Here is a 57,671-nt window from a genome sequence, read left to right as displayed (position 1 = left end):
TGATCACCTTGAGCACCGCCGGTGCCGGGACCTCGGCACGGACGCCCGCGATCTCCCTGGTCAGCTCATCGAGCCGCCCTTCCTTCACCAGGGCGAGATTGATGACCATGTCGACCTCCGCGGCACCGTCCGCCACGGCCCGGGCCGCCTCGGCCGCCTTCACCCCGGGCTTCACCGCGCCCGACGGGAAACCGACCACCGTCGCGACCTGCACACCCGTGGGTGCGGCCACCGGCAGCTGGGACGGCGACACGCAGATCGCGTAGACCCCCAGCTCGCCGGCCTCCGCGGCGAGTGCAGCCACGTCGGCGGACGTGGCCTGCGGCGTGAGCAGTGTGTGGTCGATCAGGCGGGCGAGTTCGGTGCGCTGCATGGTCTGCAGCCTACCGGCCGGGCCCCGCCCCCTGTCCCCCTAATCTCACAAGGTTCCCCGCTTCTGCCGAATCCTTGTGAGATTAGAGGGTGCCTAAATTAACAATCCGCAGGTCGCGACCGATCGGCGGTGGGGGTGCCGGGAGCATTCCCCGCGTGCTTTGGGGCAGCGCACGGGGCGCGGCTACCGTTATGGTTTCACCACTGTCGTCCTCTGAGAGTCCTCCCGTCACGCCCATGGCCACCAGTTCCCGCCCGTCCATCGTCCTCACCGCCCCGGGTGGCGCACCCCCTGCACCCGGGATCACGCGGACTCCTTTGCCGCCTCGAGCCGCCGAGCCCGCCGAGCCCGCCGAGCCCGCCGAGCCTGCCGAGCCCGCCGAGCCCATCGTGCTCGCCGCTCCGACCGGCCCGCCGCCGGCACCGGGCAACGCCGCCGGGGGGTCGGCGACGGTGGAGTCCGACCTCGGCACCACGGTGGCCCCGGAACCTGACGTCGAACAGGAACCCGACCAGGCCCCCGAGCCCGTCCGCGAGCCTGCCCCCGCACCGGCAGCCGCCCCTGCGCCTGCACCCGCACCGGCAGCCGCCCCCACACCGGCCCGGGCAGCGACGATCACACCACCGCCGGCCCCGGCGCCGTCCACCCCGGTCCTGAAGCCGGGACGTATCCGGCGCGTCCCCGGGCTCGACGGCCTGCGCGGCATCGCCGTGCTGGCCGTGGTGGTGTACCACTTCTTCGGCGACGTGCTCCCGGGCGGTTTCCTCGGGGTGAACGTGTTCTTCGTCCTCTCCGGGTTCCTCATCACCTCCCTGCTGGTGCGTGAGATCGGTGCGACTGGCCGTATCAACCTCAAGGAGTTCTGGCGGCGGCGTGCCCGACGGATCCTGCCGGCGGCCGTCACGGTCCTGCTGGTCTCCACGGCGGTGGCGGGGGTCATCGGCGGGGACGTGACGGTGGCGCTGGTGCCGCAGTTCCTCGGGTCGCTGTTCTCGGTGAACAACTGGGTGCAGATCGCCCAGTCGAACAGCTATTTCGCCGACACCACGCCGCAGATCTTCATGCACTACTGGTCCCTGGCGATCGAGGAGCAGTTCTACGTCCTGTGGCCGTTGCTGCTGCTGGCGTGCCTGTGGTTCGCGCGGCAGGTGCGCCGTCGGAACCGCATCGGACGCACGGCGGGGCCGTTCCGTGTCGCGACGGTCGTGGCCACGGGGTTGGGTGTCGCGTCCCTGGTGGCGATGATCGTGCTGCACGATCCGGACACCGACCCGTCCCGGGTGTACTTCGGGACGGACACCCACGCCTTCGGCATGCTCGCCGGCGTGGTCCTGGCGCTGGTGGCGACGTCGGCCGGGGCGTCATCCGCGGATTCCTGGCCGGCGTTCTCCCCCGTGGGTGCGTCGCGCCGGTCCGCGGCCCTGGCGTGGGTCGGCGGGACGGTGGCCCTGGTGGCGTTGGCCGTCATGTTCCTCACGTTGCCCGACACCGACCCGCTGACCTACCGCGGCGGGTTGTTCCTGGCCTCGCTGCTGTCCGTGGCGCTGATCGCCACGTCGCTCAGGGAGGCGGGGCCGGTGGCGGGGCTGCTGCGGTGGCGTCCGCTGCGCTGGTTCGGGGAGCGGTCCTTCAGCCTGTACCTGTGGCACTGGCCGGTGGTCGTCTTCGCCCGGGCGCTGATGCAGGAGCCAGGGTCGGACGTCCCGGACTGGGCCGTCGGCCTCGTCGCGACGGTGGTGAGCCTGGTGCTCAGCGAGGCGTCCTACCGGTGGGTGGAGACGCCGCTGCGCCGTCACGGCTACCGCCGGACGCTGCAGTCGCTGGGAACCACGAAGCTGCTGGCGGTCCCGGGCGCGGTCCTGGTGGTCACCCTGTTCGCGGGCTCCGCCCTGGGGCAGAGCCCGGAGAAGTCGGAGCTGGAGCTCCAGCTCGAGGAGATGGCCGCCCTGCAGGACGACGCCGCCGCCCGGCAGGACGATGCCCCTGCCCCGGGTGCGGCCGCACCCGGCCTGCCGTCCGGCGACGAGATCACCGCAGTCGGCGACTCGGTGATGCTGGCGTCCACCCTGGCCCTGCAGCAGCGGTTCCCGGGGATCAGCATCGACGCCGAGACGTCCCGCCACTACACCGGGGGCGAGGAGCCGATCGGCGCGATGGCGGCGAACGGGACGCTGGGCGAGTACGTGGTGCTGGGATTCGGCACGAACGGCCAGGCTTTCGAGGGGCAGCTCGACCGGATCGTCGAGACCATCGGCCCAGGCCACAAGATCATCCTGGTGGTGCCCTACGGCTACGTGGAGGGGATCGCCCCCGCCGCGCAGCAGGCACTCGACTACGCCGCGGCCCACCCGGACGTCTACCTGGCACCGTGGTGCCAGTTGGCGCTGGAGCACCCGGACGCCCTGATCGGCGACGGCGTCCACCCCAACGACATCGGCCAGGGCTACTACGCCGACGCCGTGGAGGACGGCCTGCGGCAGGCCGCCGCGGGCAAGAAGGACCCCTCGATCAGCTGCGCGCTGTAGCCGAGAGGCGGTCGCGGACGACGGCGAACCCCTCGGCCCAGGCCAGCAGGTCCCGCAGGAGCCCGGCGAAGGGGGCCGTGGAGGTCTCCTGCGGGGCGAACACGCCGTCCTCCACGTCGGTGAAGATCGAGAACGCGGCGATGTCGCGGACCGTCGCCGCGCGGAAGTTGGCGAACACCGACCGCCATGCCTCGACGGCGCGCACACCTTTGTCGGCGCCGTAGGAGACGAAGGCGACCGGCTTGTGGGCGAACTCGGAGCCGACGAAGTCGATCGCGTTCTTCAGCGGGCCGGGCACGCTGTGGTTGTACTCCGGGGTGACCACGATGTAGCCGTCGAACGGTTCCAGCGCCGCGCCCCAGGCCTTGGTGTGCTCGTTGGCGTAGCGGTGCGCACCGCCGGGGATCTCCTCGTCGAGGACGGGGAGGTTGTAGTCGGCGAAGTCGATGACCGTGCTGTCGACGTCGGCGGCGTCGAGCTGCTCCTTGACCCAGGCGACGACCTGGGGGTTGAAGGCGCCGGGACGGGTGGATCCTGCGATGATGCCGATGCTGGTCATGGTTGTGCTCCTTGGGGGATGGTGGAGTCAGCGATTATATTGCCAGCCCGACGATACCATAGTTGACATGTCAACTACATTGCCGTGGCGTGGTCCCCGCTGGCCTGCCCCGACCGGGTCGAGCGCTGCTGCGTCCACCGGTACACACCCAGGATGATGCCCACGAAGACCAGCGCACCGAGCCACTGCGACGCCCCGGTCCAACCCTCGGGCATGATCGCCAACGCCTCGGAGTCGCCGGTACCGGCGATGATGCCCGCGTTGAGCACACCGAAGAGGCTCTCGCCGACGATCAGGCCCGTGGCACCGAGCACACCCAGCCGCTTCGCCGTCACCGCGTTCGCGCGGCGGTCGGCCCACCGGTTGTAGAACCAGCCGAGGAAGGCGCCCACGGGGATGATCAGCGTGAGGCTGATCGGCAGGTACATGCCCATGCCCACCGCCAGCGGCGGCAGGCCGAACCGCTTCCCCGACATCCGGCGGACCACCTCGTCGACGACGATCACGCCGATGCCGATCAGCGCGCCGAGCCCGATCAGACCCCAGTCGAGGGAGTCGCCGAAGATACCCTCTGCCACCGAGGACAGCAGGCCCGCCTGCGGTGCCGCCAGGGCGTCCGGACCGGCGCCCGGGGTGCCGGCGAAACCGAAGGCGCTGGCCATCAGCCCCATCACCGGCGGGATGATCAGCGACCCGAAGACGACACCGATGATCAACGCCGTCTGCTGCTTCCACGGGGTCGCGCCGACGAGCTGACCGGTCTTGAGGTCCTGGAGGTTATCGTTCGAGATCGTGGCGACGCCGAAGACGACCGTGGCGGTGAACAGGGTGTAGGCGACCAGGGCGGTGGGGTGACCACCGTCGTCGTTACCGGTGACCAGCTTGATCAGCAGGGCCGCCAGCAGCACCGCGATGACGCCGACGCCGGAGATCGGGCTGTTGGAGGAGCCGATCAGACCGGCCATGTAACCGCACACCGCCGCGATGACCAGACCGAGCAGCAGGACGAACAGGATGCTCAGGGTGATCAGCGACCCGGTGTGGTGGCTGACACCGGTGCCGCTGAGGAAGGACCACAGCAGCCACCCGATCGGCAGCATGAGCACCAGGACCCCGATGACCAGAACCTTCATCGGGATGTCCCGCTCGGTGAGCGCGACCTGCTCGCCCTGCTTCCGTGCCCGTGACGCCGCCAGCGACGCGGCGATGCCCCGGACCACCGGGCCGATGATCTTCAGCAGCGTCCACACCGCGGCGACGGCCATCGCCCCGGCACCGACGAACCGCACGTCGCTGGCGAAGGTCGCGGAGACGGCCTCGGAGATGTCGCCGACCACGGGCAGTTCCCCGCCGGTGAAGACCGGCAGCAGCACACCGAAGGAGATCAGAAGGCCGACGATCATCGCCACACCCACCGTGGGACCCACGAGGTGGCCGACGCCGATCAGCGCCAGCGACAGGCTGGAACCGACCATGGTGCCGCCGGCGCCGACGCGGAACGTGGCGGCCAGCTCAGAGGTGGTGACCTTCAGCGCCGAGAGCAGTGACATGCCGGCCGAGGCGAGACCGCCGACGATGATGGCGCGCAGGCCGTCGCGGTTGCTGCGGTTGTCGGGGTCGGAGGAGTCGTCCTCACCGACCTTGAGCACCTCGGCGGCGGCCACGCCCTCGGGGAACGGCAGGTCCGAGCCGGTCACCAGTGCGCGTCGCAGCGGGATGGAGTACAGCACGCCGAGGACGCCGCCGATGAGGCAGACCAGCATGGTGGTCCAGTAGGGGAAGCCGGTCCACCAGCCGATCATGATCAGACCGGGCAGCACGAAGATGATCGCCGACAGGGTGCCGGCGGCGGACGCGATGGTCTGCACGATGTTGTTCTCGGTGATGCTGTGGTTCTGCAGGCGGCGCAGCACCGCCATCGAGATCACCGCGGCCGGGATGGAGGTGGCGAAGGTCAGTCCGACCTTCAGCCCCAGGTAGACGTTCGCCGCGGTGAAGACCAGGGTGATCAGACCACCGAGGACGACCGCGCGGACGGTGAGCTCGCGGATCGGGGACGCAGGTTTGTTGTCGGCCATGTCGTCGGCTCGCTTTCACGGACGTGACGGCGCCAGGTCATTGTCGCGGACTCATCGTCGCGGACCCGGCGCCGGTGACGTCATCGGTTCAGTTGTGGGACCCGTGAAACTCTAGTCGCCCGTCCGACAGATACAACAGCGGGCTATATTCCCCCGGGTGCGGCCCGCCCCAGGAGATCGGCGACGGTCTTGGACACCATCGCCGCACTGCTCATCACCGTCAACTCCAGCTGGTCGTCCCCCATCGCGCTGGCCGGGCGGTGGATCAACGCCCGCACCACCCAGTCCGGTTCCTCACGACTGCCCAGGTTCACCAGCGCCGCCGTCGTCCCGGTGACGTTGTCGTTGTGCGCAGCCACCGCAGAGGCCAGCGACTCCAACTCCGGCCGATCCAGCCCACCGATGTACACCCCGGTGTCGACCAGCACCAGGTCGTGCACGACCGTCACGTCGATGTCGTAGCCGTTCCAGTGGAACCCCACCCGCCTGCTGCCGTCACCGTCCTCCAGCACCCGGTCCTCTGTACCTGGCCCGAACAGCAGCGCAGTGAGCCGCTCCGGGGTCACCGGCGTCGCCTGGGACGCCGGCAGCTGCGCCCCGACGACGTCGATGAGCCTGCCCGCCAGGGACGACGGTTCCACCGGGTCGCCGGCAGCGCCGGCCGCATCCGTGTCCGGGTGGGCGGTCCGTGGGGCGTGCGGCCACGTCTGCCCGACGATCTCGGCCAGCTGCTCCCCCAGCCCGGCAGCCATCGGCGCCCAGTCAGTGATCTGTTCCTCGGTGAACCCGCCGAAACCAGCGAGTACGGTGTCCAACGCCATGCGCGTGTGCCCGGCCCCGTCACGGTAGAGCTGCAACCGAGGTGCCGCATTCGCCGCGTTAAACAACGTCACCGACAGTGCCACCCCGAACGGGTCCTCCCCGTCGAGCACACCGTCCCACTGCGCCCGGGCGATCAGGATCGGCGGTTCACCACGCCCGGGTGCCGCACCCACCGTCGCGGAGACGGTGACGGTGATGTCGTCGTGACCGGGCACCGGCAGGGCGAACACCGCGTCCGCCGGGGCCGGCTGCCGACGCTGCGGGATCTGCGATGCCGACGTCGGGGCCGCCTGCTGTGCCTGTCGGTTGTCCCTGGACTTTCTCTTCCACAGTGCCATGTGAGTTCGTTGTCTCCTCGAGGTGTTGCCTGGGTGTCTTACCTGTGTGCGTTGGTGATGCGCTGGGCCTGAGCCGAGGCCATGCTGCCGACCATCGCTGTATCCGTTGTCCCGGAAGCGGCGACGGTGAACGTGACGCCGTCGACCGTGGCGGTGACCGTGGTCATCGTGGAAGCGACACCGTCACCTTCGACAGGCTGGCCGTTGACCTCCACCCCGGTCAGGGTGACCCGCGCCGCCCCGAGCACCTCGGCCCCGTCGACGGTGATGTCCACCGGTTCGGCGGTGTAGTGCTGCACACCGTTGTCGGTCTCGTCACTCATCGCCCGGGTGAACTCCGCGCACTCGGAAACGTCCGCCGGGAACGAGGCCGGGTCTGTCTCGTCGGTGGTGACCATGACGACCACGCCGTCCTCGTCACTGTCGACCGGGGTGTAGCTCGCGGTGGCGGTGGTGCCGGTCGGGCGGAACATCCAGTCCATGACGGTCAACGGGTCCACCGCAAGCCCGGTACACTGCAGCGGTTCAGCCTGGGTCGCCTCCCCCAGTGCCTCACCGCCGACGAGTCCTTCCGCGTCGGCGAGTTCCGGGTCATCGGACAGCTCGCCGAACAGCTCGGCCAGGGACGGCTCGTCCTCACCCGTCGGCGGGATGTACTCGTAGCCGGCGGGGGTCAGCGTGTCGTCCACGATCAGGTCCGCCGGCGCCGTCGAGGCGGGCTGTCCGGCATCCGGGACCTCCACGGCGGAGCTGGCGGTCGTGGCGTCCGGGCTCGACGGGGTCGAATCATCGCCGCCACAGGCGGACAACCCGAGACAACCGGCGGCCAGCACCGCCATGGCGATAGTCCCGTGGCGGTGACGGGACGGGGAGGACGTGTTCATGGGCATCTCGATTCTCTGTGGGTCTCGTAGGGGGTGTCGTCAGGCGTCGGTGGTGGGGTTCAGCCGGTGATCTCGTCGGCGAGGGCCATCATGCAGTCCGCGACCAGTTCGCAGGTCTGCGACACCGTCGCCTGCAGCTGCCGGTCGGTCATCCCCGCGCCGACGAACTGGTGCAGCGCGTAGATCACGGAGGTGGACCCGTCGGAGTTGCGGTGCACCACCGCCACGGCCCCGGCCCGGTTCGTCGACCACCTCCAGGTCACCGGTAACAGCGGGTCTGCGTTCTCCGGGTCAGCGAGCATCACCTCGGCACTGGACGACACACTGAGCACGTCACCGTTGACCGCGATATTCACCGCCGGCTGTCCCCACCGGATCCGCAGTACCCCGTCATCGTCCACCGGCGAGAGTTGCCCGGACCGGGACGCGAGATCCTCGGCGATACGGTGCGGGGTCACCGGTGTGGTGTCACCGGAGGCGAAACCGGACGCGTTACCCGGGGTGATGAACTGCGCCGCCATCTCCTCGGTGGCGGCCACCCCGCGGTCCTCGCCACCCAGGCCTACCCCGCCAGGTTGGGCCACGATGTCCGGTGCGTGCCTTTCAGCCTGCGGCCACTGCTCGTCGAGCCACTGGTTCAGGTTCATCGCACCGAATACGACGGCCCGAAGGTACTCGTCGAGCTGTGCGACAGTATGGCCCTCCCACCAGGTCATGATCATTTCCCCGCGCAACCGTGTGTGGCCCTGACTGTCCTCGTAGGAGAACACCCGCGGGGCGACGAACCGATCATTCCAGGCGTTGACTAGGCGTTGGATATCAATCGGGTCCAGGCCATCGAGAACTCCGTGCCAGTCCATCACCGCATCGTGGGTCAGCGGAGACTCCGATGACCCCGAGACCTCGATGCGCAGGTCGAGCCCGTCGAGGTCCAGTTCATCCAGCCCGATCGCCGCGGACTGCAACCACAGGCACGTAGCGCCGTCACTCACGGCGGTGAGGCCAGCACCAGAGGCCACGAGTTGGACGGCCTTGGCCGAACCCGCGGCATCGGGAGTGCCCGGTGTGACGCCACCGGTTGGGGCCGAGGACGGAGAGTCTTGGTCCCGAGCCTTGTGCGAAATAGTATTTTTTCTACCAAGTCCGAACATTATCCTAACCTCTAGATCAATATAGTGTTGTCGATGAACTCGTCAGCGCTCCAGTACCCGGAATCCCACCAGCAAAGGGAATCACCAAGCGCTATCGTCACAAAATCCTGCGGAAGAACTACCGTGGAATTTTGGACGACCGCTTTGACACCGCGAGCGTTCAGCGCCGAAGCAAAATCCGACGGCGACGGCACATCGTCGCCACGTAGTGGTATCCCGAGGAACGTGTGATCAATCTTCGACTCGACATAGAGCAACTGCGCAGTTACACATTCACCATCGCGAACCATTGACACCACGAGGTTTATTTAGAATATATTCCGAGTAAGCCTCGCAGGCTGCTACCCGCACCGACAACTCCTCAACGAAGAGAATCGTAGGATCGAATTCACGCATCCTCTGCGACGGGGGAGCAGATATTCATCGGACATCAAATGGCACAGATGAACTCACTCGGAGTGTACAATTTAGGATCAAACCATCTAATCACACATGCCTCCTCCTCGACAAAATACAATACGACTCTATGGTCGGGAAGTGCGATATAATCGGCCGTCAGAATCGAATCCTTGTCAGTCGCGCTAATATTCTGCCTAATTCTCGCAGCAACATCATTCAACGAGACATCGAAGAACGTATCCCCTTTCTCCAGCTGGACAACAGATACACTCGTTGCGGCGTTTGATTCGAAACCAATAACACACTCCCTTTCTTCACCATCGACTTCAATATAACCCGAGATCATATCATTCCATTGATTTACGGTTTCCCTTGGGTCGGAGAGTATACTTATGTATTCTTCCCTGGAGAGTCCGGTGGCGAGAGGAAATGCAGAAAGTGTCGAGAATTCCACAGCTATACCCCCTGTGATCTTAGTGGTTTTCCGGTGCCTGGATGCACCGTAACCAGGCCCATTTCGGCAGCATAGTCTATCATCTCCTCCAATGCAGTGTTGTACTTGCCCGCGAATTCCTGTTGGATATAACGATACTCTTCAGCGAAGGCCTCATCGTAGTTGCCCTTCTCCATGAGATCCTTTTGATGTTCTCGATACTTCGCATTTCCTGGGTACATGGGGTGACTAAGGGTTCGCCTATGATCTTCTTTCGTCATCTGAATCGATGGCGCATTTCCATATTTTAGATTACCTGGCATAATTCCAGGGTTATTTCTGATAACCGCCCCTGAGATGATGTGGTGTCGCTGGTGTGCCACGTCGTTCCATTTACCGGTTGCAAGGTGGTCGAAGTTCCCTCCTCGATAAGGACGCTCCTGAGTCGGCTTGATTGAGCAACGCGCGGGTCCTCGTTGCGAGAAATCAAACCTCGAGAGCCCTAACCCCTCTTGTCGGCCGTAATCTAGAAGGTTCCTAGTTGTCGAACTGTGCGAAAAGGCGCCCTGCTGCCAAATCATTGACGCGGATGCCCGAGCTGGGCAGTTCGGAAGATTCTTTACCGATTGACTTCGTTCGGCGTTGCGGGCTCGTCGCGCTCGGAATGCATCACGCACATCGCCAATTTTTCCGACCAGTTGGCGGACAGCGCCAACTAACTTTCCAGCCTTAAGGATCTTTCCGAACCCAGGGACGTTGATTGCCGCCATAAGACAGCTTGATACGGAGCCGCCAAAGCATCGTCGCAGGTCGTTAACTCCTAAGAACTCCAAGATCGTGTCGATAACAACTGGCCCGACGACTCTCTTGAGCATGCTGATGAGGTCCTCATCCGACTCGGGAGTCGGTTTATCGATAAGTTCTGCTTCTTGGGCTGCCTGCACCGCAGCCTGTTCAGCAAGATCTTTGGCGACAGCTGCCTGATAAGCATCATCAGCGGCCTGGGCCGCACGAGCAGCGTCTTGGCCTGCGGCCTCAGCAGAGGACCGTGCGGAGGCTGCTGAACTAGCTGCTGCGGTGGCTGAGGCACGGGCATCGACGGCATGACTAGTCGCCTCCGATGCATTTGCTTCTGCTTGAGAGGCGTCGGACTCAGCTGCTGCAGCTGCTTGATGAGCCCGCGCCTGTTGCGCTTTGGCATAGTCCAACGACTGCTGAGCGTACCTGAGATGATCGCCTGCTATCCGGGCGGATTCCTGGGCGTGCCCAGCGAACTCTGCCGCATCGTTGGCATACTGGCGAGCCCTAGAAGCCGAACCAAGCGCATTTTCGTGGGCCGCTTGGGCGTTCGCGGCGAACTCGCCAGCAAGATCGGCGGCTCGCCGGCCTACCGCGAGCATCGAACTTATGTTTGCGTCATGAGTAACCCGCTGCTCGTCCATCGCTGCTCGGCGATACTGCTCAACCACTATAAATTCATTGAGACCAGCTCGGTCCCCTACGACAGCGGCTTCTGCCGCTGCTTGAACCTCAGGGCCACCAGTCTCGGCTAGGTCATACGCCTGCTTAACCTGATCACTCCACCGTGCCTTCTCGTATCCCCCTTCATTCACAAATTCATTGAGATCTTCATACGTCCCACTTCGAAGAGCGTTATCTGCTGCAGATATGGTACGCTGACCAGCGGTCTCCCGTAAATTCCAGGTAGCTTCTCTCAATCCTGGTGTACGGAGTTCTGTAGCGCGTTCTGTAACGAACCAATTAACGGTTTCTGCGTCTGCGTTGGCGAATTCACCTGATTCGATACGGAGATCCTCATTGGGGTCGGATTCCCACCAATCCCGCAACAGTTGACTCTCATCTGCGCTGACCGCAGCCGGGTACCCGCTGAGAGCGAACATCTTAAGGTCATCGTCGTATCCCGATTCCAGCGCAGTCTGAGCTGCGCCAGCCACATTAGGACCTCCCACGAGCGCGGCAGCAACGGTTGCTTCGCGAAGCGTGGCGATGTCCCCCGTGAACTCCCGTGGATCCGGGGCTTCTTCCTTCTCGCCTTCGTCCCCGGGCACGCCCTCTCGGGGGCCACGCATTCCGGGCCCATCCACGCCAAGAGAGTCCAGTTTCTTTCTCAGTTCCGCCCTGCGTTCGTCCTCCTCGCGTGCAGCAGCATCGAGAGCGTCCTGCGCAGCACGCGCATCCTCGGCCTCACCGCGCAGGAAGTCTTTCTCAGCAGCGGCCCGGTCATCAGCAACAGCCCGCGAGATCTCATTGGCTGCCTCTGCAATATCGATGGCTTCATCCGCTGCCTTCGCCGCCGCAGCAGCATCCTCGGCGTGTTTGCCCGACATGCGTGCCGCGTACTCGGCCTCACCGGCATACTGAGCAGATTCCTCAGCAGCACTCGCCGAACGACGAGCATGCTCAGCCGCCTGCTTCGCCGCATCACGCGCCTTGTTCACCAGGTCCTGGATACGCACAACCAACTGGTCAACCTGATTCGCAGCAGCCCTCGCGCGACCAGCGGCGGCACGAGCCCTGGCCGCACCCGCACGTGCCTCGGCAGCCGCAGACTCACTGACACCAGCAGCTCCGGCAGCCTCAGAAGCCGCCGCAGCCGCGGCCTCAGCATTGCCAGCCGCGGCAGATGCTGCGGCACCCGCGTTGCCGGCATGGCGAGCAGCAGTGTTGGCGTGCCGGTAGGCCTCTTGGGACAGGTCTGCTGCTTGAGCAGCACTGTTAGCCTGCTCTGCAGCGATGCGTGCAGCCCGGGCGTCGCCGGCATTACGGGACGCATCCGATGCTCGTGCGGCAGCGGTGGCCGCCGCGGCACGCGCCTGACTGGCAGCAGCGGCGGCCCGCGCCAGCGCATCAGCGGTCTGCTGCAGAGCGATGCGTGCCTCCTGGGACGCTGCCACCGCCTGATCCGCCACACGGGCAGCCTGGTTGGCAAGCTCACCCGCAGTTTTCGCGGCGTTGCCAGCCTTCACCTGTTCCTTGTCAGCAGCGATAGCTTCATCACGGGCCTTCTGTGCGGCACGCCGGGCATTCTCGGATGCCCGCGCAGCATTGTCGGCCTGCTGAACCGCGAGGCTGTTGGCCTCAGAGGCCTTCTTGGCCTCCGTGATCGCCAGATTCACCAGCTGGCTGGTGTTCATCTTCTCGGCGTCCTGGGAGGCCGCGACGAACTGGCCGTAACGCAGGAACGTGTCAATGGCCGTGTCAGTGTTGACTCGCAAGGCTTCCTGGGCCCCGGCGGCGACACTGGGCAGCTCAGAGGTCGACAGTTCATAGACCTCACGACGCTTGTCGTGGGTACGCGCAGTGTCCGCACCAGTGGCGGCGAACTCCGCCAACGCCTCGGCACTGTTGTCCTTCAGCGCGGCATCCGCCGCCCGCTTCAGGGCTGTCCCCCGCGGGGCCTCAGCAGCCTGCCACGCTGTTGCCCGGTCATCCTGGGCTTGAAGCTCCTGCCACCCGGCATCAATGAATTCGGCGATGGCCTCGGTGTCCCCGGCGCCGTCATTGGCATCCAGCAGTTCAGTGACCTTCTCCTGAACCTTCGGACCACTGATTGCGGAGATCGTCACCAGGATCTGACGCAGATCCTGGTTCTGAGCGGTCTCCAAGCCACCGTCCTTGTATGCCTCGAAGTCTGCCTCTGAGCCGGCCAATGCTGCGGCGGCGGCATCGCGGGAGGCAGGGAAGTTCGACTCGAGCATGTCCACGGCGAACTGCCTCGCATCAGCCGTATCGGTGATGTCCAGCTGTTCGGCTGCTTGCTCTTCGGCCTCCTGCTGCACCTGCTGGTTCTGCTCGCCCTGGGCGACCGCCAACGCACTGGACGACTCAGCGATCAGCGCGAGCGCCACAACAGTGGACAGGATGATCGGCAGCCACAAACTGACCCGTGTCTTCAACCGGGTCAACAACAAGGAGGATGGAGAGCTCATCAACGGGGTGTACCTGTTCTCTAGAAGTGCTTAACTGTCCGACTACTTGCCGGGAAACGCCAGGGCGGTGTCCACGAACCACGTGGACTCAACATTGCGGGTCGTCGTGGTGGTCAGCGGACGGTTCGTTCCCGACCCCGCACTCAACACCCGCGACTGGTCAGCCGCAGAAGCCAGGTACTTACCTGTCACCGGAGTCGCAGCATCGGTGGCACACCACGTCGCCGCCGTCGGATCCGGGTCCACCGACGCCGCCACCCCGGTCCCCGACGTGGTGTGCAGGTAGGTGTCCGGGTACGCAGCGGACTCCAGACTGATACACCCCGACCCGTCGAGAGCATCAACCACCGTGAAAGACCCGTCCAGCCGGTCGGTGAACCCACTGTTACGCGTCAACGGCGAGGTGACCACACCACTCCAGTTGATCCGGGCGACCTGCCCGGACACACGGTTGCCCGCAGAGCGCAGGGAGACGACATTGTCGTTACCCTCGGCATCCGGGCCGGGCTCCAGCTCCCCGGTCGACGGCCCGTTGGGTGAGGACACCGGAGAGACCTGCAACTCCACCACCGTCGAACCATTACGGTCCACATCAATCGAGTGCACCTCACCAGGGGCGACGGTGGCCTGCCAGTACACCGCCCCATCAGGCAGTTTGAACGCCACAGACACCGGGCTGGTCAGGTTGTTGACCACACCATAGGAACCGGTGATGTTCACTGCCACCCACCCGGAAGCCGCAGTGAGCTCGTAACAGGCCGCCATGCCAGGCACATCGAAGGAATCGACGCGCACCTGAGGGTTGGACGCGTTGCAGGTCTTCTCACTCAGCCCGCCGTCACCGGCTGTGGTGGACATCACCGACACCCCCGGCGCAGCAACTGCAGTACCCGCAGCAGTCACTGCCAGACCAGTCGCGGCGACAGTGGTCATCGCGGCGAAGAGGCCACGTTTCGCGGCGGTGGTGATCCTGGTGGCAGTGGTGCTGCGCACCGGAGAGGGCAGGGATGTGTCGGTGGAGGTCATGACGAGAAAGAATCCTTGGAAGTCAGGTGGGGTGTCTGCGAGGTGCGCGGGCGTGGTGCCGACGACGACATACGGCACGGCACAGGGGATGTGTCCTGTGATCGAGGCGCAGTCAGCTCTCGGCCGAGGAAGTCAGCAGGGACTATCGGCGAGGCCGGGGGATCACAAGGGCGCGTAAGTGGTCTTGGCGGTCTCGGCACCACTACGCAGGTTCGTAGCCAACTCCGGCCACACCTGGGCACCGACGTGATCAGAGACAAACGGACCGGCCACACTCGTGGACTCCGTGGTGCCGAACGCCTCGACGATCAGGCGGACCCAGGTCTTGTCCGAACTGACGTAATCCGACTCACTGACGGTGTCGTCGAACAGCATCTGCCCGTCAGCGTCGCGGACCGCCCCCGGAGCCGTCACCGTGTCGAAACGGATGTTGAGCTTGCGGCCAGCACCCTCAGGATGACCATTGTTGGTGACCAGGGTGACACCCTCGTCACCGATACGATCCACCGTGGCGGTACCACTGCGCCCGCCCATCCCGGTCAGGGTGCACACCGCGCCGGTGGTCAGCACATCAGGACACCCGGTCAGCGGGAAGTAGTCACCCATGTGCTGAATCAACTCACGGTGCATCCCATGCGGTGCCCAGCGGGGCTGGGCATCGGTGGTGAACAACGGGATGGTCTGGCGGTAACTGGAGTAACGGGCATTGTCATAGCGCTGCAAAGCCACCCCGGTCGGCTCGAAGGACTGGATCGACCCGCCGACGAAGTCCTGCTTGATCCCACCATTGGCTTCGTACGGGTCCGAGGTCGGGTAGCCCAGCGTGCCGGTCTCCCACCCATCGGCCTTCCACAACTCACGGATCTTCCCTGTCACCGGATGCGCACCATAGGAAGGGTGCCAGTAGATCGAGCCACCCTCGAAGTGGTTGAACCGGCCCCGACGGTCCGGCGGGGTTCCCTCGTCGGTGGTGGGGTAGCCCAGATCGCCGGCCTCGTAACCCAGATCAGCCCACTTGTCGAAGATCAACCCCTCGATGTGGTGGGCATCCGTCGCCGGCGACCAGTAGATCGACCCGCCCTGGAAATGATTGAACCGACCCTTGCCATCCGGCGGGATGATCTGGTTGGTGCGCGGGTAGCCCAACCGTCCGGCCTCCCACCCCAAATCACCCCACTTAGCGCGAATACGGCCCTCGACCCAGTGAGCCATTCCATTGTCGACCCTCGGGTGCCAGTAGATCGCCGTGGAATTCTTCGCGAAGTTCTGGAACCGGCCGACCCGATCCGGCGTGACGATCTCATTACCGGTCGCGTTGCCGAACTTACCGACCCCACCGTAGCGGACGTAGGTGTCGGCGATTTTCCCGCGGATCCAATGACCATGGAACACATCAGCACTGGCGGCCGGGGCAGTCACCGCGACCGACGCCGCGATCACCCCGGCAGCGAGGGCGGTGCGTGCAGTCGAACGCAGGCCCCTGAGCCTGGAGAAGGAGAGAAACGTCATGAGCACACACGTTATAAGGAAAACCCGTGGTTCGGCGTGGGTACGTCGAAAAACCTTCCACTCCCCTTCCCTGCTTCGATACGGAAAAACAGGATACTGTCAGGTCACCGGGGGTTAACGCCGTTCGCTTCACGAACCCAGAGTGTGACATACTCCACTCCCGGCCGTCACAGGCCAGGCTGGACAGCCCCGCACTTACTTATCTTCTCACGTCCAACTACCCGCCCCCGAACCCCCGAGCCCCCACGGACCCGTGGGGGAGCCCCCGCTCCCCCAGGCCCGGACCACCGGCGCAGGGTCAGTCGGCGATGGCCTCCAGCGGCTTCACCCGCGAGGCCTTCACCGCAGGCCACGCCGCGGCCACGACTCCGACCACGCCCGAGGCCACGACCATGCCCACGACCTGGCCCCACGGCACGGCGGTCTCGGTGAGCCCCTCCCCCGCCAGCACCTCGAGGAACGCCCACCCCAGACCCAGACCGACGACGACACCGACGAGGGCGCCGTAGAGCGAGATCTGCACCGCCTCCAGGGTGATCATCCGCCGCACCTGGCCGCGCAGGGTACCCACCGCACGCAGCATGCCGATCTCCTGCCGCCGCTCGATCACGTTCAGCGCGAGGGTGTTGATGATGCCGAGCACCGCCACGATCACCGCCAGCGCCAACAGGGCGTAGAGCACGTTGAGCATCTGGTCGATGAGCACGGCCTGTTCACCGGCGTACTCCTCCGGGGTGAGCACCTGGACCACGATCTGGTCGGCCGTGGCCTCCTCCAACCGGTCGCGCAGCGTGTCCGCGTCGACCGAGCCGTCGCCGGTGACGAAGACGCCGAAAAGATTCGCCGAGGCCCCGCCGCCGAACTGGGACGCCAGCGGTTCCAACGCCGACCACGAGACCATGTGCTGGCCGAAGAGCTCGTTGGGCTCGTAGGTCCCCTGCAGGGTCACCTCGCCGATCTCGCGCTCCGGGCCGTCCGGCATGCGCACGGTGAGCGGCAGCTCGTCGCCGACCGACCAGCCCTCGTCGGCGGCGACCTCGGCGTCCGCGATGACACCGGGCGTGTCCAGGGAGAGGTCCCCCTCCACCTGCACCAGCCCGCCGGACACCGTCGGGTCGCCCTCCGCGACCCCGGTACCGCCGCTGAATCCGCCGACGGTGACAGGCAGGAAACCGTAGCCGGCGGCGGCCTCCACCCCATCCGTGTCACGGGCCGCGTCCAACGCGGACTGCGGCACCGGGAATGAACCGTTGGACGGCCCGGACAGCACGTAGTCCGACTGGACCGAATCACCGACGAATCCGCTGATGGACGCCTTCATCGAGGCTCCGAGCATCCCGATGCAGGCGACGAGCGCCACGCCGAGGGTCAACGCGAACGCGGTGGTCGCGGTGCGGCGCGGGTTACGTCCCGAGTTGGTGGCGGCCAGGCGTCCGACCTGTCCGAACGGTGCGCCGATGATGCCGCCGATGGCCCGGACCACCGGGATCGACAGGGCCGGGGACAGCAGGAAGGTGCCCAGGACCACGCCGAGCGCACCGACGCCGACCAGGGTCGCCCGTGGCCCGGTGTCGGCCCCGCTGAGCAGGACGCCGGCCGCCGCGGCGGCCACGCCCGCGAGGAAGAGGACGACGCCGACGATGGTGCGGCCCCGCAGCGGAGAGCTGGACGACTGGTCTCCGGTGCGCATCGCCTCGACCGGACGGACCGAGCCGGCACGCCGGGCCGGGGCCCATGCCGAGACCACGGTCACGATCACGCCGAGGACCAGCGGCAGCAGTACCGAACCGAAGGTGACCGACACCCCGGTGTTCGGCAGGCCCGCACCGGTGGCGCCGATGACGGCGTAGATGGCGTGGGTCAGGCCCACCCCGGCGAGCACACCGAGCAGCGACCCGATGACACCGACGACGACCGCCTCGAAGACGACCGACACGGTGAGCTGCCGGGACGCCACGCCCAGGGAACGCAGCAGGGCGAACTCGCGCATGCGCTGCGCGACGATCATGGAGAAGGTGTTGGCGATGATGAAGGTGCCGACCACCAGGGCGATCAGGCCGAAGGCGATGAGGAAGTAGTTGACGAAGCTGAGGGCCTGGTCGATCTGTGCCGCCTGCTCGTCGGCCACCTGCTCACCGGTCTTGACGTCGACGTCCCCGAGCTCCGGATGGTCGGCGGCGAGGCTGTCGCCGACCTGTGTGGCGAGTGCGTCCGGGCTGGTGCCCGGAGTCGCGGCGAGGGAGAACTCGCGGCCGGTGGAGCCGTCGGTGAAGGTGTCCACGTAAGCGGATTCGTCCATCATCAGGCCGAGGAACCCGCCACCGTCGATGTCGATGTCGTAGATTCCGGAGACCTCGACCCGGTGACTGCCGGAGGGGTCGACGACCGTGAGCTTCTGCCCCACGGCGAGGTCGTGTTCCTCGGCGGCGGTGCTGTTGACGGCGACCTCGTCGGGGCCGCGCGGCGACCGGCCGTCGACGATGCCGGTCTCCGGGCCGACGGCGTCGTCCGGGTCGTACCAGGCCATGACGAACGCCGGCGCACCGCCGGTCTGCAAGGTCTGCGGTGTGCCGTCCTCTCCGTCCTTGTCGACGGCGACGACGACGGTCGTCTGGTCACTGAGGTTCACCTTCTCCACACCGGGGACCTCGGCAAGGTCGTCGGCGAGGTCCAGGGGCAGCGCCGACCCGGACTGCGGGGCGGACACCACGACGTCGATGCCCTTGGTGGTGGATTCGGTGAGGGTGTCGAAGGTCTTCTGCAGCGAGGAGGTGAACATCAACGACCCGGCGATGAACGCGGTACCCAGCACCACGGCCAGGACGGTCAGAACGAGCCGGATCTTGTGGGCGGCGAGGTTGCGCAGCGAGACACGGCGCATGGTGGATGCGGACGATACAGCGGACATGGCTGTCACAGCCCTTCGATACCGGTCATGGTGGACAGGATCTGCTCCACGTCCGGGTCACGCAGTTCGTGGACGATCCGGCCGTCGGCGAGGAAGACCACCCGGTCGGCGTAGGCGGCGGCCTTGGCGTCGTGGGTGACGATGACCACGGTCTGGTCGTCCCGGTCCACCGCGGTGCGCAGGATGTCGAGCACCTCGGCCGAAGAGTTGGAGTCCAGGTTGCCTGTCGGTTCGTCGCCGACGATGATCTCGGGACGGGCGACGAGTGCGCGGGCGCAGGCGACACGCTGCTGCTGTCCGCCGGAGAGCTCGGACGGGCGGTGCCCCAGCCGGTCGGTCAACCCGAGCCGGGAGGTGATCTCCCCGAACCACTCCTTGTCCACCTTGTCGCCGGCGATGTCGATGGGCAGGGTGATGTTCTCCGCCGCGGTGAGGGTGGGCACCAGGTTGAAGGACTGGAAGATGAACCCCAGCCGGTCCCGGCGCAGGGCGGTGAGTGCCTTGTCACCGAGCCCGGAGATGTCGGTGTCGCCGAGGAAGGCGGACCCGGACGTGGGGCTGTCGAGGCCCGCCATGCAGTGCATCAGCGTGGATTTCCCGGAGCCGGACGGGCCCATGATCGCGGTGAACTCACCGCGGGTGAAGTCGACGGTGACGTCGTCCAGGGCGGTGACGCGGGTGTCACCCGCGCCGTAGGTCTTCGTCAGGCCCTCGGCGCGGGCGGCGGAGTGTGCGGTGGTCGCGGACGTCCGGGGTTCCACTGGTCTGGTCCTCTCTCGCGGCGGGGAGAACGGTTCTCCCTGTCAGTACTTCACGAGGGTAGGGGTCCGCGGGCGTCCGCACATCCGGGATGCCCCTGAGATGTGTCCCTGAGACGTGTCCCGGGGCCGTCAGGACGAGCGCCGCTCGGACCGCCGGACCTGCCACGCCACTCCGCGCCCGACGCCACGCAGGACGGCGAGGTACGGAATCCGGGTGAACCGCTTCGAGTACCAGCTGACGGTGGCGAAGCCGTCCGGGGTCACCACAGTCCGGCGCGCCTCGATCCCCTTCACCGCTCGGCGCGCGACGATCTCGGAAGTCAGCCAGGTTCTGCTGAGGAGCACGCGGGCCACTGCGTCCATCTCGTCGTCGTCGCCGGTCAGCGAATCAGACAGACGGGACCTGAAGAACTGGGGGCAGATCACGGTGGTGCTGATCCTGCGGTGGCGCAGCTCGGCGTCCATGGTCTCCCCGAGGGCGACGGTCGCCGCTTTCGTGGCGTTGTACGTCGACATGGCGGGCGCGTGGACCAGGCCTGCCGCGGAGGCGGTGAGCACGATCCGTCCTCCTTCCCCGATCTTCGGGACGAAGGCGCGCAGCCCCCGGACGGATCCGAGGACGTTGATCTCGAGTGCCTTCCGCCAGGTGTCGACCGTCGTCTCGGTGATGCGCCCGCCGACGGCGATGCCGGCGTTGCTGACGAGGATGTCGAGGGACGTGACCGCGTCGGCGGCCGCCCGCCAGTCCTCGTCGCTGGTCACGTCGAGAGTCCGGTAGATCCAGTCCCCGCTCAAGGAGCGGACGCTGGACGGGGTGTCCTGGTGGAGGTCGGTGAGGATCACCCGGTCACCTTTGGCGAGGAACTGCCTGGAGATCTCCAGGCCGAGCCCGGACGCCGCGCCGGTCACCAGTACCGTGCGCGGACCGCGATTCTTCGGCATGAACATGGTCAGTGCACCGTCTCTTTCAGGGTGGTGGCGGCGTCCTCGTCCACAGCCCGGACGCCGGGGAGGAAGCGCTGGTACTGCTCCGCGAACTCCTGCGGGTACTCGAGTTGAGGCATGTGGCCACAGTCGTCGAAGACCACGGCGTCGCGTACGTCGACCTGCTCCAACCCGGCGCGGAAGTCGCGGTACGGCAGGAAGGCGTCCTTCGTCCCCCAGACGAGCATCACCGGGGTACGGTCTGCCGTGGCGCGGGTGAACCGGGCGACCAGGTCCCGACGCCACCCCTCCCTGATGCCCAGCGGCGAGCCCAGCTGGCGGATGAAGGAGTGGAACGTCGACGCGCGGTGCGGGTGCCGCGCGATCCGGCCCTGGACGTCCAGGCGACGGCGGGTGACCGCCCCGCGACGGCGTAGCACCAGGTGTTCGACCGGCTGGTACACCGCGCGCAGACGCGTGGTTGCGGCGTTGAACCGTCCCAGGCCGGGCACGGCGATGAGCCGGAGCAGCGGTGAGGTGCTGTCCCCGAAGCCGACCGGGTCCACCAGGGAGACGCTGGCGACGTCATCCGGCCGCTGGGCGGTCATCTCCATCGACAGGGCCCCGCCCAGGGAGTTGCCGACCAGGTTGACGCGGGACTCCCCGAGTTCGTCGAGGACCTTCCACAGCAGGGCGGCGGTGTCGGCGAGGGTCACCCGGGCGGCGGGGTCGCTGAACCCGAAACCAGGGACGTCCAGGGCGATGTACCGTCTGTTCGCGCCGATGAGCCCGGCCTGGTCGTCCCAGTCCTCCAGTGAGCGCCCGATGCCGTGGATCATGACCACGGCGCCACCGCCGGCGCCGGACGGTCCGCCGCACCGCACCCGCACCGTCCGGCCGTCCACGGTGACGGTCCCGGTGGGCGGGAGGTCACGGGTGTCGGTCTCGACGAAGGGGGCGTCGGTACTGACCGTCTGGACGTCCGGCCCGGGCGGGGTGCCGCCGACCTGCTCCAGGCAGCGTTGCCCGAACACCATGTCGCGGCGCTGGTCGCCGAAGGCCAGCTCCGGGAGTTCCGTGAGGTAGTTCTGGGTGTACTGCCAGGGGGATCCGTCGCCCTGGGTGGGCAGGCGGTGCTCCCCGCGCCTGATGTAGCCGGCGTCGAAGTCGAGCAGGGGGCGGTCGTTCCTCCCCGGCAACAGGGCCGGGCTGTAGTACTCCTCGCCCGTCTTCCACAGCCTGACCATGTAGCGGGAGACCATGTCGGAGCGCAGCGTCCAGGACGCGTTGACGTACCCGACGGTGAAGCTGAAGTTCGGCAGCCCGGCGAGCATGATGCCCCGGTAGAAGACCTGACGGTGGTTGTCGAGGGGCTCTCCGTCGATGCTGAGGGTGCCGCCGCCGAAGACCTCGATCTCCAGACCGGTCGCCGTGACGATGATGTCCGCCGGGAGCTCCTTGCCGGAGGTCAGACGGATCCCGCTGTCGGTGAACCGGTCGATGGTGTCGGTGACGACGTGGGCGTTGCGCTTCAGGGCGGTGAAGATGTCACCGTTCGGTGCCTTGCACACGCGCTGGTCCCAGGGGTCGTACCGGGGGGTGAAGTGTTCGTCGATCTGCTCGTTCGACAGGTAGGGACGCTGCATCAGGCGTAGTGCCGTCCGGAACAGCCGGGGTGCCCGCTGGGCGAGCACGTACTGCGCCATGTCCCGGGCGGCATGGTTGAGGCGGGCGACGCGGTAGGCCGGGCCGGCGGGCAGGAGTGTCGTCCAGATGCCGCTGATGATGTCGACCTCGGGGAGCGGGGCGACGTAGCTGGGGCTGCGCTGCAGCATGGTGACGTCGGCACCGGCCTTCTCGAGGGCGGGGATCAGGGTGATGGCGGTGGCACCGGACCCGATGACGACGATCCTGCTCCCCCGGCAGTCGAGGTCCTCGGGCCACTCCTGCGGGTGGATGATCTGGCCGGTGAAGTCCGCCTCCCCGGGGAACTCCGGGCGGAAGCCCTTGTCGTGGGAGTAGTACCCGGAGGCGTAGTGCACCCGGCGGGTGTAGACGGTGCGCTCGCCCTCGGCGGTCACGGCGGTGACGGCGTAGAGGTTCTTGTCGGTCTGCCAGTCGGAGTCCTTGATCCAAGAACCGGTGTGCAGTCGCTCCAGGGCACCGCAGTCGCGTGCGACGTCACGGATGTACTCCTTGATGTCCGGCCCCTGCCCCAGGGTGCCCTTGTGCGGCCAGGGGCGGAAGGGGAACCCGAAGGTGGCCATGTCGGAGTCGGAGCGGATGCCCGGGTACGTGAAGGTGTGCCAGGTTCCGCCGAGGTCGTCGTGGGTGTCGTGGATCTCCCACGACCAGTGGGGGAAGTTCTGGGCGACGTGGTGGGCGAGGTCGATCCCGGAGAGGCCCGCGCCCACGATCAGCAGATCGAGCGGCTCGTCGGGCGTGCCAGTTTCTGTAGTCATGGCTACACCATAGTTATATATCGGGAAGGATAGCGGTTCTTCCGCGAAGTTTCCCCGGGAGGCACATGACGTACAGTCGTCGGCATGGACTTCACCCCCGAGCACGCCGTAGCACTGCCGCAGGGCGCCTGACACCACGCGACCGCCGATGACCGCAGAAACCTGGAGCATCGCACACCCGTCCCTCGGCTGCATCGAGGTGTCCACCGGCACCGAGGACGAGTTACGCGCGCTGGACCCGGACTTCCCTCAGGGGAGGAAGGCGTCGAACTCCCCTCGCCTCCTCGTGCAGGTCGGGGGCACCGTCGTCGCGCGGCGGAAGTCCCTGGGCAACGTGAAGATCGACCTCTCGAAGGAGACGCTCTCCGACCCGGACAAACACCCCTCCCCCGGGGAGTACGGCCACCAGGAGGGCCTCCTCCGGCCCGTCCTGGAGATCGAGTCGAACTGGATGGACACCTGGGTCCGCAGCGTCACCCTCCGCGTCCGGGACACCGTCGTCCTGCTCGACGCGCCCGTGGGCTCACGCGCCGCGAAACGTCAGGCGGCGATGGAACGCTCGGCGTTCAAGCGGTGGCTCTACCCACTGCTCGCCGGGGTGGGCAAAGGCGGCTGGGCGATCGCGGTCATCGTCCTCGGTCCCCTGGTCGCGGGACTGCTACGCCGGCTCTGGCAGTGGTTGTCGCAGTACCTCCCGGACTGGGAGATCAACCTCCCCTCGATCCCCTGGCCGGACATCACCCTCCCGTCCGTCAACCTGCCGTCGATCCCGTGGCCGGACATCACCCTCCCGAGCTGGGACGCCCCCTGGTGGGTGGACGTCCTCGCGGAGTACTCGAAGGTCTGGGTGCCGGTGGTCGTCGGTATCGGCATCGGCGTCGCCGCCATCCGGAACCACCGGCGTTCGGAGCAGACGAAGGAGGAGTGGACGAAGGAACAGGCGGCGCGTACCGACGCCGGACGCTCCGCCGTCGCCGCGGCACTGGAGGCGCCGACAGTCCGGGCGGCGCAGGTGTTCCGCGCCAGGATGGACCAGTTGGCGGCGTCCGACGGCGGCTGAACAGGCGCTATCCGAGCGCGTCGACGAGGGTCTCGGCGAGCTTCTTCGACGACTGCGGGTTCTGGCCGGTGTAGAGGTTGCCGTCCCGGACCACGTGGGGACGGAACGGGATCAGCGCCTTGCCGTACTCGGTGCCGATCTCCTTGAGCTTGTCCTCGAGCAACCAGGGGGCCTTCTTCGCGAAGGAGTTGACGAGCTCCTCGCGGTTGGACAGTCCGGTGACGTGCCGCCCGGCGAAGGGGGTCGAGCCGTCGTCGTCGACGGTGGCCAGCAGGGCGGCCGGGGCGTGGCACAGCAGCGCCAGGGGCCGTCCGGACGCCAGCCGGTGGGTGAGGATCCTGCCGGAGAGTTTGTCGACGGCGAGGTCCTCCATGGGCCCGTGCCCTCCGGGGTAGAACACCAGGTCGTAGGAGTCGACGTCGTCCGTGGTGAGTGCGTGCAGGTCGACGGGGTTCTCAAGGACGGGGGCGAGGTCCTCCAGCTCGGTGCGGAACCTCTTCACGGTGTGCGGGAGGACGCCGCCGGTCAGGCCCAGGCTGAGCTCGTCGACGACCGGTGTGGCCGCCCCGGGGGTCGCCACGGTGACGTCGAATCCGGCGCCGGTGAAGATCCCGTAGGGGACGAGGAACTCCTCGGCCCAGAAGCCGGTGGGGTGTTCGGTTCCGTCGGTCAGGGTCCAGTGCCGTGCTGCCGTGACAACCGTCAGGACGTCGGTCATGGAGATGCGCCTCTCGTGGTCCCACCCTGTGGGGCAGGTGGTCCTGCCGCGCAGCGGTGGGCGGTGGTGTGCGTTCCGGCCGTGTGCCGGACACGGGCCCAGGGTAGAACCAGATGTAAACACTGTCAACACCCACGACCGCCGACCACCAGAACAATTCCCGAGGTGCCGCCCCTACCCCGCCAGGCCGAGCACCGCGGCGACGGCGGCACGGACCCGCCCGTCGCGCTGGTCGGCGGGCTCCGCCGGGAACTTGCCGTCCAGATGGAGGAACGCCAGACCGTGGGCGGTCCCCCACAACCCCACGGCGAGATCCCCGACGTCGGCACCGGGGTAGATCCCCCGGAGACGGTCGGTCAGCGCAGCCTGCAGCGCGCCTGCCGCCTGCACCCGCTCGTCGTTCTCGTCGTCGCACTCGCTGCCGAACATCAGCCGGAACATCCTGGGACGTTCCACCGCGAAGCGGACGTAGCCGACCGCGAAATCCGGCAGGTCCTCCGGGCGCGACGGCGCCTCACGCCCGGCGAACAGCTCCTCGCCGAGCGCCCGGAAGCCGTGGGCGGCGACGGCGGACTCCAACTTCGAGCGGTCCGGGAAGTGACGGTACGGCGCGGTCTGCGAGACGCCGGCCCAGCGCGCGACGGCCCGTAGCGAGAAGTTCTCGCCCTGTTCCAGCATCTCCACGGCGGCATCGATCAGCGCCTGCCGGAGGTTGCCGTGGTGGTAGCTCTGCGTGGCCGACACCGGTCCTGATGTTGACATCGCTAACATCCTCTCCTAACGTCATGTGAGCACCGCTCACATACCCCGATCACAAGGGAAATCATGTCACATCCGCTATTCACCCCACTCACCCTCCCCAACGGCCAGGTCCTCCCCAACCGCATCGCCAAGGCGGCCATGGAGGAAAGGATGGCCGAACCCGGCCAGCTCCCCGGCACCAGGCTCAACGCCCTCTACCGCACCTGGGCGCGCGGCGGCGCAGGCCTGCTGATCACCGGAAACGTCATGGTCCACGACGCCGCGCTCACCGGCCCCGGCGGTGTGGTCCTGGACAAGGACACACCCCTGGAGCCGTACCGGCAGTGGGCCACCGCCGCCCACAGCGGAGGCGGGAAAGTGTGGATGCAGATCAACCACCCCGGCCGCCAGATCCAGAAGAACATGCCCGGCGTGGTGTGGGGGCCGTCCGCCACCAGGGTGAACACCGGCCGCACCAGTGCACTGTTCACCGTCCCCGAGGAGATGACCGGGGAACAGATCAAGGCCACCGTGGAGCGGTTCGTCGAGACCGCCCGGCAGGCCGAACGCGCCGGCTTCGACGGCGTGGAGATCCACGCCGCCCACGGCTACCTGCTGTCCCAGTTCCTGTCGCCGCTGTCGAACTCCCGCACCGACGACTGGGGCGGCAGCCTGCACAACCGCGCCCGCCTGCTGCTGGAGATCACCCGCCGTATCCGCGACGCGGTGTCGGCCGACACCGCCGTCGCCGTGAAACTGAACTCGGCGGACTTCCAGCGCGGAGGTTTCGACAAGGACGACGCCCGCCAGGTCATCGCGTGGCTCGCCCCGCTGGGCGTGGACCTGGTGGAGCTGTCCGGCGGCAGCTACGAGAGCCCCGCGATGACCGGCAACCCCGCCGACGGGCAGGACCCCCGCTCCGCCGCACGGGAGGCGTACTTCCTGGAACTCGCCGAGGACCTCGTCGCCGACAGCCCCGTCCCCCTGATGGTCACCGGCGGCATCACCCGTCGTCCCGTCGCGGAGAAGGTCGTCGACAGCGGCGTCGCCGTCGTCGGCATCGGCACGGCACTGTCGGTGAACCCGGACCTCCCGAACGAGTGGAAGGACGGCACGGCGGGCACGGACACGGCCGTCGTCCTGCCCGCCACCGGCATCAGGGACAAGGCACTGGCGTCGGCGGCGTCGATGGCCCGGGTCCGCCACCAGCTGCGCCGGTTGAGCGCCGGACGTCCGGCCAGCACCCGTACCAACGCACTGTGGGCTTTCGGCCTCGAACAGGTCCGCGACACCGTCGCCCGTCGGCGCTACGCCACTTGGCTGAAGCAGCGTCACCCCCTGGCCTGACCGGGCTCCCCCTGCGGCGCCCGCCCGTCCGACCTATAGTCGGGATGCCCGGTTCCACCCCCTCACGAGCGGACCCACCAATGAGAATCATCGACGGACACGACTGGTCGCCAGACGGCACAGACGGCGCGCTCACCGCGTGGCTGCCCTCCCCCGCCATGTCCTCCACCGCCGCCACCGCAGCCACCGACCCCACCCCGGCGTCCTTCCTGCAGACCGACCACGTCCGCGGCGTCCTGGCCGGACGCGCGCAGGGCCGACCGCACCACGCCTACACCTGCTCGGTGGCGACGCTGCCCGGCGTCGTCGACCGGGCGCGGATGACCCGGGCGGTCAACGCCTTCGTCGCCGCCCACGAGGGCCTGCGCTCCACGCTGACGGTGGACGGGGACACCCCCGACGGCCCGATCCGTCGCCGCACACTGCCGGCCGACGCCGTCGACCTCGTCCCCACGCCAGTCACCGGCACCGTCACCGAACTGCTCTCCACCACCGCGGTCTTCGACCACTCCCCCGCCCTCGCGGTGGTCACCGCCGCCCGGGCCGACGGCCGCTCCTTCGACCTGCTGCTCGCCCTCGACCACGCCTCCGGTGACGGGATCTCCCAGATGACCGGCCTGCTGGAACTCATGGCCCGCTACACCGGTGCCACGGACCCGGCCGCGGAGGCACTGACGGCGGACACCCACCCCAGCTTCCTCGACTACATCCGCGACGAGCAGTCCCGCGCCGCGACCGTCGACGACGACTCCCCGGGGGTGCGCGCCTGGCGCGGACTCTTCGACGTCACCGGCGGCCGTGTCCCCGGGTTCCCGCTGCCCACCGGCATCGTCGACGGTGAACCGCAACCGGTCGTCGGCATCGCCGCCCCCCTCGCCGACCGTGACCTCACCCGGCGGTTGCGCAGCCTCGCCCGCGAACGCGGGGTCAGTTTCAGCACCGTGGTGTACGCCGCCCTCGGCCTCGCGCACGCCCGGCTCACCGGGGAGACCCACTACGCCACCGTCGTCGTGTCCGCCACCCGCGGGCGCCGCTACGCCGTCTCCCAGGGCTGGTTCTGCAACTTCACCCCGCTGTACTTCCCGGTCACCGGCACCACGGTGGAGGACGTCCTGCCCGAGGTCACGGCCGCCCAGGCACGGATGAAGGCCGCGTTGGACGAACCGGTGCACGCCTCCCTGGGGCACCTGATCCTCAGCGGGCAGGTGGACCCGTCGGTGATGGGCAGCCCGCAGATGGTCACCTACCTGGACCTCGGGTGGTTCGAGGAGCCGGAGGGCGCGGACATCCGGCTGTTCACCGGCTTCGGCAGGACGTCCAACGCCAACCTGTGGATCCACCGCAACGCCGACGGGCTGGGCCTCGGCTGCCAGGCGCCGGACAACCCGACGGCACGGGAGTCGGTGGCGACCTACGCCGCCACGGTCCGTGACATCCTCGCCACCGTCTGAGGCCCAGGCATGGACGTCACCTACCTGGAGAACGTTCCCCTGGACGGGCCGTTCACGGAGCTGGAACTGCACTGGTCCGGAGAATCGTCGGGGCCGCGCTTCCCCCTCACCTTCAACCAACGCAACCACCTGGCCGCCGTCGCCGCGTCCGGACGCCCCACGTGGATCGGCGGGACGCTGGGGATCCCGGACGGAGTCCCGCTGTCCACCATCGCCGGGGCGGTGCGCTCGGTCGTCGGCGGGGCGGACGCCCTATGCGCCGTGGCCTGCGGTGATGACCAGCAGGAGTTCACCGCCGACCAGCTGTCGGTCATTCCCGGTGAGGTCCGTCCCGACGCCCCCGCCGCCGCGGAACTCGAGTCCCTGGTGGCCGGGCGTTGCCGTCCGGGCCGGGTTCCCGGGCTGTTCTTCGCGACGTGTGGGGATGTCCTGCTGTTCGGCATCGACCACTTCCACGCCGACATGCTCAGCGTGGCACTGTTGCAGCGACGCCTGCATGACGCGCTCCATGGTCGCGCACTGCCCGGGGCACCCCGGTTCCTGGACACGGTGACGGCACCGCGACCGGCGCCGGACGATGCGGCGATCGGGGTCTGGCGTCGCTTCCTGGACACCACCGGCAACCGGATCCCTGCGTTCCCGGTGGAGCTCGGTGTCGCCGGCCCCGCTCCGGCCAGCCCGGTCCACGACGTGCGGCGTCTCCTCGACGACCCGGGCCAGTGCACCTTCGCGGTGATCCTGGCCGGTCTCGCCGAGGCGGTGGAACCACTGAGCGGTTCCGCGGAGTTCCCCACGGTCATCCCGGTGCACACCCGTGGCCGCCGCGGCGACGAGCGCCACGGGACGGTCGGTTGGATGGTGGGCAACGCCCCGGTGATCGCCCGGGCCGGGGACGTCGAGACCACCGCCGGGTGGCTCCGTGACGCGGTGACCGTGGCCGGGTTACCGCTGGAGACGATGATCCGTGAGTGTGCGCCGGAGCTGCCCGACGGCGCGGTGCCGATGGTCTCGTACACGGACCTCCGCCGACTCGGCACACCGTTACCGCAGGCCAGGTACGTGTCAGCGACGTCGCCGACGGACACGGTGCAGTTCTGGTTCTCCCGGACCGTGCACGGCCTGGACCTGCGGACGAAGTACCCGGACACCCCGGAGGCGCGCCAGGTCATGGATGGGGTGCTGGGCGGGCTGGAGCGGGCGCTGGGCGGGAAAAGTCTGTCACCGGGTCGCTGAACGCCCGGGAGACCGACCTGGCGACGGACTTTTCCACCCGTGGCAGAGCAACCGGTCCAGCGGCAGAGCTGCTGGTTGATCTGCACCCGGAAATCGCCCGCCGCCTCTGCCACTGGACCGTTACCTCTGCCACCCCTGACGCCGAGGAGATCGTCAGAGCATCACAGGTCACCGCCGACCCCACCCCACCGACCACGAAAAGTCTGTCACCGGGTCGCTGACCACCCGGGAAACCGACCTGGCGCCAGCCTTTTCCACCAGCCCTTTTTCCACCAGCCACCGTGACGCCGTCCTACAACCAGCGGACCACGTCCCTGTCCCACTCCAGGCCCCAGCGGCCGAGTTCCTCCCGCACCAGCTCCAGCAGATGTCCGGCGTCGCGCACGTGGACGGGGTCCAGGGACGTGAAGGACAGCGACAGCGAGCCTCCGGACCGCACCGCCCATGCACTCACTCCACCACGGCGGGCCGCGAGTTCCCGCGCGGACCCGGCGCGGATCACCGAGCGCAGGGCGACGTCGCATCCGTGGTGGTCCAGCCCCAGGCCGGTGAAGGTGTCCGGTGGTTCCCCCAGGTTCGAGGCCAGGCATACCGGGGTGGTGGCCCCGGCGCCGGCACGGCGGACCACGCTGTCGGGCAGGACCTGGGCGATCTGCGCCATGGCGGCGACGCGGTCGGGGCCGGTGCGGGACCCGACCTCCCGGTACGCGGCTTTCGCTGCGGCCCGTAGTTCCGTGAGGTCGGCGTAGCGTCCGGGGTCCAGCCGGACGGTGACGGTGGCGCCGGTGGTGGCGTTGGCGCGCAGGTCGTCGGCGGAGTCACGGACGGACACGGGTACCGCCAGCGGCACGGTGTCGCCCTCCTGCATCCGCCCCGAGCCGACGAGGACGCCGAGCGTGACCGCCTGGAAGAGGGTGTTGGACGTGCCACCGCGTGCGGACGCCGCCTCGTCGAACCGGGTGGCGTCGACCCGCACCGCCACGGTGGGCACCTCCGCCGGGCCCACCGGTGCCGTCCCGTCGTTCGGTGGGACGGGGACTCCCTGCCGGGAGGGGGTCAGCAGGGAGACCAGGGCCCGTCCGACCGCGGCGGGCAGGGACAGGGCGTCGTGGACGGTGTGGCCGCGGCGTCCTGCGCGGGGGGTGGTGGCGTGCCCGGTGACGGCCTCGGTGACCGCGTGGATCATCGCGGCACCGTCGGCGACGACGTGGCTGCGCACGAGGGAGACGAGGACGTGGCCGTCGGTGGTGGGCACGGCGCCGAGTTCCCAGGCGGGCCCGTGGACGCTGTCGACCGGGGTCTGCAGCCGGTCGTGCAGCCAGTCGGCGACCTGCCCCGGGGTCACCGGGTCACGGTCGATGCGGACGTGCCCGGCGCGCGGGGTGTACACCCACCGGTCGCGGACGGGTCCGCGGGTGCGCCGGACGAGGCGGGACAGCCGTCCGGCGGTGAGGTTCCGTCCCAGCCCGGCGAGGCGGTCGAGTACCGGCCCGGTCGCGTCGACACGCCAGATGACCTGGGGTACCACGGGCACGCCCAGGAGCTGCTCCATGACGACGAAGAGGTGGTCGTCGGCGGTGAGGTGCCGTCCGTCGGGCAGGTGGGCCACCGGGTCACGCCTCGCCGACGGGTTCCCGGGCCGGGGCCGCGCCGAACGGCAGCGAGGACGCGTCGCCGTTGTCCACAACGCTGTGCAGGACGGTGAAGTACTCGGCGACGAGGGCCCGCACCGAGTCGCGGGTGCAGGGGGCGTCGGGGAAGCGCATGGAGATGTTGACCCCGCCGGCGGTGCGGACGACCCAGAGGTAGACGTCGGTGGAGCTGTAGGCGACCCCGCGTAGCGTGCGGTCGTGGGGTGTCCAGTCGTCGGCGCCGGGGATGAACCGGGTGTCCACGTAGGAGACCACGAACCGGGGCGGCTCGATGACGCCCAGCAGTTCGGCGACCCTCGGGTACGGGTAGGCGACGAGGTCGCGGTTCTCCTTCACCGCCGCGGTCGTCGCCGCCAGGGCCTCGGGGAACGTCGCACCGCGGGGCATCGGGTCCTCGACGGGCATCAGGCCCACGAACCATCCGGCGGACAGGGCGAACTCCGGGGAGGTGCGGGTGTGCATCGGCATGACGTAGCGGAGGGTGTCGCCGCACAGTCCGTCGCGGTCGGCGCGGGCGACGGCGACCTTCAGGGCGGCCAGCAGGCCGGTGACCTGACTGCCGCCGTGGCGCTTGCTGATCTGCCCGAACACGGTGGCGTCCACCTCGTTGAGCAACCACATCGACGTACTGACCTGCTTGACGTCCTCCTCGACGCCGGCATGGGCCCCGGCCAGGGGAAGCCGCGGTGTGACAGGTGCCCCGTCGTCCCCGGCGAGGACGTCCCGCCACCGCTGCACCACGGGGTGGTCGACGGTGAGGCTGTCGGCGAGTTCGCGTTCGCCCCGGCTGTAGTCGACGTGGGAGCCGGCCAGGGGGAGTTCCGGTGTCCGGCCGTCGAGGTGCGCGGCGTAGATCTCGCGCAGCTCGGCGATCGAGACGATCTGGGTGTAGGCGTCCATCACCGCGTGGTCGGCGGCGAAGACCACGGTGAACCACCCGGCGGGACTGTCGGGACTGTCGGGGCGGATGCTGGCGACGGTGAGGTGGGGCCAGCTCAGGGCGGAGACGCCGGTGGCGAAATGGTGGTCCAGCACGTCCCGGACGCTGTCGGCGTCCGGCAGCGCTCCCAGGGGCCGGGGGACGACGTCGACGGCGTCGGCCGGGAGCGTCTGGCGGTGCAGGGCATCCCCTTCCACGCCGGAGTCGCCGGCGGTCGCCGCTACAGCGGTGGTGCGGTACGCCTCGTGGCGCACCATCCAGGCCCGCAGGGTGGCACCGAACGCGTCGGCGTCGAAGGCGTGGTGGATGCGGAAGGCCGTGCCGATCCAGTTGTCGCCGCGGGGGTCACGCGGGGCACCTGCGTGACCGAGCGACTCGCGGACGTGGGCGCGGACGTGGGCTTCGTGGTTGACAGAGAGTGGACGCGGGTCGACGGTCCAGGCGGCGGTGGCGGTGGGGGTCCAGGCGGTGACGTCGCCGGCGTGCAGCCGATACGCCGACAGTTCGGTGTACTCCATGGAGAGGGGTCCTTCCGGAGGATCAGAGGTGAGGTGACGTACGGGAAAGGAGTGTGGAAAGGATTCTGGAGAAGGCGGGAGTGCCAGGGCTCCGTGATAACACGGTTCGGGAGGCACCGCAGCCGGTGGAGCCCCCGTCGTGACCGACGACACAGTGGGTGCGACGGGCGGAGGGCATCCCCGGCGGGCGTAGCGTGGGGAATGAACGGGGCGACAGCCCCGCGTTCGATTCCTGTAAGGAGGAGCACATCATGCGCGCAGTGTCCTATGTCCGGAACAACACCGTCGAGGTGCAGGAGAAACCCGTTCCGGAGATCGGGGCCGACGAGGTCCTGCTGAAGGTTGCCGGAGCCGGACTGTGCCACTCTGACCTGCACATCATCGCCGGTGGCGACGACAGCCCCCTGATCGGTTCCACACTGGGCCACGAAGTGGCGGGTGTCGTCGAGGCGACCGGCGAGGCGGTGACCGGATGGAACGTCGGTGACAGCGCCCTGGTCGCCCTGGTGCTCAGCTGCGGCGAGTGCGACAAGTGCCTGGCCGGCCGCGACAACGAGTGCGAGGTCGCCAGCCCCCGCGGCTCTCTGGCCCCGCTGTCGCCCGGCATCGGCTCGCCCGGTGGCATGGCCGAGTACCTCGCGGTGAAGGCCCACCACCTCGACCCGCTCGGTGACCTCGATCCCACGGTCTCGGCACCGTTGGCGGACGCCGCACTGACACCGATGCACGCGGTCAACAGCGTGCGCGACCGTCTCGTCGGTGGTGCCACGGTGGTGACCGTCGGTCTAGGCGGGCTCGGCCACGTGGGCCTGCAGATCCTCGCCGCCACCACCGGCGCCCGCATCATCGCCCTGGACACCGACCAGGGCAAGGTCGACTACGCCGCCGGACACGGTGCGGACGTCGCCATCCTCAGCGACGCCGACGCGGCGTCCCGCATCATGGAGGAGACCGGCGGACGCGGCGCGGACGTCGTCCTCGACTTCGTCGGCGTGCAGCCCACCGTGGACCTGGCCCTGTCGGTGGTCGGCGTGGGCGGTGCGATCCGCTTCGTGGGACTCGGCGGTGGTTCGTTCACCTACGACGCCGACAACTCCGCGATCCCGTGGGGCGTGAACATCGAGCGCTCCTACGGCGGCACCCGTGCCGACATGCGGCAGGCGGTGGCTCTCGTCCAACAGGGGAAGCTCCACCTGGAGACCACGACCTACCCCCTCGACGACGCGGCACAGGCGTTCGAGGACCTGCGGGACGGCAAGGTCGCCGGCCGTATCGTCCTGGTGCCCTGACACCCGGCCGCGGACCTCACGTTCCGGCCGTCCGGTGCGACTACGGTGTGTGAAGACGATGACGACCCCGACAACACCTTTCGAGCAGGCCGTGACGCGGCACGGCGCGACCGTGCTGCGGGTCTGCCGTGCCGTCCTCGGCCCCGGGCACGACGCCGACGACGCCTGGTCGGAGACGTTCCTGGCGTTGCTGCGGGCCTGGCCGGAGCTGGAGGACGGGACGAACGTGGAGGCGTGGCTGGTGCGTGTCGCCCACCGTCGGGCCGTCGATGTCACGCGGCGTCGGGCACGGCAGGCGGTCCCCACCGACACCGTGCCGGAGCAGGTCTCCGACCTGGGCGTCCCCGGTCGGGCGGACACCGGACTGTGGAGCGCGGTGGCCTCACTGCCGGAGAGGCAGCGTCTGGCGGTGGCGTACCACTTCTTCGGCGGTCTGCCCCACGCCGAGACCGCGGCGCTGATCGGAGGGAGCGTCGACGCGGTCCGCCGGGCCAGTTCGGACGGGGTCCGGGCGCTCCGCCGCATCTACGACGACACCGAAGGAGAGCAGCGATGAGTGCTGACGTCCCCCTGTCCCCCACCACGTTCCCTGCCGACGCGGGCGACCTCACCCGGCTGCAGGCCCGGCTCGCCGCCGACGCCGCGGAGTCCGGCCTGTTGGACGTGGCCTACCGTACCGTCGACTCCCCGGTCGGCCCGCTGCTGCTGGCCGCCACCGACCGGGGGCTGCTGCGGGTGGCGTTCGCCCGGGAAGGCTTCGACGAGGTCCTGGCGGTCCTGGCGGCGAAGGTGAGCCCGCGGGTGCTCCGGGCCCCACGGCGTCTGGACGCCGCCGCCGCGGAACTCGACGAGTACTTCGCCGGGACGCGGCAGGAGTTCGACCTGCCCCTGGATTTCGCCCTGTCCTCCGGGTTCCGGCAGTCCGTCCAGCGCTATCTCCCGCACATCGGCTACGCGCAGACGCGCTCCTACCGGCAGGTCGCCGAGGGCGTCGGCAACCCGAAGGCGGTGCGGGCGGTGGGCACGGCGTGTGCGACGAATCCGCTGCCGATCGTGGTCCCCTGCCACCGTGTCCTGCGCAGCGACGGCAGCCTCGGCGGGTATCTCGGCGGGCTCGAGGCGAAGACCGCGTTACTGGCCCTGGAGAGCACCGGACACTGACCATTGGTTTCTTCCGGGATCCCGTGTAGTGTGAACAGCGGTTACAGTTTCTGATGTTGTTTTTCCCTTCCGAGTTCCGGGAGGAATCAAGTTCACGGAAGTTGTCTTGAGGACGCGAACTTGTTCCTTGCGGAACATTCGGTCGACCCAGCGTGCGGAATAATCCGGATGCTGACACTGAAGAAGGGCTGATCACATGATCAACGGCACTGTCAAATGGTTCAACGCTGAAAAGGGCTTCGGCTTCATCTCCCCCGAGGACGGCTCCGCTGACGTCTTCGTCCACTACTCGGAGATCCAGGGCGGCGGCTTCCGCAGCCTCGAGGAGAACCAGAAGGTCACCTTCGAGACCGAGGACGGCCGCAAGGGCCCGGCCGCGGTCGGCGTGACCGTCGTTTAAGGACGACCCCACCGGACACGACCCCGGCACCGTCACCGACGGTGCCGGGGTCGTCCTGCGTCTACCCGGTGTCGAGGACGACCATCCAGATCGCGATGTGGTGCAGCCCGGCGGCGATGATGGTGCCGGCGTGGAAGACCTCGTGGAAGCCGAACCAGTGTTCACTGATCGTCGGCCATTTCAGGGCGTACACCAGCGCCCCGGCACTGTAGATCACCCCACCGGTGATGATGAGGACCAGCTCCGGCACCGTCAGCCCGTCCCACAGGATCCGCATCCCGAACAGGGCGACCCATCCCAGGCAGAGGTAGATCGTCACGGACAACCAGCGCGGGTGGGTGATCCACAGGATGTTGACCGCCACGGCGAGCAGCGCGGTGACCCAGCACAACACGAGGATCGGCGTCCGGTTGCCCGGCGCGTCGGCCCCGACGAACACCGGCCCGTAGGTGCCGGCGATGAAGATCGCGATCATCGCGTGGTCGGCCCGGCGCCACCACTGGACCGACCCCTCGCTCTTCCAGGGGACCCGGTGGTACAGGGCGGACACCCCCAGCATGCCCGCCAGGCACAGGGAGTAGACGGCGGTGGCCACCGCCAGGCCGGAGAACCCGGTGTTGGCGAAGGACAGGACGGTGAGGCTGGTTCCGGTGCCGAGGAAGAACCAGAACGCGAACAGGTGCAGGTACCCCCGCAGCACCGGGCGGGGCCCGCGGTAGAAGACGGGGCGGGTGCCGGACATGGTGGGTCTCCTCACTCGCTGCCGGATTCGCTGCCGGATTCGCTACGCAGCCGCGGCTCGACGCGGGCCTCGGGCCGCAGTCCGGACTTGTCCCGGTAGAAGTCACGGATGCGGTCCATGTCCGCGGTGACGTCCCCGGTGATCACGATGGTCGGGCCCAGCCCGGTCGTCCGGGTCGGTCGGTCGACGTACCCCAGGGTGACGGGCAGGCCGGTCTGTTCCGCCAGCCGGTAGAAGCCGGACTTCCAGTGGGTGTGGGCCCCGCGTGTCCCGTCCGGTGTGATGACGACAGCGGTGGCGGAGTCCGCGCTGACCTGTCGCACCAGGTCGCCGACGACCTCGCCCGGGGCGTCCCGGTCGACCGGGATCCCGCCGAGGGACCGCATCACCGGGCCGCGCCATCCGCGGAACAGGCTCTCCTTGCCCAGCCAGCGGATCCGGATACCCAGTTTCCAGGCGATGCCGAGCATCAGGATGAAGTCCCAGTTGGAGGTGTGCGGGGCGCCGACGAGGATAGTGGGGCTCCGCGGCGCCGGCTCGGTGACCAGCCGCCACCCGGTCACGGCCCAGAAGACACCGGCGATGAGACGTTTTGTCATCCAGCCGATACTACAGGGGCCGCGACGGTGCCCCGCGCTGGTCGAACCGGCGTCACCCGGTGGCGACGAGCAGCAGGCTGAACACCCCCAGCGCCACGGTGCAGACGGTGAGGACGACGACAGCGCCGACGGAGGCGGTCAGCCGGTTCCTGGCGACGCCGACCGCCGCGTCCCGGTAGCGTCTCCGCTGGCCGGCGTAGATGCCGAGGGCGACGAGGGTGAGGCCCACGGTCACCCCCGCCACCGCGGTGCCGTGCTGCGGTACCCACCGCAGTGTCACGGCCGCGGCCACCAGGTACGCCAGTGACGTACGCGCCCAGGCCATGCTGGTGCGTTCGGGCTGCAGGCCGGGGTCCGCCAGCGGGATCGGGGCCCCGGCCGTCACAACGCCACCACGACCAGCAGGACCCCGGCGATGAGCAGGGCGGTCAGGGACAGGGCGGGGACGATCGCCGGGGCCGGGAGGGGACGTTCCTCCCGCATGGCGCGCTCCACGCGCAGCCACCGGAACGCCGCACCGGCCGCCAGCACGATCCCCAGGCCCAGGGCCACGAGGGCACCGGTGTTGCGCAGGTCCGCCGGGACGGTGTCCATGGGCAGCGCCTCCAGAGCGACCCCGCCGGCGATGAACGCCAGGGCGGTGCGCATCCACGCCAGGAAGGTGCGCTCGTTGGCCAGGGTGAACCGGGGGTCCGGCTCGGTGCCGGTCGGGAACAGTACCTTCGCCAGGGCCGGGCGGTCGCCGTCGGGAGGGGACGGGGTTCCTTCTGCTGGGCCATTCACGGTGCCCAGTCTAGGCTCCCGGCTCCGATCCGCCGAGCCGTGGGCGCGACTCCGCTGTACTGTCGCCTGTAGCAGGGCCTGCAGGTCAGGCTTCCCCGTGTACGGAAAGGGTGGACGCAACCATGGTCGACGACCGCCGGAACGTCGAGCTCAATCCTCTGTTCGCCCGCGTCGGCGAGGCCACGAGTTTCCCCCGCAACCGCATTCCGGAGGCCGAGGCGCTCCCGGAGACCGCCTACCAGGTCATCCATGACGAGGCGATGCTCGACGGCAATGCGCGGATGAACCTGGCGACGTTCGTGGGCACGTGGATGGACGACTACGCCGACCGCCTCTACCGCGAGGCGTTCGACAAGAACATGGTCGACAAGGACGAGTACCCCGCGACCGCGGACATCGAGGACCGGTGCTGGCGGATGATCGCCGCGCTGTGGAACGCGCCGGACCCGGACAACACCGCCGGGACGTCCACGGTCGGCTCGTCCGAGGCGTGCATGATGGGCGGGCTGGCGTTGAAGCGCCGGTGGCAGCACCGGCGCCGCGCCGAGGGTGCCCCGACGGACCGTCCCAACCTCGTGATGTCCTCGGCGGTCCAGGTGTGCTGGGAGAAGTTCTGCAACTTCTTCGAGGTCGAGCCACGGTACGTGCCGATCTCGGAGGACCACAGGGTCCTCGACGGCCATGACCTGGCATCCTACGTCGACGAGAACACCATCGGGGTGGTCGCGATCCTGGGGGTGACCTACACCGGCATGTATGAACCGGTGAAGGACATCTCCGCGGCGCTCGACCGCATCCAGGACGACACGGGCCTGGACGTGCGCATCCACGTGGACGCCGCGTCCGGCGGGATGGTCGCACCGTTCCTGCAGCCGGACCTGGAGTGGGACTTCCGCCTCCCCCGGGTGGCGTCGATCAACGTCTCCGGGCACAAGTACGGTCTGGTCTACCCCGGGATCGGGTGGATCGTGTGGCGGGAGGCCGGGGACCTGCCCGACGACCTGGTCACCCGGGTCAGCTACCTGGGCGGCGACATGCCGACCTTCGGGCTGAACTTCTCCCGTCCCGGCGCGCAGGTGCTGCTGCAGTACTATCTGTTCCTCCAACTGGGGATGGAGGGGTACCGGCGGGTGCAGCAGAACACCATCGACGTGGCGCGCTACCTCGCCGGTGAGATCGGCGCACTCCCGGACCTGGAGCTGTGGAACGCGGCGCAGGACATCCCGGTGTTCGCCTGGCGGCTCACGTCCGACCCGGACCGGCGGTGGACGCTGTACGACCTGTCGGACCGGCTGCGCATGAAGGGGTGGATCGTCCCGGCCTACCCGATGCCGGACGACCTCACCGAGGTCACCGTGCAGCGTATCGTGGTGCGCAACGGCATGAGCCACGACCTGGCGTCCTTCCTGGTCCGTGACCTCCGTGCCTGCGTGGATCATCTCAACCGGGCCGACGGCGGCCCGCCAGACGACCGGCGCGCAGGCTTCCACCACTGAGAGGACAGGCACCACGGACAGCACAGGCAGCACAGGCAGCACGGGCATTCGCGGCACCGTCGGCGGGACCCCGTTGGTTCTGCTGGAACGGCTCTTCCCCGGCCCCGGCCGGGTGTGGGCGAAACTCGAGGGGTTCAACCCCAGCGGCAGCGCGAAGGACCGGACGGCCGCCGCGCTGCTCGACTCCGCCCTGGCCTCCGGCGCGCTGGAGCCGGGCGGCTGTGTGGTGGAGTCCAGCTCCGGCAATCTCGGGGTCGCCCTGGCCCGGGACTGCGTGCTGCACGGCATCGATTTCCACTGTGTCGTCGACCCCCGGGCGAACCGGCAGACCGTCGCGGTGATGGCCGCGCTGGGTGCGACGGTGCACCGGGTGACCTCACCGGACCCGGAGACGGGTGACTGGCTGGCGGCCCGCAGGTCACGGGTGGCCGACCTGCTGACCCGGCTGCCGGGGGCGGTGAATCTCGACCAGTACTCCAACCAGGCGGCGTTCGAGGCCCATTCGTCCGGGACAATGCGCGAGATCGTCGGGCAGCTGGGACGCGCGCCGGACCGTCTCCTCGTCGCGGTGAGTACCACGGGGACGATCGGCGGTTGTGTGCGCCACCTGCGGGAGACCGGTGCGGCGACGCGGGTGACGGCGGTGGACGCCGTCGGGTCGGTGTTGTTCGGCGGCCGGCGCGGGGAGAGGGTGCTGCCGGGGTTCGGTGCCGGTGTCGTCCCGGGGCTCGCGTCGCTCACCCCTGTCGCCGACGTCGTCAGGGTCACCGCCGGTGACGCGGTGTGCGGGGCCCGGGCGCTGGCCCGCCGGGAGGGGATCCTCCCCGGGGCGTCGGGCGGGGCCGTCGTCGCCGCTGCCGGGGCGGACCGGCGCAGCGGCACCAGCGGTACAGGCGGCACGGACACGGTGCTGATCCTGCATGATTTCGGCAACGCCTACACGGACACGCTGTACAACGACCAGTGGGTCGCGGAGAACATCGGGGAGGTCCCGGAGTGGAGATGAGGATGGACATGAGTCAGGTGGACGTGAGGGTCGCGGTCGTCGGTGCCGGGCCACGGGGGCTGTGGGCGGCGGAGGAGCTGCTGGCCCAGGCATGGGACCACGGCGTGCGCGTCGCCCTGGACGTGTGGGACGACCGTCCGCCCGGTGCCGGCGCCGGCTACGGCCCGGACCAGCCGGACCACTGGACGCTGAACGTGTCCTCGCGCATCGTCGGCAGTGGCCTGGGCGCTTTCGACGACTGGCGGCGCGGTCACGGGGACGCGGCGTCGGACCCGTTTCCGCCGCGGTCCCTGGTGGGGCGCTTCTTCGCGGAGTCGTGGGAGGCGTTGCTGGCCACCGCGCGGCGCCGTGCGGCGTCCGGGTGCACGGTGCGGGTGGTGCCGCGTCGCGTCGCCACGCTGCGCCGCGACAGCGGGGAGAACGCGGGGAAGGACGCCGGGTGGTTGGTCGACGACCACCGCTACGACCATGTGCTGCTGGCCACCGGCCACGCGCCGTCGTGGCCCGGTGCCCTGCCCGCCAGTGTGCCCGGCGCTTCCGGTCCGGTGCCGGTCGTCGGCGTCTACCCGCCCGACGGGCTGCGGACCGTCGCCGCGGGCTCGGTCGTGGACGTGCGTGGCGCGGCCCTGACCTTCGTCGACGCCGCCCTGGAGCTCGCCGTCGGACGGGGTGGCGCCTTCGTCACCACCGGCACCGGGACGGTCTACCGTCCCGGTGGCACCGAGCCCTCGGCGATCCGCCCGGTCAGCCGGACCGGACGGTTCATGACGGTCAAGCCCGACCCGTCCGGCGCGCTGGCGGACGTGCTGCCTCCCGACGGGCTCGCCGCCGAGGAACGTCGGGTACGCACGAGCCGCACCACCGGGGAGCTGCGCGAGGCCGTCGCGTGCGCCGCGGACCGTCTGCTGGTCACTGCGGGTGGCCGGCCCGCCCCGGACGAGGTACGGCGGGTCGTCACCGGCGGTGACGGGGGCGGCGACCCGGTCGCCGAGCTCCGGCACTCCCACGCGGTGGCCACCGGGCGGGCGGCGCCGGACGCGGCCTGGGCCGTCGGCCACGCCTGGCGGGTCCTCTACCCCGCCGTGGTCTGGCGTACGTCCTACGGCCGCCGCCGGTCGCTGACCGGTGTCGACCTGCTCGCCCGCACGCTGGAACGCGTCGCGTTCGGGATGACCCCGCAGAACGCCGCCCGGTTGCTGGCCCTGCTCGACGCCGGCGTCGTGCACCCGCCGGTGACGGCCACCGTCGGGACGCTGTCCCCTGCCGCCGACGTGGTCGTGGACGCCGTGATCCCGCCGGCCGGGCTGGTCCCCGGCACGCTGGCCGCGACGGTCCCCGGGATCGACGCAGGAGGCACTGAAGATACAGACACCGGGTGGGTCGACGAGGACGGGTTCGTCCGGGCCCTGGACCAGCTGGCGGTGATCGGCCGGGACGCCGACGCGGCGCTGACCGGCGCGGACTCGCTCAACCGTGGCCTGCACGACGTGGTGCCACGGTGGGCCCGACGGGTCGTCGCCGAGCACCGCCGCCGGCACGTCGACGACCCCGGGGCCGAGGCCACGGTGCCGTTGACCGCGCGCCTGGAACCGTGGGCCGTCGACCTGCTGTCCGACCGGCGCCGGTGCCGGGAACTCGTCGACACCTACGGCTCACCGGTCAACGTGCTGCGGACCGCTCCCATGGTGCGGAACATGGCGGAGCTGCGCGACGCCGGCGCGGACGCGGGCGTGGACACCCGGGTGTTCTACGCCCGGAAGGCGAACAAGGCGCTGTGTTTCGTGGACACCGCGGTCCGGGCGGGGCACGGGGTCGACGTCGCGGGCGAGCGGGAACTGCGGCAGGTGCTGGACCGGGGTGTGCCCGGCGACAGGGTGATCCTCAGCGCGGCGGTGAAACCCGACCGGCTGCTGCGGCTGGCGGTCGACCACGGCGTGACGGTGTCGGTGGACACCGTCACCGAACTGGCCCGCGTGCGTGACCTCGGCGCGTCCGCCGGGAGCCGTCGGCCCCGTGTCGCCCCGCGGATCGCCCCCGACCCCGACCTGCTGCCCCCGACCCGCTTCGGGGAACGGCTCCACGTCTGGGCCGACGCCCTGCGCGACGGTGCTGACGGGGTGGACGCTGTGGACGTGGTGGGTGTGCACCTCCACCTGCACGGGTACTCCGCCACCGACCGTCTCGTCGCGCTGGAGGACGCCCTGCGTCTGACCGACACCGCGGTGGAGCTCGGACACCGGCCGGAGTTCGTGGACCTGGGCGGTGGTGTGCCGATGAGCTACCTCGACGACGGCGCACAGTGGGCGGCGTTCCGACGCGCCCGGCAGGCGATGGTCGACGGCACCGGGCAGCCGTTCACCTGGAAGTCGGACCCGTTGGCGACGACGTACCCGTTCCACCAGTCCCCGGTCCGGGGCGGGTGGCTGCGCGGGCTCCTGCACGGCCGGGTCGGGCAACAAGGCCAGCAGGGCCAGCAGGAGTCGGCGGCGGAGGCCCTGGTCCGCAGGGGTCTGCGGCTGCACCTGGAACCGGGACGGTCCGTCCTCGACGGCTGCGGGGTGATCCTGGCACGGGTGGCGTTCCTGAAGGACCGCAGCGACGGTGTGCCGTTGGTCGGTGTGGAGATGAACCGGACGCAGTGCCGCACCACCTCCGACGACATCCTCCTCGACCCCCTCCTGGTCCGGACGCAGGACGGCCCGCCCGAACGTGCCCCCGGCACGGAGGGTTTCCTGGTGGGCGCCTACTGCATCGAGGACGAGGTGATCGTCCGCCGGCGACTGCGCTTCCCGGAGGGGATCTCCACCGGCGACGTCGTGGCTATCCCGAACACCGCCGGGTACTTCATGCACATCCTGGAGAGCGCGTCACACCAGATCCCCCTGGCCCTGAACGTGGTGCTCGACGCCGACGGGACCGCCCGGGTCGACGACATCGACGACAGCGACGACAGCGACGACAGCGACCGCCCCTAGCGACCACCCGTGGCAGGAAAGGGAACAAACCGGGCGGTTGTGCGGTTGACTCCGGACATGACACTCATCACCGACCGCACCGCCCGCACCGACGCCCCCGTCCTCGACGTCATCGCCGACCGCTGGAGCCCGCGCATCTACGACCCCCACTCCCCCGTCGACGAGGACGCGCTGCACAGCGCCCTCGAGGCTGCGCGGTGGGCGCCGTCGGCCTTCAACCGTCAGCCGTGGCGCTTCCTGGTCACCCGGCGCGGCAGCGCGTCCCACCGGGCCGTGCTGGAGGCGTTGGTCGAGTTCAACCGGGGGTGGGCACAGGACGCCGGTGCGTTGGTGGTGGTCCTCGCCGAGACCGTCGGCGAGGACGGTCGCCCGCTGGCGGAGGCCCGCTACGACGCCGGCCAGGCGGCGGCGTACCTCACCCTCCAGGCGCACGCGGACGGGCTGGTGGTGCACCAGATGAGCGGCTTCGACCAGGCTGCGGTGTCGCACGCCTTCGGCCTGGGGACGGACCTGACCCCGCTCACCGTCATCGCCGTAGGGACCCCGGGGGACGCCGCCGGTGCCGACGAGGCCGTGCTCGCCCGGGAGAACGCCCCGCGCACCCGCCGGCCCGTCACCGAGTCGGTGCTGGTCAACGACTGACGGTCCGGTGGGAGGACCGGGAGGAGCGGGACGAGGCAGGCAGCCGCGGGGTGGTCGTCACGCTGCGGTCCATCTCCCAGACCAGTACCTCGGCCCGGTCCTGACCGTCGGTGCGTCCGTCGGCGAGGGCCTCGATCCGCAGGGCGCCGCCGTCGACGACGCGGGCGGCGTCCCCCTCCTGCAGGTCGTGGGCCTCCGGGGTGTGCAGACGCACCGCTCCGGAGACGACGAAGACGTGCGCGTAGCGGGCGGGGTCGGTGGTGACCGGCCGTCCGGGGACCGGGCGTGCGGCCCGCAGCCGCGCGCCGGACGTCCGGATCCGCAGCGCGGCATCAGGGTCGGCGCCAGGGTGGGGGCCGCCGGCGGCGACCGTGACGAACTCCCCGGCGGCGGAGGCAGCGTCCAGGGCGTCGTCGAGGTCGGCGACGGCGTGGGACGGGTCGACGCCGGCCTCGTCCGTCGGCAACCACATCTGGATGACACGCACCGTGTCCGTCGAGGTGAAACCGGCGGCGTTGGTCTCGGCGTGGCGCACTCCCCGACCGGCGGTGATCGCCTCGGCCTGGCCGGGCCCCAGGACGGTCTGCGTCCCGGAGGAGTCCCGGTGCCGGAGCCGGCCGTGCACGATCCAGCTGACGATCTCGACGTCGGCGTGCTGGTGCATGTCGAAGCCCTCGCCGGGTTCGACGATGTCGTCGTTGTGGATCAGCAGCAGGCCGAAGGCGTAGTCGGTCATGCGGGTCGACCCGGTGGCGGGGAACGACTGGCGGGAGACGATGTCACTGCCCGGCCAGCGGGCCCGGTCACCCGACGGGATCACTGTGGTGGCCATGTCAGTTCCTGTCCCGGGGTGCCGGCGGGTGCCCCGACGCGATGGAGACCCTGTTGTAGGCGTTGATGAGCACCACAGCCCACTCCAGGGCGCTGAGCTGGTCGTCGTCGAACTCGCGGGACGCCGCGGCGACGGCGTCGGCGACGCTGGTGAGCCCGGTGCCCGGCTGCGGCTCGGTCAACGCTTCGGCGAGTTCCAGGGCCGCACGCTGCGGCGCGGTGAACAGCTGTGAGGTGTCCTGCCGCCAGCTGGGCAGCAGGTCCAGGGTCTGCTGGTCCACGCCCGCGGCCCTGGCGGCGGGGACGTGGACACTGAGGCACGTCGGGCAGCCGTTGATCTGGGAGACCCGCACGTTGACCAGCTCCACCAGGTCCAGCGGCAGGCCGACCGCGGCGTAGGAGGTCCGCGCGGCACGGACGGCGCCGTTGAGTGCCCGGTAGATCTCCGGGTTCGTCTTGTCGATGTACGGGCGGGTCATTCCTGTCCTTCCGGGTGTGCGGGCCGGTACGGGTCGGCACCGGCGCGGGCGACGGGCCCCGGGTTGCTGCGGGGGCGCAGGCGTGTCCCGGGCAGCTCCGGTGCCGGCAGCCGGAACGGGCCGTCCGGGTGGTGGGGCACATAGCCGTGGGTCTCGCCGAACCGGTCGCCGTGTGCATTCCATTCCTCACGGTAACGACGGATCTCCGCGTCGTCGCGGCCGATGAAGTTCCACCACATCACCACGTCCTCACCGAAAGGCTCCCCGCCGATGAGGATCACCCGTGCCGGGGTGTCCCCGGGGTTGGCCACCGTCACCGACTCCGCACCGGTGCCGGTGTAGGCCAGTTCCGTCCGCGCCACGGCCACGCCGTCAACGGTGACGTCGCCGGTGTCGACGAGGACACCGTGCTCGAAGCACGGGTCGACGTCGAGGTCGAGGACCGCCCCCGGTGCCAGGCGGAGCTCCGCGCCAACCAGCGGGGTGAAGGTCGGCACCGGCGACGCCGACCCCAGCAACGTGCCGAGGAACACCAGCGCGGAACCGCCGTCGAACGTCACCGGCGTCGGAGCGTAGTGGTCGAAACGCCGCGGGCCGTGCCGGGCGTCCTCCGGCAGGACCGTCCACAGCTGGACGCCGTGCAGGGTGTCGGTGGTCTCCGTGGAGACCTCGGAGTGGCAGATCCCCGCGCCTGCGGTCATGAGGTTCAGCTCGCCCGGGCGGACGAGTTCGTGGACGCCGTGGGAGTCGTCGTGCCGGATCTCCCCGTCGAACAGCCACGAGACGGTCTGCAGGCCGGTGTGCGGGTGCGGGGCCACGTCCATGCCGCCGGTGGCCGCCACCGGGTCGGGGCCGTAGTGGTCGAGGAAACACCACGCGCCGATGAGGCTGCGCCGGCGTTGCGGCAGGGTACGGTGCACCGTCATGGCGCGTGGCCCGCCGAGGGGGACGTCACGCGCCGTGATGATCTCGACGGGTCGCTCGTGCGTGTCGGACATGTCGGTCCCTCCGGTGGAGTCGTCGCCAGGAACATAGTTGATACGTCAACTATTTTTCAGTGTAGCGCATCCCCGTAAACTGGGCACCGTGCCGAAGAGAGTGACGCTAGCCGAGATCGCCGCCAAGGTCGGCGTGTCCGCGACCACCGTGTCCCTGGTGCTCAACGACAAGCCCAACTCGCGGGTCGGCGAGGAGACCCGCGAGCGGGTCCTCCATGCCGCCCGGGACCTGGGCTACCGTCCCAACGCCACCGCCCGCGCGTTGCAGAGCGGACGGTCGGACACCATCGGCTTCCTCTCCGACGAGGTCACCGTCACCCGTTTCGCCAGCTCCATGATCCGCGGCATCCTCGACACCGGCCGTCGCCGGAACCAGGGCGTGCTCATCGCCGAGGCCGGCACCCACCCCGGCGCGATGACCGAGGCTCTGGACAACCTGCTGCACCAGCCGGTGGACGCCCTGGTCGTCGGCCTGATGCGCTGCCGCCTCGTGGACCTGCCACCGGGCGGACACGACCTCCCGCGGGTCATCGCCAACGGGATGGCCGACGGGATACCCGCCGTCGTGCCCGACGAGTACGCCGCCGGCCACGCCGCCGTCAGGCACCTGGTCGACGCAGGCCACCGACGCATAGCCCTCGTCGGCCGCCCCGCCCACGACATGCCCCCGGGCGAATCCACGACCGTCCCACGACGCATGGCCGGCATCGACGACGCGATGTCCGGTGCCGGACTGACACTGACGGGCGAGCACCGCGGCGCCGAATGGGAGCCGGCGCTCGGCCACGAGGGCGGGCACGCCGTCCTCGGCACCGACCGTGACCGGCCCACGGCGGTCCTCGCCGCGAACGACCGCGTCGCCTTCGGCGTGTACCGGGCAGCCGCCGAGCTCGGGCTGGATATACCGGCAGACCTGTCGGTGATGTCGTTCGACGACGAGCCGCTCGCGGAGTACCTCCACCCCCGTGCGACGACGATGCGCCTGCCCTACCGCGCGATCGGGGAGACCGCGGTGTCGCTGGCCATCGACCTCGCCCACCGGGACATCACCGAGGCACCTGCGGAAACACTGGTCCCCATGCCACTTGTCGAGCGCGACTCGGTGGCCGCGCCGCGGCACTGACCCCCGCACCGTCCCCTCACACCCCCGGCCCCGCCGACTGCGGACGCCAGCCGTCACACCCCTGCCCGACCGGGGGGTACTTGCCTTCGCGGATGTGGTGCTTTAACGTTTGATCACATCAAGTGACTCAGCTCACCCACACCACCGCCCACACAGGGAGATCACGTGTCCAGATTCACCGAGGCATTCAGGAACGACTCCTACCTGCACAAGTCCTTCACCATCCTCATGTTCTTCGCGTCCTGGGGGATCTGGTGGTCCTTCTTCCAGATCTGGCTCACCCAGGAGGACCCCGGCCTCGACCTGTCCGGCGGCCGGGTGGGCACCATCTACGCGATCAACTCCGCAGCCACCCTGGTCCTGATGTTCGTCTACGGCACCCTGCAGGACAGGCTCGGACTCAAGCGCCACCTCGCCGTCACCCTCGCCGCGCTCGCCACCCTCGTCGGCCCCTTCATGGTCTGGGTCTACGAACCACTGCTGGGCAACGACTCCACCTTCCTGCTCGGCGCAGTCCTGGGCTCCGTCGTCCTCTCCGCCGGGTTCATGGCCGCCGTCGGCCTCTACGAAGCCCTCACCGAGCGCTACAGCCGTAACTTCGGCTTCGAGTACGGCCAGGCGCGGGCCTGGGGCTCCTTCGGCTACGCCGTCGTCGCCCTGCTCGCCGGGTTCCTGTTCAACGTCAACCCCCACCTGCTCTTCTGGCTCGGTTCGGCCTTCGGTCTGGTCAACCTGGCCCTGTGGGTGCTGTGGCGTCCCGAGGACAGGATGACCAACGTCAGCGAGACCGCCACGGACACCGACGCCGACGCGGCCATGCCGTCCCTCCGGGACATGCTGGCGGTGTTCCGCGTCCGGCACCTGTGGGCCATCATCCTGATCGTGATGCTGTCATGGACCTTCTACACCGTCTTCGACCAGCAGATGTTCCCCGACTTCTACACCAGCCTGTTCGACACCAAGGCGCAGGGTCAGGCCACCTACGGTGTGCTCAACTCGGTCCAGGTCTTCCTCGAGGCCGCCATGATGATGGTCGTCCCGCTGATCATGCTCAAGATCGGGGTCCGCAACACCCTCCTGCTCGGCTTCGTGGTGATGTGTGTCCGCATCGGCGGCTGTGCGGTGGTCGACGACCCGGTCTCGGTGTCCGCCATCAAGATGCTCCACGCCCTCGAGGTGCCCCTGTGCATCCTGCCGATCTTCCGGTACTTCACCCTGCACTTCGACCCGAAGCTGTCGGCCACGCTGTACCTCGTCGGGTTCCAGGTCTCCGCCCAGATCGGCAACATGCTCTTCTCCGCCCCGCTGGGTGCCCTGCACGACAACATCGGCTACCAGCCCACCTTCCTGATCATCGCCGGTGTCGTCGCCACGGCGGCCGCGACAGCGTGGTTCGTCCTGAAGCGCGACCACGAGGACGTCAACGGCGAACCCTTCTACCGTGACTCCGAACTGGCCGCGATGCGGGCAGCCGACGACACTGACGACACCGACGACACCGACGACACCGACGACACCGACGACAAGGAGAACACCAATGTCTGACACCGACACCACCATGAACGCCGCGCTGGAGAAGGCGGAGGCCGGCGTCCGGCGGATGCGTGCCGCCCGCGACGACCGCTGGTACCCGAGCACCCACATCGCCGCGTCCGCCGGGTGGATCAACGACCCGAACGGGCTGAGCTTCGTCGACGGTCGTTACCAGGTGTACTTCCAGCACCACCCCTACTCCACCGAATGGGGGCCGATGCACTGGGGACACGTCTCCAGCGACGACCTCGTCACCTGGCGCCGCGAACCCATCGCCCTGGCCCCCTCGACCACCGCCGACCGGGACGGCGTCTTCTCCGGCTCCGCCGTCGTGCGGGACGACGGGGCACTGGCGGTGGTCTACACCGGGCACCGGTTCCGCAACGGTGTCGACGAGGACGAGGGCAACCTCCAGGTCCAGTGCCTCGCCGTCTCCACCGACGGCGGACGGACCTTCAGCAAGGAGGGCACCGTGATCGACTGCCCCGAGGGGTTCGTCCACTTCCGTGACCCGAAGGTGTGGAAGCAGGACGGACGGTGGTTCCTCGTCGTCGGCGTGTCCACCCTGGACCGCCGCGGACAGGTGTGGTTGTACACCTGCGACGACCCGGAGCTGACGACCTGGGACTTCGACTCGGTGCTCTACGAGGCGGCGGACCCGAACGTGTTCATGCTCGAGTGCCCCGATTTCTTCCCGCTCTCGCGGTCCGGGGAACCCGCCTACCCCGGGGACCCCGACGTGCGCTGGGTGCTGGTCTTCAGCCCGATGGGCGCGACCCCGCACGGTTACACCAACCGCAACGGCAACAACGCCGTCTACGTCGTCGGTGACTGGGCGCCGGGACGACCCTTCACCGACGTCTCCCCGGACCGGCCCAGCGATTCCGGTGCGAACTACTACGCGCCGCAGACGTTCCAGGCCCCGGACGGCCGCCGGATCCTCTTCGGCTGGATGGGGTCGTTCACCGCGCCGGAACCGACCCGTGCCGCCGACGCGTGGTGCGGACAGTTCACCGCCCCCCGCGAGCTCCGGCTCTCGGCGTCCGGCGACTCCGTGTCGACCGTCCCTGTCGCCGAATACGCCCGGCTACGGCAGGACACCGTGGCCACCGGGCCGGTCAGCGTCGGGCTGAACGAGGACGTCGTCCTGGCCGAGGACATCCGGAACTCCGCCGACATCGAGCTGGAGATCGACCTGGACCGCACCACCGCCGAACGGGTGAGCCTGCTGGTGCACGCCACCCCGACGGGTAACCACACCGCGGTCAGCTGGGACAGCCAGTCCGGACGCGTCTGGCTGGACCGGCGGCTCTCCGGTGCCGGCGACCGCGGCTACCGGTCCGTCCCGGTGCCGGCGTCCGACGGGACGGGGGATGCCCCCACCCTGAGGTTGCGGGTCATCGTCGACCGCGGATCGGTGGAGGTGTTCGTCGGCGACGGCGAGGGGGTCATCTCGTCGGCCGTCTTCCCGCCGGAGGGCCCACGCGCCCTGGTGCTGTCCAGCGAGTCGGGGACGGCGGAGCTGCCGACAGTGACGGTGCACCGGCTGCGGTCCATCTGGGAGGACCCCGCCGACCGCTGAGTCACCGCAATCACCGTGGACGGCGCCCACGGGCTTGTACGCTGTGGACATGCCTACCCGCCCCGGATCCCCGGAGAACCCTCTCGACCTGCTGATCGTCGGTGCCGGACTCTCCGGCGTCGACCTGGCGCACCACGTGTCACGCAACTTCCCGCAGTGGAACTGGGAGATCCACGACGCCAACGACGACCTCGGCGGCACCTGGCACACCTTCACTTACCCGGGCATCCGCTCCGACTCCGACATGGCGACCTACGGATTCCCGTTCGCCCCGTGGCCCCACGACGGCACGCTGGGGGCGGGCGCGGACATCAAGGAGTACATCCGCGACGTCGCCCGGGACTGCGGGGCGCTCGACCGGCTGCACACCGGCTCCTGGATCCGCGACGCGAACTGGCGGACGGACCTGGGCATGTACGAGGTCACCGCCGTGACCGCCGACAGCGGACGCACGGTCCACGCCCGGCGCGTCCACTACGCCTCCGGGTACTTCGTGCACGGCAGGGGCCACCGTCCGGAGTTCCCCGGGGAGGCGGACTTCACCGGCCGGATCATCCACCCGCAGCAGTGGCCCGCGGACCTCGACTGCGCCGGCACGCGGATCACCGTGATCGGGTCCGGTGCGACCGCGGTGACGCTGGTGCCCGCCCTCGAACGGCTCGGGGCGCAGGTGACGATGCTGCAGCGCAGCCCCACCTACGTGGCGCCGATGCCGGCGGTGGACACCATCAGCGCGTTCTGGCGGAAGGTGCTGCCGGCGAAGCGGGCGTACCCTGTCGCCAGGCTCACCCACGCCGTCCGCGACATGGCGCAGCACACCGTGGGCCAGCGCGCCCCGTGGCTGTTCAGCCGGGCCCTGCGGCGGATGCAACTGCGGTACCTGGACGCCGGGACGATCGACCGGCACTTCACGCCCCGGCACAGACCGTGGGAGAAGCGGGTGTGCAAGGCGCCCGACGGTGACATCTTCGCGGCGCTGGGCGGCAATGCGCGCGTGGTCACCGACACCGTCGACCGCTTCACCGCCGGCGGTGTCCGGGTGGGCTCCGGTGAGGAGATCCCCGCCGACGTCGTCGTCACCGCGACCGGGCTGGACCTGCAGGCGTTCGGTGGCGGGACCCTGAGCATCGACGGGCGTGAACTGCCGGTCAACGAGCAGGTCTTCTACCGTGGCATGATGCTGGCCGGGCTGCCGAACTTCAGCTTCACCGTGGGCTACATCAACGGCTCGTGGACGTTGCGCTCGGACCTGGTGTCCCGCTACATGGTGAAACTGTGGAAGAGCGGGCAGGAGCCCTACCGGCCGGCCGCGCCGACGGTCCCCACCGACCGGCCGTTGTTCGACTTCGCCGCCGCCTACCTGCGGCGCAGCGCCGACAGGTTCCCCCGGCAGGGGTACGCCTCGCCGTGGGTGTACACGCAGAACTACCTCCGGGAGCTGCTGGAGTTCTCCCTCGGCGACCAACGGCGCGACATGGTGTTCGGTGAATGACCGGTGCACGACCGGTCGCGGTGTCGGCGACGGCCGCTGCCGCCGCGGTGCTCTACGCGGTCGTGTGGGTCGGCTGGGTGCAGGGCTGGGCGTGGGTCGACGGGCCTGACGGCCGTGCTCTGGCGGCCGCCCACCGTCTGGCACAGACGCACGGCTGGTGGGTTCCGCTGTGGGACGGTCTGAGCAGCGTCTCCGACCCGGCGGTCTGGCGGGTGCTGGTGGTGGTGCCGGTGGTGCTGGAGCTGCGTCGCCGCCGGGTGCGGACCGCGGTGTTCCTGGCGGTCTGTGTCTGGGGCAGCGGGATCGTGTCCGTCGTCGCCAAGCACCTGGCGGGCCGGGAGCGGCCGGTCAGCCGGCTCGTCGAGGCGTCCGGCATGTCGTTCCCGTCCGGTCACGCATTGGGCGTCCTCGTCGCTGTCGGCGCGTTGCTGGCGGTGTACGCGCATCTGGTGCGCGGGTACGGGCGCACCGCCGTGGTCGTCGGCGGTGTCGTCCTCTGCGCGGCGGTCGGTGTCGCCCGGGTGGCCCTGAACGTGCACCACCCGTCCGACGTCGTCGCCGGGTGGGCGCTGGGGTTCGCGTGGCTGGTGGCGTGCCTGTGGGTCTACCGGGGCCGGTACACGGGCAGGACCCGGTAGTGCGAGACGAATTCGGCGCTGGACCGCGCGTCGCCGACCTCCCCGTCGTGCGCCACCGGGGTGGGCTCCCCGAGCACCTCGACGCGGAACACCGGCCGGTGCAGCTCGTGGTAGAGCGGGCTCTGGCCCAACCGCCCGGTGAGCAGTGACAGGGTGATGCGCAGACGGGCGAAGGGCCGGCCGATCTCCAGTATGCGCACGTCCAGCAGCCCGTCGCCGACGCTGTCCCGGTCGACCGGGGCGAAACCGGTGGGCCGGTAGACGGAGTTGCCCAGGAAGAACAGGGAGGTGGTCACCGTCGTGTTGTCGTACCGGATCCGGACGGCCTGGTCCTCCTTGAGCACCTTCCACGCCGCGACGGCGGAGGCCAGGGTCTTGCCGATCTTCCCCTCGTACCGCTCGCGGGTGGTGACGAACTGCGGGTAGGCACCGATGCTCGCCGTGTTCAGCAGCGTGGTGTCGCCGTCCAGACTGACGACGTCGACCATCTCCAGTGTGCCGGCCCGCACCGCCGCGACCGTCTGCTCCGTGGTCGCGCAGCCCATCTGCTTCGCGAAGTGGTTGAAGGTGCCGGCCGGGAACACCGCCAGGGGTGTACCGGCCCGGAGCGCGATACCGGCCGCCGTGGCCACGGTGCCGTCACCGCCGGCCACGCCGAGGACCTCCGCCCGCTGCGCGGCGCTCTCCAGGACCTCGACCACGTCGTCCTCCGGGGACAGGGCGACGATCTCGGCCGCGGGGAGGGCCTTCCGGACGTGCGTGAGCACCCGCTCCCCTGTGCCGTCACCCGAGGCGGGGTTCACCACCAGGACGAGGCCCTCGCCGTCCGGACGCCCGGGGTGGTCGGTGTAGAGGGGTTCGGTGGAGACGTCCGTACGGGCGGTGGGCGGCGGTACCAGTGCGCCACCGATCACGGCGATGAGGGTCCCCAGGCCCCACCCGGCGACGACGTCGCCGGGGTAGTGCGCACCGGTGTACACGCGGGAGAATCCGACGAGCCCGGCCAGGGCCCCGAGGCCCGCACCGACGGGGGTGTGCTCGACGGCCGCGCCGACGGCGAAGGCTGCGGCGCTGGCAGAGTGCCCGGACGGGAAGGAACTGGAGCGCGGGTAGCGGCGGATCCGCCGGGCGAGGGGGACGGACCGGTGGCCCGGCCGTTCCCGCCGCCACGACCTCTTGGCCAGCTGGTTCGCCACGAGACTGGTGCAGGCGAGACTGACCAGGCCCCGGGTCGCCGCCCGCTGGAGCGCTGGTTTACCCGTGAGCGCCATGGCACCGGCGGCACCGATCCACAACCGTGAGTAGTTCGCTGCGGTGGTCAGACGCGGGATCACCGCGTCCAACAGGGGGTTGTCCGCTCCCGCGACAGCGGCGAAGACATCGTGGTCGAGGCGCCGCAGCCCGGCCTTGACCTCGTGTACTGCGGTTCTGCTGCGCTGATCTCCCACTGTCTGGCCCTTTCGCTGGTCCGGTTCCCGGTGAACTCATGGTACCTGGCGGGCCGGACACGGAATCCCGGCTCAGTGGTGGGGGCGTCAGCCCGCCCCGCCGACGCCAGTGCCGATGAACTGGTCGTAGCCCAGCTTCGCCGACATCGCCACGACCACCACGAGGATCACGACGCGGACGAAACCGGCACCCCGGCCGATCACCATCCGTGCGCCGATCTGTGCACCGATGACGTTGGTGACGGCCAACCCCAACCCCAGGAGCCACAGCACCTCACCCTGCAGCGCGAAGGTGACCAGGGCACCGAGGTTGGTGAACACGTTGATCACCTTCGCCCACGCGGCACTGGTGATGAAGTCACGACCGAGCAGGCTGGTGAAGCCCAGGATGAGGAACAGACCCGTACCGGGGCCGAAGGCACCGTCGTAGACGCTGATCGCGGCAATGAGGGCGATCAGGCCCAGTAGCGTTCTCGAACTGGCGCGGTTCGTTGCTGATGATGATTCCCCCTGTCCGAAGGAAGGGCGGAACAGGATGAACACACCGACGGCGACGAGGAGCACGATGATCACCGGGCGCATGATCTGTTTGTCGACGGACGACGCGATCATCGCGCCACCGGCCGACCCGGCGAGGGCCAACGGCGCGTAGCGCAGTGCCTTGGTCGCCGAGGGTGCCTTCCGCACGAGGACGGCGGCCGAGCTCGCGGTACCGAATATCGCCGCGACCTTGTTGACGCCGAGCGCCTGCGCATTGGACATGCCGGGGTTCAGGATCATGACCAGGGGAATGAGGATCAGTCCGCCTCCGCCGACAACCGCGTCGACCCAGCCGGCGGCGAGGGACCCGATGAGCAGGACGGAGATGACGGTGGCAGACAATGACGCACGCTTCCTGACGGTGGGACGGACGGGCCGGCGGGTCCGGGACCTGACCCGCCTCCGTAGGCAAGGGTAGGGCCTGACGCCCTGAATGTCTCCGGGAGTGCCGTTAACATCGGTTGCCGACACAGGAGGTCGATTCACTTGTCCACCACATCTGCCAGGGCAGTCCCCCACACCGCGGCAGTTCTCGCCGCGGGAATGCTGTTGCTGGGTACCGCACTCACCGCCTGCAGCGCCGCGGACGACCCCGACGCCCCCACCGCCCCCATCACGTCCACCCAGACCACTGTCACCACGCAGCCCGCCAGTGACCTACCCGCCCCGACGACGGCTGAGTCCCACAACGGGGACGACGACACCAAGGGCTCCCCCACGGACACCTGCTCGGGTCTCACCGGGGACGAGGCTGTCGCCCGCTGGGCCAGCGATGTTCCACCGAACGCCGAGAACTACCCGTGGGCCCCGGCCTGGGCCGAGACCGACGGCTACGACTCCTGCGCCGACCTCTCCTGGATCATCCTCCCGATCGAGGGTGGAACGGTGTCCTCGCCGTACCAGATCATGCTCTTCCACGACGGAGGCTATCTCGGTACCGCCACCTCGGAGGCCTACGGCTTCTACCCCACGGTCTCGCGGGTCGATGACGCGACGATCTCCGTGACCTGGCACTGGCCGCGTAAGGGTGAGTCGAATGCCGGGGCCTCCGGCGAGTCCACTGCGCAGTTCACCTGGGACGCCGCGACCGGAAGCGTCGCCATGTCAGGCGAGGTCCCGCCTGTGTAACCGTGGAGAAGTACCGCACTCCCGGTCTCCGGACGGCGGACACGGAGGTGGGATCAGACTGCGATTCTGAGTCCACCTGTGACACCGACGAGGTGCGCATGTGTCGACGGTGAGGGTGTTGCGGTCGATGTCAGCCCCCGCTGAGGACGGAGCCTGGACAGAATTCCGGTCAGCCGAAGGCCTCGAGCTCGCGCTTGACGACCTTACCGATCGGGTTACGCGGCAACGGCCGGTCCATGAGGACCACGTCGCGCGGCACGGCTGGGGCCATGAAGTTGTCCCGGACGTGCTCGCGGACGGCGTCCTCGGTCAGCTCGACAGACCCGTCGGTGACGACGTAGGCCTTGACCCGCTGGAATGTCTCGTCGTCCTCCACACCCACGCAGTAGGACTCGGCCACACCGTCGAGCCGGTCGATGATGTCGGAGACCGAGGTCGGCCAGATGTTCTCGCCGCCGACGATGATCATGTCGTTGTTACGGCCCAGCACCCGCAGCCGACCGGACCGCGGGTCGATCACGCCCTTGTCACCGAGGCTGAGTAGCCCCCGGGTCACATCCTCCCGATCCCGGGCGCCCAGATAGCCCTTCATCGACATGGCGTTGCGGGCGTGGACCACACCGACCTGGCCGGGCTCGACCTCTCTCCCACTTGCGGGGTCGAGCAGTTCCAGCCGACCGTTCCACACAGGGTGGCCGGCGGTCAACGGATCCTCCCGCAGATCCGACGGACTGGAATAGGACACGAGCAACCCCTCGGTGGATCCGTAACCGGAACCGAGGATGTACCCGTAGCGCTCCTGCAGGCCACGGACCAGGTCCTCGCTCATGGCGTTACCTGCGTTGAGGATGAAACGGAGTGAAGAGGTGTCGTACCTGCCGGGGTCGGAATCGTGGACCGCGAGTTGCTCCTTGAGAAAGACAGCGGAACTGATCAGACCCTCACACCGGTACGTGTCCAGCTGGTGGAGGACGTTCTCCGCGCTGAAGGTGCGCTGCGTGACGATCGTGCAACCGGCGAACAACGCAATGCACGAGGCTCCCCACCCGAGGACGTGGAACATGCTCGCGGTCATCTGCAGGGTGCATCCTGCCTTCAGCCCGCAGGACTCCACCGGGGGACCGAGGACTCCGAGCGGCACATGCGGTTCGCCGTGTCCCACCGCCTTCGGCGTGCCGCTGGTCCCCGAGGACATCAGGACGACTCCACCCTGAACGGGACGACGACCGAAGGTCACGTCCGTCGTACCCGGCGTGGCCCACAGGTCACGGAATGTGGGGAAGGCGATGTCAGTCCGCGCATTGTCTCCGACCCAGGAATGGCAGACACTGACCCGTGGACTTTCGTCGGGAATCCTGGAGTCGAACTCTGAGTCGACGAAAAGGAAGCTGATGTCGTGTTCTTCGACGATGTTGGCAATCTGCGTTCTGCTGGCCCCGACATTCAGCAGGAAGACGGTGAACCCAACATACCCTTTTGCTGCGAGAGGAATGAGGAATCCTCTGCCGTTGCGCGCCATTATGCCTACCCGGCTGTTGGCGTCGACCCCGTTGGCGACGAGCGCCTGCGCGGTGAGTACCGCCTGGTCACGCAGTTCAGCGTAGGTGAGCTCACCGTCGTCATCGACGAGGGCAACCCGGTCAGGGAATCGCGCCGCTGCGACCTCAAGCAGCCCTGACAGGGATGCTCCATAGCGGATGAGACTCCTGGCTGTCGCAATCCCGTCCTCGGCCGTAAATCCGTTGAAAAATCCGGCAGATACCGCAGCCCGCGCACCACGGAGAATACCTTTGGTGTCGAACACAATCTGCTGCACCCTATTTCTCACTTTACAAATTACCTTTCCTCGCACCTCTTCGAATGCAGGAAACCATACTGCGTGTCGACCCCGACTGCAGACCGAACCCTCGAATCCGGCAGGCGACGGGTGGGTCTGCTGCATGGATAGGTGACATCTGATCTGGCTTGCCTGGGAAGGCCGGCCTGGAAGGATGATCGTTATGACCAAGCCCTATCCCCAGGAG

General features: G+C 69.0%; 47 protein-coding genes (1 of these 47 running past the window's edge). 19 read left to right on the top strand and 28 right to left on the bottom strand.

Features of this window, described 5'->3' with window-relative positions:
* Positions 1-373, bottom strand: partial view of a deoxyribose-phosphate aldolase gene (gene deoC / locus MUN33_RS01855; RefSeq protein ID WP_244803214.1) — the 5' portion only. The gene continues 284 nt to the left of window position 1, outside the view; 373 of the gene's 657 nt are visible here — the first part of the coding sequence; it begins with the start codon at positions 371-373; its stop codon lies beyond the left edge, outside the window.
* Between the two features lie 236 nt (positions 374-609).
* On the opposite strand from deoC, the gene MUN33_RS01850 reads away from it, so the two are divergent.
* A complete protein-coding gene (locus tag MUN33_RS01850) occupies positions 610-2,898 on the top strand; it encodes an acyltransferase family protein (RefSeq protein WP_244803213.1) in 2,289 nt (762 codons plus the stop codon).
* On the opposite strand, the gene MUN33_RS01845 is transcribed toward MUN33_RS01850, so the two are convergent.
* The 13 genes from MUN33_RS01845 to MUN33_RS01785 all read right to left on the bottom strand — a co-directional run bounded on the left by MUN33_RS01845 (position 2,882) and on the right by MUN33_RS01785 (position 23,102).
* Positions 2,882-3,457, bottom strand: coding sequence for an NADPH-dependent FMN reductase (locus MUN33_RS01845; protein WP_244803212.1), 576 nt, complete (start codon positions 3,455-3,457; stop codon positions 2,882-2,884). The two genes, MUN33_RS01850 and MUN33_RS01845, sit on opposite strands and share 17 nt — an antisense overlap.
* Before the next feature lie 74 nt (positions 3,458-3,531).
* Positions 3,532-5,535 (bottom strand): OPT family oligopeptide transporter, encoded by a 2,004-nt coding sequence (locus MUN33_RS01840; RefSeq protein ID WP_244803211.1) that lies wholly within the window; start codon positions 5,533-5,535, stop codon positions 3,532-3,534.
* 143 nt (positions 5,536-5,678) lie between these two features.
* Positions 5,679-6,695 carry a hypothetical protein gene (locus MUN33_RS01835; RefSeq protein WP_244803210.1) on the bottom strand — a complete coding sequence of 339 codons (1,017 nt, stop codon included), beginning with the start codon at positions 6,693-6,695 and terminating at the stop codon, positions 5,679-5,681.
* Positions 6,696-6,733: 38 nt separating this feature from the next.
* On the bottom strand, positions 6,734-7,579 hold the full coding sequence (locus tag MUN33_RS01830; protein WP_244803209.1) for a hypothetical protein: 846 nt from the start codon (positions 7,577-7,579) through the stop codon (positions 6,734-6,736).
* Between the two features lie 59 nt (positions 7,580-7,638).
* Complete coding sequence (locus MUN33_RS01825) at positions 7,639-8,571, bottom strand: hypothetical protein (protein WP_244803208.1); 933 nt, start codon at positions 8,569-8,571, stop codon at positions 7,639-7,641.
* A gap of 589 nt (positions 8,572-9,160) precedes the next feature.
* The gene (locus MUN33_RS01820) at positions 9,161-9,583 is read right to left on the bottom strand and encodes a hypothetical protein (protein ID WP_244803207.1); all 423 of its coding nucleotides are present in this window, start codon (positions 9,581-9,583) and stop codon (positions 9,161-9,163) included.
* Positions 9,584-9,585: 2 nt separating this feature from the next.
* Positions 9,586-13,512 carry a coiled-coil domain-containing protein gene (locus MUN33_RS01815; RefSeq protein WP_244803206.1) on the bottom strand — a complete coding sequence of 1,309 codons (3,927 nt, stop codon included), beginning with the start codon at positions 13,510-13,512 and terminating at the stop codon, positions 9,586-9,588.
* Positions 13,513-13,554: 42 nt separating this feature from the next.
* The gene (locus MUN33_RS01810) at positions 13,555-14,538 is read right to left on the bottom strand and encodes an AbfB domain-containing protein (RefSeq protein WP_244803205.1); all 984 of its coding nucleotides are present in this window, start codon (positions 14,536-14,538) and stop codon (positions 13,555-13,557) included.
* A gap of 162 nt (positions 14,539-14,700) precedes the next feature.
* Positions 14,701-16,047, bottom strand: a complete 1,347-nt coding sequence (locus MUN33_RS01805; RefSeq protein ID WP_244803204.1) for an LGFP repeat-containing protein — start codon at positions 16,045-16,047, stop codon at positions 14,701-14,703.
* A gap of 298 nt (positions 16,048-16,345) precedes the next feature.
* Entirely contained in the window at positions 16,346-18,955 is a 2,610-nt protein-coding gene (locus tag MUN33_RS01800; protein WP_244803203.1) for an ABC transporter permease, read from the bottom strand.
* Positions 18,956-18,960: 5 nt separating this feature from the next.
* Positions 18,961-19,716, bottom strand: a complete 756-nt coding sequence (locus MUN33_RS01795; RefSeq protein ID WP_244803202.1) for an ABC transporter ATP-binding protein — start codon at positions 19,714-19,716, stop codon at positions 18,961-18,963.
* Between the two features lie 129 nt (positions 19,717-19,845).
* The gene (locus tag MUN33_RS01790; RefSeq protein WP_244803201.1) at positions 19,846-20,658 is read right to left on the bottom strand and encodes an SDR family NAD(P)-dependent oxidoreductase; all 813 of its coding nucleotides are present in this window, start codon (positions 20,656-20,658) and stop codon (positions 19,846-19,848) included.
* Between the two features lie 8 nt (positions 20,659-20,666).
* Positions 20,667-23,102 carry an alpha/beta fold hydrolase gene (locus MUN33_RS01785; RefSeq protein ID WP_244803200.1) on the bottom strand — a complete coding sequence of 812 codons (2,436 nt, stop codon included), beginning with the start codon at positions 23,100-23,102 and terminating at the stop codon, positions 20,667-20,669.
* A gap of 148 nt (positions 23,103-23,250) precedes the next feature.
* Between MUN33_RS01785 and MUN33_RS01780 the strand changes: the two genes are divergently transcribed.
* A complete protein-coding gene (locus MUN33_RS01780) occupies positions 23,251-24,162 on the top strand; it encodes a hypothetical protein (RefSeq protein ID WP_244803199.1) in 912 nt (303 codons plus the stop codon).
* A gap of 7 nt (positions 24,163-24,169) precedes the next feature.
* Here the strand turns inward: MUN33_RS01780 and MUN33_RS01775 are convergent, their stop codons facing one another.
* Entirely contained in the window at positions 24,170-24,880 is a 711-nt protein-coding gene (locus MUN33_RS01775; protein ID WP_244803198.1) for a type 1 glutamine amidotransferase domain-containing protein, read from the bottom strand.
* 174 nt (positions 24,881-25,054) lie between these two features.
* On the bottom strand, positions 25,055-25,642 hold the full coding sequence (locus MUN33_RS01770; protein WP_244803197.1) for a TetR/AcrR family transcriptional regulator: 588 nt from the start codon (positions 25,640-25,642) through the stop codon (positions 25,055-25,057).
* Between the two features lie 63 nt (positions 25,643-25,705).
* On the opposite strand from MUN33_RS01770, the gene MUN33_RS01765 reads away from it, so the two are divergent.
* From MUN33_RS01765 to MUN33_RS01755, 3 genes are all read left to right on the top strand, one after another.
* Complete coding sequence (locus MUN33_RS01765) at positions 25,706-26,968, top strand: NADH:flavin oxidoreductase/NADH oxidase family protein (protein WP_244803196.1); 1,263 nt, start codon at positions 25,706-25,708, stop codon at positions 26,966-26,968.
* Between the two features lie 80 nt (positions 26,969-27,048).
* A complete protein-coding gene (locus MUN33_RS01760) occupies positions 27,049-28,419 on the top strand; it encodes a condensation domain-containing protein (protein ID WP_244803195.1) in 1,371 nt (456 codons plus the stop codon).
* A gap of 9 nt (positions 28,420-28,428) precedes the next feature.
* Complete coding sequence (locus MUN33_RS01755; RefSeq protein WP_244803194.1) at positions 28,429-29,652, top strand: hypothetical protein; 1,224 nt, start codon at positions 28,429-28,431, stop codon at positions 29,650-29,652.
* A 292-nt stretch (positions 29,653-29,944) separates the two neighbouring features.
* Here the strand turns inward: MUN33_RS01755 and MUN33_RS01750 are convergent, their stop codons facing one another.
* Both MUN33_RS01750 and MUN33_RS01745 read right to left on the bottom strand, forming a co-directional pair.
* Positions 29,945-31,261 carry a hypothetical protein gene (locus tag MUN33_RS01750; protein WP_244803193.1) on the bottom strand — a complete coding sequence of 439 codons (1,317 nt, stop codon included), beginning with the start codon at positions 31,259-31,261 and terminating at the stop codon, positions 29,945-29,947.
* A gap of 4 nt (positions 31,262-31,265) precedes the next feature.
* The gene (locus tag MUN33_RS01745) at positions 31,266-32,762 is read right to left on the bottom strand and encodes a condensation domain-containing protein (RefSeq protein ID WP_244803192.1); all 1,497 of its coding nucleotides are present in this window, start codon (positions 32,760-32,762) and stop codon (positions 31,266-31,268) included.
* A 251-nt stretch (positions 32,763-33,013) separates the two neighbouring features.
* Between MUN33_RS01745 and MUN33_RS01740 the strand changes: the two genes are divergently transcribed.
* The 4 genes from MUN33_RS01740 to MUN33_RS01725 all read left to right on the top strand — a co-directional run bounded on the left by MUN33_RS01740 (position 33,014) and on the right by MUN33_RS01725 (position 35,612).
* Positions 33,014-34,051 carry an alcohol dehydrogenase catalytic domain-containing protein gene (locus tag MUN33_RS01740; RefSeq protein ID WP_244803191.1) on the top strand — a complete coding sequence of 346 codons (1,038 nt, stop codon included), beginning with the start codon at positions 33,014-33,016 and terminating at the stop codon, positions 34,049-34,051.
* A 58-nt stretch (positions 34,052-34,109) separates the two neighbouring features.
* Positions 34,110-34,607 carry an RNA polymerase sigma factor gene (locus MUN33_RS01735; protein ID WP_244803190.1) on the top strand — a complete coding sequence of 166 codons (498 nt, stop codon included), beginning with the start codon at positions 34,110-34,112 and terminating at the stop codon, positions 34,605-34,607.
* Positions 34,604-35,212, top strand: coding sequence for a methylated-DNA--[protein]-cysteine S-methyltransferase (locus tag MUN33_RS01730; RefSeq protein WP_244803189.1), 609 nt, complete (start codon positions 34,604-34,606; stop codon positions 35,210-35,212). The genes MUN33_RS01735 and MUN33_RS01730 overlap by 4 nt, the downstream gene beginning before the upstream one ends.
* Before the next feature lie 196 nt (positions 35,213-35,408).
* Complete coding sequence (locus MUN33_RS01725; RefSeq protein ID WP_244803188.1) at positions 35,409-35,612, top strand: cold-shock protein; 204 nt, start codon at positions 35,409-35,411, stop codon at positions 35,610-35,612.
* A 61-nt stretch (positions 35,613-35,673) separates the two neighbouring features.
* Here MUN33_RS01725 and trhA read toward each other — a convergent pair whose 3' ends face one another.
* The 4 genes from trhA to MUN33_RS01705 are packed head-to-tail and all read right to left on the bottom strand — an operon-like array spanning position 35,674 to position 37,745.
* Positions 35,674-36,354, bottom strand: coding sequence for a PAQR family membrane homeostasis protein TrhA (gene trhA, locus MUN33_RS01720; protein WP_244803187.1), 681 nt, complete (start codon positions 36,352-36,354; stop codon positions 35,674-35,676).
* Between the two features lie 11 nt (positions 36,355-36,365).
* Positions 36,366-36,953 carry a 1-acyl-sn-glycerol-3-phosphate acyltransferase gene (locus MUN33_RS01715; RefSeq protein ID WP_244803186.1) on the bottom strand — a complete coding sequence of 196 codons (588 nt, stop codon included), beginning with the start codon at positions 36,951-36,953 and terminating at the stop codon, positions 36,366-36,368.
* Between the two features lie 52 nt (positions 36,954-37,005).
* Complete coding sequence (locus tag MUN33_RS01710; protein ID WP_244803185.1) at positions 37,006-37,338, bottom strand: DUF202 domain-containing protein; 333 nt, start codon at positions 37,336-37,338, stop codon at positions 37,006-37,008.
* Positions 37,335-37,745, bottom strand: a complete 411-nt coding sequence (locus MUN33_RS01705) for a YidH family protein (RefSeq protein ID WP_439647819.1) — start codon at positions 37,743-37,745, stop codon at positions 37,335-37,337. The genes MUN33_RS01710 and MUN33_RS01705 overlap by 4 nt, the downstream gene beginning before the upstream one ends.
* Positions 37,746-37,858: 113 nt before the next feature.
* On the opposite strand from MUN33_RS01705, the gene gad reads away from it, so the two are divergent.
* Genes gad through MUN33_RS01685 form a run of 4 tightly spaced genes read left to right on the top strand, consistent with a single transcriptional unit; the run spans position 37,859 to position 43,855 of the window.
* The gene (gene gad, locus MUN33_RS01700) at positions 37,859-39,232 is read left to right on the top strand and encodes a glutamate decarboxylase (protein WP_244803183.1); all 1,374 of its coding nucleotides are present in this window, start codon (positions 37,859-37,861) and stop codon (positions 39,230-39,232) included.
* 46 nt (positions 39,233-39,278) lie between these two features.
* Entirely contained in the window at positions 39,279-40,238 is a 960-nt protein-coding gene (locus MUN33_RS01695; RefSeq protein ID WP_439647818.1) for a pyridoxal-phosphate dependent enzyme, read from the top strand.
* Between the two features lie 8 nt (positions 40,239-40,246).
* Positions 40,247-43,213: an FAD/NAD(P)-binding protein gene (locus MUN33_RS01690; protein ID WP_244803181.1), complete on the top strand. Its 2,967-nt coding sequence runs from the start codon at positions 40,247-40,249 to the stop codon at positions 43,211-43,213.
* A gap of 57 nt (positions 43,214-43,270) precedes the next feature.
* Complete coding sequence (locus tag MUN33_RS01685) at positions 43,271-43,855, top strand: nitroreductase family protein (RefSeq protein ID WP_244803180.1); 585 nt, start codon at positions 43,271-43,273, stop codon at positions 43,853-43,855.
* Here the strand turns inward: MUN33_RS01685 and MUN33_RS01680 are convergent.
* Genes MUN33_RS01680 through MUN33_RS01670 form a run of 3 tightly spaced genes read right to left on the bottom strand, consistent with a single transcriptional unit; the run spans position 43,845 to position 46,163 of the window.
* Positions 43,845-44,687 (bottom strand): pirin family protein, encoded by an 843-nt coding sequence (locus tag MUN33_RS01680; RefSeq protein ID WP_244803179.1) that lies wholly within the window; start codon positions 44,685-44,687, stop codon positions 43,845-43,847. The genes MUN33_RS01685 and MUN33_RS01680 overlap by 11 nt on opposite strands.
* 1 nt (position 44,688) lies before the next feature.
* On the bottom strand, positions 44,689-45,165 hold the full coding sequence (locus MUN33_RS01675; RefSeq protein WP_244803178.1) for a carboxymuconolactone decarboxylase family protein: 477 nt from the start codon (positions 45,163-45,165) through the stop codon (positions 44,689-44,691).
* Positions 45,162-46,163: a pirin family protein gene (locus tag MUN33_RS01670; RefSeq protein WP_244803177.1), complete on the bottom strand. Its 1,002-nt coding sequence runs from the start codon at positions 46,161-46,163 to the stop codon at positions 45,162-45,164. The genes MUN33_RS01675 and MUN33_RS01670 overlap by 4 nt, the downstream gene beginning before the upstream one ends.
* Positions 46,164-46,251: 88 nt before the next feature.
* Between MUN33_RS01670 and MUN33_RS01665 the strand changes: the two genes are divergently transcribed.
* The 5 genes from MUN33_RS01665 to MUN33_RS01645 all read left to right on the top strand — a co-directional run bounded on the left by MUN33_RS01665 (position 46,252) and on the right by MUN33_RS01645 (position 52,531).
* Entirely contained in the window at positions 46,252-47,286 is a 1,035-nt protein-coding gene (locus tag MUN33_RS01665) for a LacI family DNA-binding transcriptional regulator (RefSeq protein ID WP_244803176.1), read from the top strand.
* A gap of 165 nt (positions 47,287-47,451) precedes the next feature.
* Positions 47,452-48,831 (top strand): MFS transporter, encoded by a 1,380-nt coding sequence (locus MUN33_RS01660; RefSeq protein WP_244803175.1) that lies wholly within the window; start codon positions 47,452-47,454, stop codon positions 48,829-48,831.
* On the top strand, positions 48,824-50,401 hold the full coding sequence (locus MUN33_RS01655; protein WP_244803174.1) for a glycoside hydrolase family 32 protein: 1,578 nt from the start codon (positions 48,824-48,826) through the stop codon (positions 50,399-50,401). The genes MUN33_RS01660 and MUN33_RS01655 overlap by 8 nt, the downstream gene beginning before the upstream one ends.
* Before the next feature lie 49 nt (positions 50,402-50,450).
* Positions 50,451-51,893, top strand: a complete 1,443-nt coding sequence (locus MUN33_RS01650) for a flavin-containing monooxygenase (RefSeq protein WP_244803173.1) — start codon at positions 50,451-50,453, stop codon at positions 51,891-51,893.
* On the top strand, positions 51,890-52,531 hold the full coding sequence (locus tag MUN33_RS01645; protein WP_244803172.1) for a phosphatase PAP2 family protein: 642 nt from the start codon (positions 51,890-51,892) through the stop codon (positions 52,529-52,531). Before MUN33_RS01650 ends, MUN33_RS01645 begins: the two co-directional genes overlap by 4 nt.
* On the opposite strand, the gene MUN33_RS01640 is transcribed toward MUN33_RS01645, so the two are convergent.
* Complete coding sequence (locus MUN33_RS01640) at positions 52,498-53,979, bottom strand: bifunctional phosphatase PAP2/diacylglycerol kinase family protein (protein ID WP_244803171.1); 1,482 nt, start codon at positions 53,977-53,979, stop codon at positions 52,498-52,500. The two genes, MUN33_RS01645 and MUN33_RS01640, sit on opposite strands and share 34 nt — an antisense overlap.
* An 87-nt stretch (positions 53,980-54,066) precedes the next feature.
* Positions 54,067-54,861, bottom strand: coding sequence for a TSUP family transporter (locus tag MUN33_RS01635; protein WP_244803170.1), 795 nt, complete (start codon positions 54,859-54,861; stop codon positions 54,067-54,069).
* Positions 54,862-55,005: 144 nt separating this feature from the next.
* On the opposite strand from MUN33_RS01635, the gene MUN33_RS01630 reads away from it, so the two are divergent.
* Positions 55,006-55,647: an LppP/LprE family lipoprotein gene (locus MUN33_RS01630; RefSeq protein WP_244803169.1), complete on the top strand. Its 642-nt coding sequence runs from the start codon at positions 55,006-55,008 to the stop codon at positions 55,645-55,647.
* A gap of 169 nt (positions 55,648-55,816) precedes the next feature.
* On the opposite strand, the gene MUN33_RS01625 is transcribed toward MUN33_RS01630, so the two are convergent.
* Entirely contained in the window at positions 55,817-57,589 is a 1,773-nt protein-coding gene (locus MUN33_RS01625; RefSeq protein ID WP_244803168.1) for an AMP-binding protein, read from the bottom strand.
* Between the last annotated feature and the right edge of the window lie 82 nt (positions 57,590-57,671).

Origin of the sequence: Corynebacterium kalidii (assembly GCF_022869005.1) — a bacterium.
Taxonomy (GTDB): Bacteria; Actinomycetota; Actinomycetes; order Mycobacteriales; family Mycobacteriaceae; genus Corynebacterium; species Corynebacterium kalidii.
The sequence above is the reverse complement of the archived record's forward strand: the minus strand, read 5'-3'. Positions and strand labels throughout refer to the sequence as shown.

What these genes read in the sequence shown, in the direction of transcription:
- MUN33_RS01745 (WP_244803192.1), bottom strand. Translation starts at nt 32,762, where the DNA reads ATGGAGTACACCGAACTGTCGGCGTATCGGCTGCACGCCGGCGACGTC.
- MUN33_RS01835 (WP_244803210.1), bottom strand. Translation starts at nt 6,695, where the DNA reads ATGGCACTGTGGAAGAGAAAGTCCAGGGACAACCGACAGGCACAGCAG.
- MUN33_RS01685 (WP_244803180.1), top strand. Translation starts at nt 43,271, where the DNA reads ATGACACTCATCACCGACCGCACCGCCCGCACCGACGCCCCCGTCCTC.
- MUN33_RS01725 (WP_244803188.1), top strand. Translation starts at nt 35,409, where the DNA reads ATGATCAACGGCACTGTCAAATGGTTCAACGCTGAAAAGGGCTTCGGC.
- MUN33_RS01790 (WP_244803201.1), bottom strand. Translation starts at nt 20,658, where the DNA reads ATGCCGAAGAATCGCGGTCCGCGCACGGTACTGGTGACCGGCGCGGCG.
- MUN33_RS01755 (WP_244803194.1), top strand. Translation starts at nt 28,429, where the DNA reads ATGGACGTCACCTACCTGGAGAACGTTCCCCTGGACGGGCCGTTCACG.
- MUN33_RS01645 (WP_244803172.1), top strand. Translation starts at nt 51,890, where the DNA reads ATGACCGGTGCACGACCGGTCGCGGTGTCGGCGACGGCCGCTGCCGCC.
- MUN33_RS01690 (WP_244803181.1), top strand. Translation starts at nt 40,247, where the DNA reads ATGAGTCAGGTGGACGTGAGGGTCGCGGTCGTCGGTGCCGGGCCACGG.
- MUN33_RS01655 (WP_244803174.1), top strand. Translation starts at nt 48,824, where the DNA reads ATGTCTGACACCGACACCACCATGAACGCCGCGCTGGAGAAGGCGGAG.
- MUN33_RS01670 (WP_244803177.1), bottom strand. Translation starts at nt 46,163, where the DNA reads ATGTCCGACACGCACGAGCGACCCGTCGAGATCATCACGGCGCGTGAC.
- MUN33_RS01845 (WP_244803212.1), bottom strand. Translation starts at nt 3,457, where the DNA reads ATGACCAGCATCGGCATCATCGCAGGATCCACCCGTCCCGGCGCCTTC.
- MUN33_RS01775 (WP_244803198.1), bottom strand. Translation starts at nt 24,880, where the DNA reads ATGACCGACGTCCTGACGGTTGTCACGGCAGCACGGCACTGGACCCTG.
- MUN33_RS01765 (WP_244803196.1), top strand. Translation starts at nt 25,706, where the DNA reads ATGTCACATCCGCTATTCACCCCACTCACCCTCCCCAACGGCCAGGTC.
- MUN33_RS01850 (WP_244803213.1), top strand. Translation starts at nt 610, where the DNA reads ATGGCCACCAGTTCCCGCCCGTCCATCGTCCTCACCGCCCCGGGTGGC.
- MUN33_RS01840 (WP_244803211.1), bottom strand. Translation starts at nt 5,535, where the DNA reads ATGGCCGACAACAAACCTGCGTCCCCGATCCGCGAGCTCACCGTCCGC.
- trhA (WP_244803187.1), bottom strand. Translation starts at nt 36,354, where the DNA reads ATGTCCGGCACCCGCCCCGTCTTCTACCGCGGGCCCCGCCCGGTGCTG.
- MUN33_RS01735 (WP_244803190.1), top strand. Translation starts at nt 34,110, where the DNA reads ATGACGACCCCGACAACACCTTTCGAGCAGGCCGTGACGCGGCACGGC.
- MUN33_RS01805 (WP_244803204.1), bottom strand. Translation starts at nt 16,047, where the DNA reads ATGACGTTTCTCTCCTTCTCCAGGCTCAGGGGCCTGCGTTCGACTGCA.
- MUN33_RS01785 (WP_244803200.1), bottom strand. Translation starts at nt 23,102, where the DNA reads ATGACTACAGAAACTGGCACGCCCGACGAGCCGCTCGATCTGCTGATC.
- MUN33_RS01810 (WP_244803205.1), bottom strand. Translation starts at nt 14,538, where the DNA reads ATGACCTCCACCGACACATCCCTGCCCTCTCCGGTGCGCAGCACCACT.
- MUN33_RS01675 (WP_244803178.1), bottom strand. Translation starts at nt 45,165, where the DNA reads ATGACCCGCCCGTACATCGACAAGACGAACCCGGAGATCTACCGGGCA.
- MUN33_RS01760 (WP_244803195.1), top strand. Translation starts at nt 27,049, where the DNA reads ATGAGAATCATCGACGGACACGACTGGTCGCCAGACGGCACAGACGGC.
- MUN33_RS01650 (WP_244803173.1), top strand. Translation starts at nt 50,451, where the DNA reads ATGCCTACCCGCCCCGGATCCCCGGAGAACCCTCTCGACCTGCTGATC.
- MUN33_RS01780 (WP_244803199.1), top strand. Translation starts at nt 23,251, where the DNA reads ATGACCGCAGAAACCTGGAGCATCGCACACCCGTCCCTCGGCTGCATC.
- MUN33_RS01800 (WP_244803203.1), bottom strand. Translation starts at nt 18,955, where the DNA reads ATGTCCGCTGTATCGTCCGCATCCACCATGCGCCGTGTCTCGCTGCGC.
- MUN33_RS01715 (WP_244803186.1), bottom strand. Translation starts at nt 36,953, where the DNA reads ATGACAAAACGTCTCATCGCCGGTGTCTTCTGGGCCGTGACCGGGTGG.
- MUN33_RS01730 (WP_244803189.1), top strand. Translation starts at nt 34,604, where the DNA reads ATGAGTGCTGACGTCCCCCTGTCCCCCACCACGTTCCCTGCCGACGCG.
- gad (WP_244803183.1), top strand. Translation starts at nt 37,859, where the DNA reads ATGGTCGACGACCGCCGGAACGTCGAGCTCAATCCTCTGTTCGCCCGC.
- MUN33_RS01625 (WP_244803168.1), bottom strand. Translation starts at nt 57,589, where the DNA reads ATGCAGCAGACCCACCCGTCGCCTGCCGGATTCGAGGGTTCGGTCTGC.
- MUN33_RS01680 (WP_244803179.1), bottom strand. Translation starts at nt 44,687, where the DNA reads ATGGCCACCACAGTGATCCCGTCGGGTGACCGGGCCCGCTGGCCGGGC.
- MUN33_RS01815 (WP_244803206.1), bottom strand. Translation starts at nt 13,512, where the DNA reads ATGAGCTCTCCATCCTCCTTGTTGTTGACCCGGTTGAAGACACGGGTC.
- MUN33_RS01830 (WP_244803209.1), bottom strand. Translation starts at nt 7,579, where the DNA reads ATGAACACGTCCTCCCCGTCCCGTCACCGCCACGGGACTATCGCCATG.
- MUN33_RS01740 (WP_244803191.1), top strand. Translation starts at nt 33,014, where the DNA reads ATGCGCGCAGTGTCCTATGTCCGGAACAACACCGTCGAGGTGCAGGAG.
- MUN33_RS01770 (WP_244803197.1), bottom strand. Translation starts at nt 25,642, where the DNA reads ATGTCAACATCAGGACCGGTGTCGGCCACGCAGAGCTACCACCACGGC.